Origin of the sequence: Bacillus cereus group sp. MYBKT111-2 (assembly GCF_051915205.1) — a bacterium.
Taxonomy (GTDB): Bacteria; Bacillota; Bacilli; order Bacillales; family Bacillaceae_G; genus Bacillus_A; species Bacillus_A paranthracis.
Window position 1 is genome coordinate 230,686 of the sequence record NZ_JBQAEG010000003.1, and the last position, 57,671, is coordinate 288,356.

Sequence of the window (57,671 nt, forward strand, 5' to 3'; positions counted from 1 at the left end):
CTTTTCACTTGCATCTCTCAAAGCTAAATCTCTGCAGCTAATAAATTGTACTCATTGTCAAAAGAAGCATGGATTCTATGGCCACCAAATACATCTCCATCATTGTATTCACAATATATATCATTTTCTCTCATTACAATGTCCATAAGAGTAATAGATTGCTCAAATGTTTCTTTCGTCATATCATATTCTCCTGCATCTACAGCATCCCAATCTAAATGTTCATCATTCTCATCATATTCAGGCCAAAAATCATTTTTATACTCTATTAATTCTTCCGCTATAGCAAGCTTAGCTTTTTTATCAAATTCCTCTAAACATACATAAAGCTTTTCTGCTCTTTTCAGCATTTCACGTACTTGTACACGCTCATTTCTAACATCCAATTCCCAATGTACTTTTCCTTCGTTTTGTTCATATGTATGTAAAGTTTCATTAAAGATAAACATTCCAATTAATTCACTTTTTATTGATTTTTCCATGATTTTATTTCCTTTCTATCTGTGAAGGAGTAACTTTAATTGGCTTGATGGACATGTGACGATCCCCATACCCCTCAAAGGTATCCCACATTGAATTTTAACCCTGAATTTTTAGAGAAATGAATAGTCAAGATATGTATTTACTTTTGGTTTCCGATAATTTTTTTGTATTATTTTTTATGAAATGAACGAATAAAGCAATTAAAGGAAAAGCTGCTCCAATGAGTAAAGTTACTTCACTATTAAATTTATAGTACGTATAACTTCCAATCCATGAACCAAAGGCTCCTCCCAAAAAGAAAATAGTCATATATAATCCGTTCAACCTATTTCTTATCTCCGGATTCAAACTAAAGATAACTTTTTGGCCTAATAATAAATTTCCTGCTACACCAATATCGATGCAAATCCCTGAGATAAGTATTAAAATTACACTAAATAGTGAATGATCTTGAACAAAAAACAATAGTACAACAGATAAAAATACGAGTGCCATTGATACATTAGTCATTGTAAATATATAGCCTTTATCTGCGATTTTACCAATAGTAGGAGTTAATAAAGCTCCAGCTATTGCAACAAAGCCAAACAATGCAATTTCATTATTTGAGAAATGTAGCGGCTCTGACCTTAATAAGATTGGAATAACTGTCCAATACAGACTAAATGTTGCGAATAAACATGCGTGATAAAAAGCTCGTTGTTGTAACGGCGAAGTATGTATGAGTAGTTTTACCATAGAAGCTATTAAATTTGGATATAACATGTTACTAGTCGATACTACTTCATAATTGGGCAAAAATTTTATAATTACGAGTAATACAGCAACTAGGATTATTAATGAAAAAAGAAATACCATTCTCCAACCGAACCATTCAGCTATTCCGATAGATAATGGACGAGCAATCATAATCCCAATCAATAAACCACTCATTACTTTCCCCACATATTTACCCGTCTCTTCAACAGGCACAATCCTCATTGTTAGCGGAACTAACATTTGAGCAGCACAGGCTCCAATGCCAATTATAGTTGTTAATAGTAAAAAAAGAATTCCATTTGTCGAAATTAGCGTACCCATTAACGAAAGAATAGTAAGCCCGATAAGAATCCCTATTATTTTCTTACTTTTAAATAAATCTGCCATTGGTACGATAAAAAACAATCCCAGCCCATACCCAATTTGCGTCAAAGTAGTGAGCAATCCAGATAAATCAGAGGAGATATGCAAGTCCTTTGCAATGAATTGTACAATTGGTTGTGCATAATAAATATTTGCAACAAGTGATCCACAACTAATTGCCAAAATGAATATTAGAAAATTTGTCTTTTTAGTCAACGTTATCATCCCTTTCTTTTTCGGAACGTTCATTCCAAAATCATTAAAAAAGAAAGACTATAGTTCTTCAATAGTCTTATCCACTAAATTATAGGCTAGATATTTCTCTTTTTTATATTTGGCCATTATATTAAGGCTATGATTTAAACTTAATAAAGAATATGCAACTAATTCAGTATCAGCCTCTTGTGAAATTTCGCCTTTCTTTTTTCCTTCTTCGATAACTTGCTTAAATACTTTTTCAAGTTCATTAAAATCATTTATGAGTATTTCTTCTATGGCAGGATCAATTTTTCCAATAAGCAGTGAAGAATTTGTTATAATACAACCTTTTGGAATTTCATCTGAATAACATTTTTCAATATGTTGATAAAAAAAGGATGTAAGTGATGCTTTCGTGTTTATACCACTAAAAAGCAAATTTCTCTTTTGAGATCCATAGTTTTTATAATGTTCCAAAACTAGTTTAAATAATGCATCCTTATCTCCAAAACTATCGTAGAGAGTAGAGCGACTTATGCCCATCGTTTCAATAAGATCTGATATATATGTAGCATCATAACCTTTCTCCCAGAATAAATGCATCGCTTTATTTAAAGCTTGTTCTTTGTTAAAACTAATCTTTCTCCCCATTTAATAACACCTCCTATCATATAATTTAATATATTATTTCTGGAACGATAAGTCCACAAAAACATTTCGAAATCAAGTCTTTCTAAAGAGTTATATAAATTTATTAATAAAAAATCAAAAACACTTGAAGTTGACGTTGGGTCATTTTATATACTGTTAAGTAGCTACTATTTCGCAATTTCATAAAAGAAATTAGAAAAATGGGAGGTTTTCATATGAAACAGAGCGATATTATTATTTATGGATGTGTCATTATAGGTGCAGGTATTGGACTGCTACTGGATCATGGATTTCCTGGTGCACTAATTGGATTAGGAGCAGGCTACTTACTTAAAAATCTTCTTAGTAAAGAAGGTTAGAAGCGAAATAAGAAAATAATCGTTAAAGATAAAATCTTAATGTACAGAAAGGTAGGTTTATCAGTTGATACACATTAATAAAGTTGCAGAACTGACAGGCGTTACAGTAAGAACACTGCGTTATTACGATAAAATCGGATTATTAAAACCAGCATCCAAAACAGAGGGTGGCCATCGTTTATATACAAATGAAGAAATAAAAAAACTTCAGCAAGTTCAATTTTTAAAAAAGGTTGGATTTCCGTTACAAGAGATTAAACATATGCTCGACTTCAATGAGTGGGATTGGTCGGATAGTTTACAAAGTCAATTATCTTATGTAATAAATGAGCAGGAACATTTAAAGAAAATAGAATTATCCTTACGGGAATTGATAAATGGAATTGCGCTAGAAGGAGAAGAAAGCTGGATTGCGATTCAAAAGATTATGCAATTATCCAGCAAAGATAAAGATATACAACAGTATTATCGCGAATCTGTATTTAAAGAAAAAGAACTAAAACTATTGGAAAAGGTTCCTAAAATGGCAAGTGACTGTTCTAATTCACTTGAATGGATTGCTCTCATCGGCCAGTTAAAGCGTTATATGAAGGATGGCCCAAAAGCAACGAAAGTTCAAAATATCATAAGACGAATGGAGGAAAAACGCTTAGAAGAATTTGAAGGTGAGGATGAATTTTTAGATAAGCTTTGGGAGATACGGATGTCTCCAAAACAATCAGAGAAGCTAAATTTATATCCAATTGATCAAGATGTGCTTCAGTTTATGAACGAGGCATATGCCATTTTTATGACTGAAAAGAATCATCCCGAGTCGAAATAAGGGGGCACGAGCGATGGGTCAGAACAACTTCTCCTAATAGGCGGATTAGCTATATTAGATACGCTAAGCCCTACTACAATAGGAGTAACAATATATCTACTTTTAACAGATAAAGAGCGTCTCACGAAACGTTTATTCGTTTATTTATTGACGGTAGCAGGATTTTATTTTGCTGTTGGCGTTTCACTCATGTTAGGATTAGATTTTTTGTTTAAGTTTATTTCTGGCTTATTTCAAAACCGAATCGTAAGCTGGTCGTTCTTCATTATTGGTGTCATATTATTCATTGCAAGCTTCTATATTCCACCAAAGAAAAATTCAGAGATCCCCTCACCAAAATCAAAAAGCATTTTTTCAATGATCGCGCTAGGATTCACTACTACATTAATTGAAGTGGGTACTGCATTTCCTTATTTTGCGGCAATTGGTATACTTACATCCTTGATACAATGGTCTTCTATTTTAGCGGGATACAACTTGATCATGGTACTGCCCTCTCTCCTGCTGTTTCTCTTCTATCTCCTATTTGGTCGGTGGATGCAAAAACCTCTCGAGAGGCTTCGAATGAAAATTGCTAATAGTACAGAATCAGCCCTATCATGGATTATGTGTATAGTTGGCTTCCTCCTAATATTAAATAGCCTGGATTATTTATAGGGTATTTATAGAACCTACACTCAGGGGAATATGTTTGAAACTACAGAAGTACTTACACCTACCATTCCCCCACACCAGTTTGTCTTTTACAGGCAGTTACTCTCCCTTCCATCTTCCTCATATTCACCTAATTTTGATGTAAGAGTCCTACTACCGGGGATAAAATATGATTCCAGCCAATTTATAATTATTTCTTCCAGCTCTGGATGAAGTGGCTTTCTTGCCCCTTCTTCATAATTCTTTTTAAAATCTAATGCTTTAAACTCACCTTCAAAAACTTTCAAACTATGATCCATATTTTTTATTACATATACTTCAGAATCACCTTTCACATAATCACTGATCCGCTTAGCTCTTTCAGGGTCAGCCTGAATATCTTTATCACCAGCGATAGCTAGCACTGGACATGTTACTTGTTGTAAGTCTTTATAAATGTCATGCTGAAAATGCTCTCTAAACCATTTTGCGTTCATCGGTTTAAACCCAACTTTAATCGTATCTTTTTCTGTGTTCATCATTTTCTCTTTTATTTTTTCCATCTGCTTTTCTCCACGTTTTTCCACCTTGAGAAGACGCATTAACTTTCCTTTTATTCCTTTCTGCTCTTTTAGTTCTTTATATGCAATTTCTCTTTGTCTTTTCGTAGCTTCTTCTAACGATTCCGCAGCTCCTGTAAGAAGGATAAGCCCATTAACTGGTGTTCTTGCGTTTACTACAGTTGCCAACATACATCCTTCACTATGACCAGCCAAAATGATATTTTCTGGATCAACAAATGGTTGTTCTTTTAAATACGTAATCGTAGACTCTATATCACTAACTAAATCCCACATTCCAGTCTTCAGAAATTCTCCGTCACTCTTTCCTACTCCGCGTTTATCAAAGCGGAGCGTCACTACTCCAAGTCTCGCCATTACATGCGCTAAATCTTTATATACGTTCGACGCAAGCTTTAGCGGTACGATCGTTCCATCACGATCAACCTCCCCAGATCCAGCAATAATGACAACAGTCGCATACTTCCCGTCAGCTTTCGGTTTAGTGAGTGTACCTTGCAACGTAAATTCACTATTTATCGCTACTTCATATTCATCGAAGGTCATTATATTAGTCCTCCTTCTATTCAGTTATATCTAATTTGAATTTCAAACTCGCTATTATATTTTTGTACTCTCTTTCATCTTTCATCGGAGTGAAAACTGGATTCTCTGCAATACTTTGTAACATGCTTCGCTTTATAATCTCTTCATTTCTAACCGTTTTAGCGCCGAGCGGAAACTCTGCAAACCATCCGTCAATCGCATCAAAATAGGAATCACCGTGTAAATGTAGACTATTTACTGTAAAGCTCGCCGCACAAACCGCTGCATATTTCCGTAACATTTCTAATGCTCTTTCAAAATTGCCTTGCATACAATATACTTGTGCAGCAGCATAGTATACTTTTAAAGTCATATTAGGATGTAATGTTTCTATTTCATATATATCTATTAACATAAAAGCTCTATTCAAAATCACCTCTACTTTTTCAACGCTTGAGGCATTTACTACTACATAATTCGGTATTGTCGCAACGAGTTGTATTAAATGTTGATACATGCTAATTTGCATTATTTCATTCGCCTTTTTAGTATTTCCAAGCATTTGATACGCCTGTGCGATTAAATCTTCCTCTGGAACGTTAGGACGTATCGTTTCACCAAGCAATTGCAATACTTCATTCGGTTTATTGAGTATAAGATAGCAAGTTGCTTGAAACGATACCGCCTCTTTCACAAGAGAAACATCATCACTTTCTTCCTGCACTCTGCTAAAGAGATTCATTGCTTCTTCTAAAATTTCAATTCTTTTATCCGTATCCTCTGTTAACATATGGTGATTAATAAAAAGTAGTCCCATTTGAAGTAATAACGGAAAACAAGAATAATATTTTTTGATTATTTCTCTGCACTCCATCATTACTTCATCAAACGGTTCTTCACTAAAAGCTTCCGCTAGTCTATGATATAAATTTTTAATATCTTCCTGTTTCATTTGCGGTGTATAACTAATTAGTTCATCTATACTAATGTTAAAGTATGATGCTAACAGTGGTAAAAATGTAATATCCGGATAACTCTGCCCTGTCTCCCACTTAGAAACAGATGCCTTCGTAATACCGATATACGCCGCTAACTCTTCCTGTGTAATTCCCTTTTCTTTTCTCTTATCCGCAATTACTTTATGAATGTTTATCTCCTTCACATCATCACCTCATACTTTTATTATATGCTTTTACTTCACACAAAATATGGATTTAAAGTCGACTTTCGTTAACAAAATCAACTGTTAGGAAACATGTCTCTAAAATCAAAGGCAGGGACATATTTGATATGTCCCTGCCTTTTTATTGTGGGGTACCGATACATGGCCATCTAGCTAAGATTTTGAAGTGCTTCAAAATCAAACATTTCATCTCACCATAGTTTTCTATGAGATTCCAGTGAACAGCTTATTTATATAGTTTTCGAAAGCGAAAGTTATTTTAAAATTCTATGTTTCGATTTTTTCTTTACCCTTACGGATAAACCACCATATCAAAGCCACAAATAGCACGAAAAACGGTATTATTTGAATAAAGAAAAATCCTTTCCAAAAATAAAGTGGATTATTATATATAAATTCTGTTGACGCCTCATGTTTATAAGAAACAAACGAACCTACCAAACAAGAAATTGGAATTGTAAGTACATTTATCGCTAAACAGATTATTATCAATGATAAATTTTTAGCCTCAATTTTGGGTGAAACAGATAAGAAAAATAAAAATATTGAAATACCGGATATAAGAAACAATGGTATTACATAAAAAATCAACATAATATCCCTCCATGATTTTGATTGTACCATCAGCAAAAACAATTTTGATAACCTCACATGAATGGAGTATTCATGTGAGGTTATCAAAACGTCTCATTATCGGCATCAATGAAAAGAGGAAAACATATTCTCACAAGAGAACCTTCTTTTTTTACATGGATCCATGTATTTTTTATACATTCCTATCCTAGCTCAGTTTTAAAATTCTCGTTTGTTACTGAATTAGCTGAAAATCCACATAAAAATTTGCATACTCTTAACCTGGGAATTTTCTAAAAACCTGACGATATCCCTCTCATAAAATCTCCTTTTGTACAGAAATAATAGAGTGCTATAAAAATACTGGTCATATTTTTCAGCAATTGGGCCAGATTATAGAGTGATTTTATTAATTGCGAATCAATCGTTTTGCATTTCATATAATCTTGCCCCTACTGTGCTGTGCGCTCTAATCCAATTTTACTAATATTTGTTTATGACATCTGACATCGTAGATTTCATTGTTCGTAACAGTTCTTCTTTTGTTATCTTTTCTTGCACATTTTTAAAAGGACCACCTAAAGATTTACCATTTTGATCCTTAATCTCTAGTTCTGTTATCTTTTTATTATTCTCCTGAATGAGTTGAAATAGAGCATATAAACGATCTAATTCTACGGAATTCAATTGGCTAAAGTCAATCTCGTTACTCATTTGCAAAGTTAATAATAATTCATTAGTAGGTTTTCCTTCATCTGGATCTTTATTATCTAATATATATTGAAGAGGATTTTCCGTTTCAGATTCCACGTATCCTAATTTTTTTATTTCTTCTAGAGTTGGTTTGAATTTCTTATATTCCTCAAATGTTTTTTTCCCATATTGGTATTCATCACCTACTAGATACGAATAGAGGAGACCTTGTACCTTTACTCGGAATTTTAGATATTTGTTATTTTTTTCTTGTACAGTATGGTAGGTATTACCACCATTATTTTCATTTATCGGGCTCCAATCTGTTACAACAACATCAATACCGTGTTTTTCTTTTATATATTCTTGTACCTCAGCTCCATTTTCTTGATTACAACCATTTAGACATAAGAAACATAATACTAATATTACATGCTTCAAAATTTTCATATAAGCACTCCTATGTAAGAATTAATTATTGAATGTGTGGCACACTACAAAACCTTCTTTTCCTTAGTCATATACTTTAACTTTTACATAGTTTGAATCTTAAATCATTTAAGTTACTCAATTCCCTAAATATACCACTTAAAGTATTACCGTCTTAAAATATATAACTTATTTGTTTTTAGGTCTTTCTCAATTCTATAAGCCTATGTTTCATTGGGCTCATATCTAAAACATACATTTATACCATGATACCTATTTTACTATAAAATCCGGTTACATTGTTAAAATATCCCTTTTTTCATTTCCTAGTATAGGCGTTCCTTCTACTCAATGAGGGAATATTTATGGAAAGACATTATACAATTTCAAGTTATGCACCATCTATAAGCAGAGAAAACATAGATATAAACATAACAAAACCAAAGTAATATATACGAATAATCACATTTAGAATCACTAATGATAATGTTATACTACTATCAACCAAGAAGAACCCAATAAACTATGATTAATCACTACATCCTCTTTCAAGGGTAGCACCCCATGCCCATCTAGCTAAGATTGGGTATTTCTTGAACCCCTATTAAACACTCTCCCGTCACTTGTCTATCTTTAAGAGTAACTCTGCTTGTTTATTTAAAGTCCTCGCACCGAGGCTTTGTCGTCCCCAAAAATCCAAACAAACGATTCAGATTATATGTTTATATCAAACTGAACATTCAATTTTTATTTGGTTTATCCAGTTTGTAAATAAAAAAGGATAATCCGCCCTCATAATGGACTAACTATCCTATAAATCTTTATCTAAATTAAATAAAACTAGAACTTCTTTCCCTATGTATCATTATTTCGTTATCTCACCAAACTGCGCTCTCGTCACTTTCGCCAAGTCATCCACTTTAAGCTCAATTTGTATACCAATTTTCCCGCCACTTACAATCATCGTTTCAAGTGATTGGGCACTTTCATCGATACATGTAGAATATAACTTCTTCATTCCGACTGGTGAACAACCGCCGCGAATATATCCTGATACTTTCGTAATATCTTTTACGGGAATCATTTCAATTTTCTTTTCACTTACTGCTTTTGCGGCAGCTTTTAAATTCAGTTCCTCATCTACCGGAATAATAAACACATGATAATTTTTACTATTTCCTTGAGCGATTAGCGTTTTATATACTTCTCTCACTTCTCGTCCAATTTTCTCGGCTACTGATACGCCATCAATTTTCCCATCGTCTGGATCATATGACATCATCGAATATTCAATTTTTTCTTTATCTAATATTCGCATCGCATTAGTCTTATCTTTTTTCATAGTGGTCTCCTTAAACGGTTATTTCATATTATTAAGTTTTATTATACACCCTTTTCCATTTCTCCTACATAACTTCACGTATATTTCAAAACTAAAAATATTGATAATTCAAAAATCATCTGATATAATTTGGAAAAACTTATGTTAAGGAGAGATTTGTAATGCAAAATTTTAATACTTCTTTCCAACTTCATCATCATACGTAACGCCGTGTATCCGAAGAAAAATTTTTCTTCGTGGGTACAGGGCTTTTCCTGTTGACCCACGAAGCGTTCATAAAGCTATGTGGGTATTTTTATACCTGCATAGCTTTTTTTAATTTAAAAAAGGAGTGATTATGATGGAAATGAAAAATGTAAAGGGAACAAAAGACTATTTACCAGAGGAACAAGTGCTGCGAAATAAAATTAAAAGAGCATGTGAAGACACGTTTGAACGTTATGGCTGTAAACCGTTAGAGACACCAACGTTAAATATGTATGAGCTTATGTCATACAAGTACGGCGGTGGCGATGAAATTTTAAAAGAAATATATACACTTCAAGATCAAGGAAAACGCGAACTTGCCTTACGCTACGATTTAACCATTCCATTCGCAAAGGTTGTGGCAATGAATCCGAACATCCGCCTTCCTTTTAAACGGTATGAAATTGGGAAAGTGTTTCGAGATGGGCCAATTAAACAAGGAAGATTTCGTGAGTTTATACAATGTGACGTTGATATAGTCGGTGTTGAGTCTGTTATGGCAGAAGCTGAACTTATGAGTATGGCGTTTGAGTTGTTCCGAACGTTAAACTTAGAAGTAACAATCCAATATAATAACCGCAAATTGTTAAATGGTATTCTTCAGGCCATTAACATCCCTACTGAATTAACAAGTGACGTCATTTTATCATTAGACAAAATCGAAAAGATTGGGATTGATGGCGTACGAAAAGATGTATTAGAGCGCGGAATTTCTGAAGAAATGGCTGATACGATATGTAATACCGTATTATCTTGTCTACAGCTTTCAATTGCTGACTTTAAAGAAGCTTTCAATAATCCACTCGTTGCAGATGGGGTAAACGAATTACAACAATTACAGCAATATTTAATCGCACTTGGAATAAATGAAAATGCTATATTTAATCCGTTTTTAGCGCGAGGACTCACAATGTATACAGGTACCGTATATGAAATCTTTTTAAAAGATGGATCAATTACATCCAGCATCGGTAGCGGTGGTCGTTACGATAATATTATTGGAGCATTCCGTGGTGATGATATGAACTATCCAACAGTCGGTATTTCATTCGGTTTAGACGTTATTTATACAGCACTATCACAGAAAGAAACAGTATCATCTACAGCGGATGTATTTATCATCCCGCTCGGAACAGAATTACAATGCTTACAAATCGCCCAGCAATTACGTTCTACCACTTCCTTAAAAATCGAACTTGAACTAGCGGGACGCAAATTAAAACGCGCCCTTAATTATGCAAATAAAGAGAATATCCCTTATGTGCTTATTATTGGGGAAGAAGAACTTAGTACAGAAACTGTTGTGCTACGGAATATGAAGGAAGGTAGTGAGGTAAAGGTTCCGCTTTCTTCTTTGAAAGATAATACATTTAATAATTATTGTAATATACCCATTAAGTTATAGCTGTGAATCCTTCCTAAAGCATAATCTATGTAAGCTAAAAACTCCATTTAATAATAATGGAGTTTTTACTGTTATTTATTAATGTTTAAATGTAAATGTCTGTTTATATTTTCTTTCCGACTCACAATCTTTTTGTCCATCTTTTAGCAACCTAGAAGGCTTTTCTTGCCAAGTTATAATAACTTCAAGTTCATTAGACTGAACGGATATAGGAAAATTTGCATGATTAAAAGCAATTTCTTTACTTAACACATGATCTTTTTTAGAAGTGAAAAGTTCATACTTCGTTTGAGAATGTGGTTCATTTCGAAATACTTCAACCGTTACATGATAAGCGTCCTTCCCAATATCTTGAACCTCGAAACCATACGTATCAAAAACATCCTTTTTAGATGTAACTAAACCAGTTTTTTTATCAGGTTGCTTAATTTCTATTTTCCATCGATCTGATGTTTGAGAAACCGGCAACTGCTTTGGAGAAAAAGCATGAACAGTGAAAGAACTTCCAATTACGAAACAAAATATACAAAAGAAAGAAAAAAGTACTTTTTGCATTAGTATAACCTCCATTATTTTAAGTTTTGAATTACTGTTCCCTAAAAACAATGGATGTATTATGTATTAAACTAAAAGTGCCTTCCTACCATTATAGAATCACGTATACAAGTTTTTATATAGATGAGAGCAACTCAATAATTAGTTTACATAAAATAATTACACTCTACTCAAAACTACGCGTATTTAATATATTTGTGAAATTTGATAATAACCACCTGAAAACGCCAATAAAAAGAGGAATCAGCAGTGCAATAATATTATTTCTTAACATCACTTCTCATCCGTTCTCTCTACTATACCAAATTCAACTATTTACTATTATTTTGTGCATTCCTACTCTCCAAAACTTTCTCCATATTATGAGTCGCCCACTCCATCATTAATAGAATCATTGGGCGAAGCGATTCACCAAGCTCCGTTAACGAATATTCTACTTTTGGAGGTACTTCACGGTACACTTCACGATGTATGATGCCATCTGCTTCAAGTTCCCTCAGCTGCAATGTTAACATTCTTTGTGTGATATTTGGTTTTAACCTTTTTAACTCATTAAACCGTTTTGTACCATCTAATAAATGATACAAAATAACCCCTTTCCATTTCCCTCCAATGACCTCGACCATCGCTTCTACTGGACAAGAATATTTATTTAAAAATGGGTAATTTATATTATTTTCGTTTGAACAATCCATAATAAATCCCTTCCCTTAACATTAGTATCTTTTTTGATACTATACCACATATATGTGCGTACTTGTTTCTATGTTACTTTAAAAATATAATTTGGTTACAAAATAAATTAATGAAAAGAGGAACTTTTATGACAAATACAAATCAAACTACAAAAGAAAAAATTATGGAAGCTTTTCATTTCAGACATGCATGTAAAGCGTTCGATCCTATGCACAAAATTTCAGAAGAAGATTTTAAATTCATTTTAGAAACAGGCAGATTATCCCCTTCTTCTTTCGGATATGAACCTTGGAAATTTGTTGTCGTACAAAATAAAGAATTAAGAGAAAAACTACAACCATATTCATGGGGCGCTGGTGGGCAACTTGCAACAGCTAGCCACTTTGTCATTGTTCTTTCAAGAAATATTAAAGATATGCATTATGATGCAGATTATATTAAACATATGATGAATGATATTATTGAATTACCTGAAGACGCGCAAAAAATTAGATATGAATTCTTCAAAAAGTTCCAGGAAACAGATTTTAACTTATTACAATCTGATCGTGCTGTATTTGATTGGGCATCTAAGCAAACTTATATTGCTTTAGGGAATATGATGACGAGCGCAGCTCAAATCGGGATTGATTCTTGTCCAATAGAAGGATTTGATAAAGAGAAAGTAGATTCTTTACTTCGTCAAGAAGGCATTATCAATGGAGATAACTTTGAAGTATCTGTTATGGTTGCCTTTGGTTACCGTAAAGAAGAGCCAAAACGTGATAAAACAAGACAGACTATGGATGCAATTGTTGAATGGATTGAATAAGATAACATGCGCTCCTTATAGCTGTATACTCATACGAAAAAAGTAGAATTTCATTTTTCTTATGTATGAAATTGGTTTTTCATGGAAAGATATATTAGTATGTATGCAGTTTAAACACTCTATTTATTAGAGTTGGACAGGAGGAGAATGAATATGTCTGATATTGAAGTTGGCGAAGTGTTTACGCTTAGTGATGAGAATAACGAAGAGCAAGAAGTAGAAGTGCTTGGAGCGATGGATGTCGAAGGCGCTGAATATATTGCAGTTGCCTTTGTTGAAGACATTCAAACAGAAACCGAGGAAGACATTGATATTTTCTTTTTAAAAGTAGAAGAAGATAGTGAATTCTCATATATTGAGAATGACGAGGAATTTGAAAAAGTATCTGCTGCGTTTGAAAAGATTTTGGATGAGCAAGAGCAAGAATAGAATGAAACACACGAGGACGGATGCATATCCGCCCTCTTTTTATTTTTCACTCATCCAAAGATTTATGCAGCAATTCCAGTACATCTTTCATCACAAAAGGACCGTCTTTTTTTACATGCTCAGCAAATTCAGAAACGAGACGTAGTGTACTCACACTTTCAACCGGATGCTCTCCTGAAGCACTTTCAGCAGAAAGCATAACAGCACTCGTCCCGTCCAGTACAGCTTGGAACACATCCGTTACCTCTGCCCTTGTTGGAATAGAATGATCTACCATAGATTGAAGCATTTGTGTTGCTGTAATAACATATGTATTCGTTCGATTACATTCCTGAATCATCATTTTTTGCAAGAGCGGAATAAATTGAAACGGTAACTCAACTCCTAAATCTCCCCTTGCAATCATAATTCCATCTGCTTCTTTACATATATCTTGAAAATTTTCAATCGCTTCCATCGTTTCTATTTTGGCAATTAAATTAGGTGACGTTTCTTTATACTGTTGTATGAAATCTCGTATTTCTTTTATATGACTAGGTTTTCTTACGAAAGAACATGCGATAAAATCAACACCTTCTTCTAAAAGAAACTGAATATCTTTTTTATCTTTCTCTGTAATAGCTGGTAAACGAACGATTGCGCCTGGTAAGTTCACCCCTTTATGAGAGGAGATATTACCACCTGTTTTCACCTTCGTTTCTATTTTATCCGTACTTACTTTCTCAACGATTAACTCAACTTCACCATCATTAACTAAAATTCTACTTCCGACTTTCACATCATTCGCGATTCCTTCATAATCAATACTTGCTTCCCTATTACTCCCTGTACCTGGTTGCGTATGCAACATAAAAGAATCTCCCGCCTGAAGTGTAATTTGTTCTCCTTTTATTTCACCTAACCTTATTTTAGGACCTTGTACATCGCCTAAAATTTTAATAGAATCATCTAACGATTTCACTAAACGAATGATATCTTTATGACTTTCATGCGTCCCATGTGATAAATTTAGCCGAACAATTTTCATACCATTGCTTATTAACTGCGCTAACGTTTCTTTATTATTACTTGCTGGCCCAATTGTACAAATTCGATCGATTGTCATTTTTATCACCATCCTTTTTCATTATGATTCCCATAAACCTTCATTACACTCTCAACATAAAAAAAGCCTACTCCCACAAGTAGGCTTTTGAAACTACGAAAGTTTCGTCAATAACTGATTTAAATCTTTTTTCGTTTTCGTCGTTAATGATTTCATTTTAGTAATATCTATCTTTTCTTTCTCCGCCCCTACAATTAACGGATACATACTTTGTCCAATTGTTTTATATTCAGCTGGGTGTGATGTTTCTAACTCTTTCTCAATTACATCCCACTTTGCATTAATTTGTTTTCCAAGTTTATTTACTGTATCCAATTTTGGATTAGCAGCTAACTGCTTATCTAAGCTATCAACTAATGCAGCAACTTCTTTCACACTCGTTTTCACAGCTACACTTTTCTTCGGATCTTTCGTTGTTTTTCCGTCTGAGTTTGTACTTGTACTTTGATCTGTTGTTTTCCCGCTAGTCGTTTGATCATTCGTCTTTCCTGTCGTCTCTTTTTCTTTTGTTTTTACATTCTCGTTTTGAGTTGACGTTTTACCGTTACTTTCTGTTCCCGATGATTCTTTCGTGTTTTTTGTATCTTTATCTGTTTTTTCATTTGAAGAAGTATTTGTTTCTTTTTCAGTATCTTTCGTTGTTTTTGACGCTTCATCTGCACTTGTCGTTTTTGATTCTCCTTCATTTTGCGCTGTTACTTGCTCTTTCTTTTCTGTTTCTTTATCTGCTGACGGACTACACGCTGCCATAGTAAGCATTGTACCAATTGTTATCGATGCGATAGCGACCTTTTTCATTTTCATATAAATCCCCCTATGTTTACGTAATTTATCCTCCCCTTTACGATTCGATTTCCCCTTAAAAAATCCCTTTTCATACGAATCACCATCTTTCCGACAGTAATCTTCATAATAATACGTACAAAAACTGATAAATCAATTTGAATATTCGAGTTTCTTCTACTTCATTTTTCTTCTCTGTAGTAAAAGAAAAAGAGTATATTGTCACATGAAGAATTACGATCTTCATATGACGATATACTCTTCTATCAAATTTTTATCTTTCTTGACATTTTATTTATACAAAAAAATAAAATTTTCTTTTGTTTTTTGTTTCTCAACAATTGTTAACATAATATATTTATGAGTAACCACCATTCGAATGAATAATTTGCCCTGTAATCCATTTTGCTTCTTCACTAACTAAAAAAGAAATTAAGCGTGCTGCATCCACCGGTTCTCCTACTTTACCTTGTGGAAACTTCCATACTAAATGATGATTCAGCTCCTCTGTAATCCATCCCGTATTCGTCGGTCCTGGATCAACAGCATTCACTGTAATCCCCTTCTCCATCGCAACTGGTGCTACTGATTTTGTAAATGCTTCAATTGCTCCTTTCGTTGCTACGTATGCTAGTTCATCAGGCATTGGCCCGAGTGACTGCCCTGAAGTAAGATTAATAATACTGCCACTCGCCTTGCTTGCATAATGTTTTATAAATAATGAACTTAATAACATAGTAGCTCGAACATTTACTGTATAATGTTTATCTAACTGTTCTACATTTAATTCTTCGATTCTCGTATGAGTAGCATACGCTGCATTATTAATTAAAATAGATGGATCGCCTAACCGTTCTGATACCATATAAAACAAACGATTTGACGAATACGACTGCGATAAGTTGATTTCTGCCATTTCACATCGAACACCGTAACTTTCAATCTCCTCTTTCAACAAAAAGGGCTCTTTGTCATGCATTCCCCACGGCATCGCTTTATCATACTGAGACCAGTACGTGAAAAAAATGTCTATTCCTTTTTGAGCAAGCACCTTGCATACAGCTGCACCAATTCCATTCAGACGAGTTGCCCCTGTTACAATTGCTATTTTCTTCACCTTTTCTCCTCCACCTATGGATAAATCCTCTGCACGAATACAGAGGATCTATCTTTTTATTCAATATTTGACAATATACGTTCTGCACCTAATTTTAAAATTTTAATAAAGATATAATTTACAATCGCAAACATTACAAATAAAACGATAAACATAACCCACAGTCCGACATGAAGGAAGAAGTATAATAAACTTACTCCCGCTACAATAACTAAAGCTATTAAAATATTAGCTAAAAAATTCCACAAAGTTGTATAGCGGCTCTTAAATAATTTCTGCTCTGTATCCCAATGTATATCTGCAGTTTGTGCATCCCAGCGTGTACCAATTAAATTAATTAACAGTAAGCCGTTCGCACTTAGTAAAAACCACAGTAACATGAAAACAGGAGAAATTCCCGCTACAACTGCCATCGTAATACCGAACACTGCTAAAATAATTACATTAATTAACCAAGCCGTGATTGCTTTTGCAAAAAAGATATCCGAAGCTTTTACAGGTAAATATCGATTCACAAACCAAGAGCTTCCATCACGTGAGAATGAAGTTGTTGCGATGACGTTACTTCCCATTAAGAATAGAGAGGCACAAAGGCCAACGCCAATTGCAAGCCCTGCTGATTTTGGATTATTAATATAACTCGTAACCCATTTTAAATTTCCATCTTGTACAAATAAAACGAAGAACAACATAATCGGCATAACGAAAGTTTGTACGATACAATTTAAGAAAAATTGTGGTGTACGGAATAACGTTTTAAATTCTTTTTTCACATACGCTTTCAAATGTGAACTTTGTACCGTTGATTTTTGTAAACCTTCTGCTGAAATGACTTCTTTTTTTGCTGTACTCGTTGAAAGTCCAATAACCCCTTTTAAATATGTACGCTCTGCAATGTAATAAAACAACACAAAAAATACAAATGAAATAACTGCAAAGATTATTACGTATAAAGGACCCTTCCAATTTGCATTTTCTACTAATGCTACTGCTCCAAAATATGTAGTTGGAAAATAGTTTGTCATTTGTACTAAAAGAGAAGACTGGTTGTTTGCAAGGTAATCCGCAATTGCATCTTCAGAAAACGAACTTTTATTTTTCCACTGCAAAAACACATTAATTCCTACAATAAATAGTATACTTACGATTCCAATAAATATATTTCCTCGGTCTTTATTTTTCGCTATATTTGTATACCTCATAATAACTGTCATCAGTAACGAAGCTAGTACTAACGGCACAATTGGGAAGAGTAAGTAAATGAAAATCATATATATGTAATATGTAATAAACGCGCCACTTTTTAAACCGTACGTAATAAAGATTGGTAATAAAATAAATGAACTCATTACGTATTGTGTAATTAATACTGTTAAAAATTTGGCTGAAATAATTTGCGCTGGTTTTAATGGTAATGGTAATAACATTTCAATGTCATTGCTGTAGTAAAATACAGTTAAAATGTTCGTAATACTCATTAAAAATACCCATATACTCGCAATCGCAAGTCCCATTGCGATAATCATTCCTGGATCTTGCCCTAAATGTATCATTCCCTCATACATTGCATGCGTGATAGAACCAAACAGTAAAAAGCCGACAAATAAAATAGCTGCAAATGAAAATACATACGCCCATCGCTTCTTCTTATCTGTTATGAAATCTGCATAATTTAATTTCAATAATACTTTCGTCAACGTCCAAATTTTACTCATTGCCCGTCATCTCCAAGAACATTTTTTCAAGTGATTCATTGGATTTAAAATGATCTCTCATTTCATCTAAATTCCCTTTGAACTGCAAATTCCCCTTATTAATAATCGCGACGCGGTCACATAATTTTTCTGCCACTTCTAATACGTGTGTAGAGAAGAATACAATCTTTCCTTTATCCGCATGTTCTCTCATCATTTCTTTTAAAATATATGCCGATTTCGGATCAAGCCCCGTTAACGGTTCATCTAAAATCCATACATCTGGCTCATGCACGAGCACACCAATAATAACAATCTTTTGTCTCATACCGTGCGAGTAACTTTGAATTTGATCTGATAAAGCATTATAAAGATCAAATTTCTTCGCTAAAGACTCAATTCGTTCTTGGCGTACTTCTTTCGGCACTTCATACATATCTGCCATAAAGTTTAAATATTCAATTCCCTTTAATCGTAAAAACATATCTGGACTATCTGGGACATAACCAAACGTCTTTTTCGCTTCCATCGGATTTTTCATAATATCTATACCGTTAATCGTAATCGTCCCTTTGTCCACCCCATGGATACCAGTAATCATCTTAATTGTCGTTGATTTACCGGCACCATTTGGCCCTAAAAATCCAAAGATTTCTCCGCTAGGCACAGATAAACTTAAATCTTTTACTGCATAGGTAGAACCATTATAACTTTTTGACACATTCATAATTTCAATCATTCCATCCAATCCTTTCCTTAATTACCAAATAACTATATCAACATTATAGCATACTTATATTCTTATATTTTTATATTTTTGTATTTTTCAGTTTTTAACCTTTAAAATAAATATACAGACCTAACCCAACGATTAAAACGACAGCTAGTATAATATAAATCATCGTAAGCCTTCTAATATTCCCCTTTGTCGCTTTACTATAATTTGCATCACCCTTTCGCCCAATTAACACCGTCGCGACTACAGTAATGACTACAAGTAATACAACGATCATGATCCAATTTAGCATACCTTCCTCCCCCTCCTTACAACCATTTTACAATATTATCCTCTTTATTTCGCAGTATATTTCCTCTTTTTACTATTATTATGAAGCAAACTAAAAAACTATTATTACCATTCCTATCCATATGTGATATATTTATAACATAACGTGATTTATTTCTAACATGATAAGGAGGAACTATCATAAAAACAACTTGGATAAAATATTTAGGATTTCTCGGTTTCTTCGGTTTTCTTGGCTTTTTTTATGAAAAAGGATTGTTTACTATGTTTTGTTTCTTCTCCTTTTTCACCTCATATAGAACGGTTCAACACGATGAACTGTTTGAACAAATCGTTAATAAATCGTGCCGCAATGCCTTTATCGTTACGTTACTAACTACCGCTACCATTATGTTCATTGAAATGTTATTTCCAAACCCGGTGCTACAAGAAATTGATATCGCTCTTATTTTCGGCACACTTATTCTTACGTTCGGATTCTCTATGTTCTTTTACGATAAACCAGTTGATGAAATGGAAGATGCACCATGGCGTTCGTAACGAAAATAAAAGAATACCGCGCCAAATTGAACATGACGCAAGAAGATTTAGCGAAACAAGTTGGTGTACGTCGTGAAACAATTAACCATCTCGAAAAAGGAAAATATAATCCTTCCTTGCAGCTTGCTCACGATATTGCGAGGGCACTTCATAGTACGATTGATGAAGTTTTTATTTTTGAGGATAAATAAAAATACCGGCATTCTTTTCACAAAGAATACCGGTATTTTTCATTTATACAACTATCACCCATACAAAACCGCATGAAATACGCCTAACAGTAAATATTGATCCTCTATATAATCTTCATCGTATACATTCATCTCGATATCATACATATCTTCCTCAAGACGAATATTCCAGTCTGCGATTACATAGCCTTTTCGTAATAACTTTCCCATCCCAAATGAAGTTTTATGAACAACATATTCTTCTCTCTTATATGTGAAAGTAAATAAGAAATTTGCATCCAATAACTTTCCGTCACATACAAGTATTTCATGCTCTGCATCATGATTATCTTTATATGTTACTAAAATTCTTCTTTGACGCTGCCTACTTACATCCTTTGCAATGACGCGAATATTGTCCTTACTATCCTTTATTTCATAAATAATATTACTACCGACTTTCGGAATGAAATCTAGCACTCTCATCAACGTATTTTTATAATAGCCTCGTACTGCGCCTACTCTGTCGCTTTCATTGTAAACCTCAATAGGCACCGTATCCGCTTTACTATCACACGGTCGTTTGTAAGAAAGCTGCATCACCCGCTCTCCTCTTAAGTACTGATCAAACGTCACAGGATATTCTATCGCGCGCAGTTCTTTATTTAACTCATATAAATAACGCTGAACACTCTCCACTAATGCTGTAGTAGAAATACATTCCTGAACCTCAAATTGTTGCCAACTGGAAGAAACTCTCCATTGATTGTCCTCTTCATAGAAGAAACTAAGAATTGTCTCATCACGGTCAGGCGTTTCATAATTCATATGTACATTCTGCCCGTGCTGCACTTGCTCCATCCACTGCCCTAAATAAATGCCAAGCTCTGCGACCTTCATGCATGACTTTTGAAAAAGTACGCTGTCACTCACGCGAATCGTTACATCCCCTTCGATAAAGCCCTTTGAATAAGCATCATACCGCGGCTCATCTTTCTGTGGGATATTCTTGTCTAACTCAAATAAAAATGTTAACATCTTTCACTCACCTCTAGTTATTACACCGATCGTACCTATAAAATGAACGCAACTCAAATTATATCGACGATTTTGCCAATATATCTACCGTAACTTAAAATATATCAACGATTTTTTCGATATATCGACGATTCGACAAAGAATATCGACTTATCAACAAATATCGACACGATTAAAATGAAACTACCTTTTCTTCCGCCACTTCTACAAGTTCTAAAATTTGCAGCAGACTCTTCACTTCATAAGTCGGCTTAACACTTGCCTTATTCTCTTTCAAACTCGGATTATACCAACACGTATCAATGCCGTAATCTTCTCCGCCTTTCATATCAGAAGTGAGCGAATCTCCAACCATTAGTACACTTGATTTATCCGTAATCCCAAACTTTTCAAATGCATAATCAAAAATCTCACGTGCTGGTTTTTGATGGCCAACCTCTTCTGAAATAATAATATGATCAAAGAAATTACATAAAGGCGAATTTCCGATTCTAGATTGTTGTACTTTTGTATATCCATTCGTAATAATACCTAACTTGCAATCTTGTAGATTCTCACATAATTGCACTGCACCTTCTATAAGATGTACTTCTTTCCCTAAGTTTTCAAGATATACGTCACTAAATTGCTGTGCATCTACTTCTATATTATGAAGTGCAAATAATTGTCTAAATCGATCTACCGCTAATTCACTTAACGTAATCATTTTATTTTCTAAATCTCTCCATAACCCATTACTAATCTCTTTATAACTTGCAAGATAATCAGTATACCCTGTAGGCATACCAAACTGTACAAACGCATTATGTAATGCGTGTCTTTCCGTTTCAGGGAAATCTAATAATGTATCATCTACGTCGAATAATATAACTTTGTATTTCATGATGTTCTCCTCAATTCCTATATTCTCATAGCCTAATTATAACAACAATAAGAAAAGGAGGCTAATCCAATCAGCCTCCCTCCTCTTTATTTATCTTCTAACAATAAGACTTTCATTTGTTCTAACGACTCTTTCGTAAAGCCTAAAGCTTTTTCAGCATACGCTTCAACTGAACCGTATTGCTTTTTCACTTCATCAATCGCAGCTTGTAAATATTCAGCGCGCGCTTCGAACATTGCACCTAATATCGCTCTACTCTCATCATTTTGTAGTTTTGCACCTAAAAAGGCCATCATTTTCTCATTTAGCTTTTCACGGAATCCGTTACTTAATAAGTAATCTTCCATTACTGTTTTCTCTGGTACACCTAGTAAAAGTAATAATAATGCTGATCCAAATCCAGTACGGTCTTTCCCAGCTGTACAGTGGTTTACTAACGGTAAGTTTTCCGGGTCTTGCGCTAAGTTTAAGAAGCTCACGAATGCTTCGTTACCACTTACGAAGTCTTGATTCATTTTCACAAGATACTCACCTGGTTTTCCTAACATAGAAAGGTCACCAACTTGGAAAAATTCATTTATATTTAAATCTTTCGCCAAGTCCTGCATAACTGGTAAGCACACTTGACGAGCGCCTGTAATCTCAGGGTTTGGCTTATGCTTCACTTCAAAGTCTGTACGGTAATCGCAAATTAACTTTAAACCAGACTTTTGTAAATACGCAATATCCCACTCTGTTAATCCTGCTAATTCTTCAGAACGGTACAACTTGCCCCATTTTACTTTACGGCCTTCAGTCGTTTCATATCCTCCCATATCACGGAAGTTAAACGCGCCTTGTAATGGCAGTCTACGCTCAGCTACTGTTACTGCTTGTCCATTACTACCTACTAATCTAAAATATGGACGCTCATTTTCGCTCGGGTTTTCAATTGTATATGATGATTCTCCATTTACCGTTGCAAGTAATTCTCCATTTTCTTCAATATGATCTGGCGAAGTACTCCAGTAAATGCGAACTTCCTCTATATTATTTTCCCACTTTATTTGTAACGTATTATCTTCATTTCTTTCTACAGTTGCTTGTAACCAATGTCTTTGCTGCCCCATTCTTTCACCAACGCTTTCTCTTATAATCGAATCTTACTCTATTGTATTATACAAATATCCACTTTGTCGTTCTCATTTTTCTTTTTATCTTACAAACAGGCAAAAAGTTCTTTTACTTGTTCAAAATTTGTACATGGATTCTCACTAGATGATTGCCAGAGTATATCCTAAAACTTCCTCACATACCGCTCAGTAGAACCTAATAACTGACATCCGTTCTTTTCAAAAACATCCTTCATCCACTCATTTTTTGCATTTGTCTCACCGATATAATAAGATGCTCCTATTTCTTTTAAGACAAACATTGCTCCTGTAAAGAATGCTGTTTCATACCCTTTATTTCGCATATTTGGAGCGACTGCGAAATACATTAGTTTTCCTTCTTCTAACGTCCCCTTTTCAATATGCGGGATTACAATTCCGATCGGCTCTTCACCTACACTCGCTGTTAAACAATGTTCTTTCCATTGCTCCCCAATTTCCTGTAGCATCATATTTACAAATTGATCATAAGTGACTTGTTCTTCCGTCATCTCACTCCAAAGAGAATAAAAAGCATCTTCTCCTACTTCTTCAATCAACTTAAAATCAATTTCACTTTCTACATCTTCCACTTCATATATATCCTTACATACAATGATGTTTTCAGTAACATATTCAAAAGAATACGCTTCGAAACATTTCTTATACACATCATAATTTGGGCTTTTTGAAGAAATCTCAAAATGTAAGTTTTCAATTCCCTCTTCTTCAGCCTCAGCAACGCAATATTGCATGATTTCCTTTAATTGCTCTTCTGTAAAAACTTCTGCATTATTTTCTTTTATCATGATTGAAGAAGCATTTCTTCTTATTTTAAAATGTTTTTCTAACTGTTCTATCGTCGTCATATTCTTCCCTCATCTATGTCATACTTGAATTTCTACTTGTTCTCCTTGCATGAGCAGGATTGTCCTTGAATATATAGAATACTAGAAAACATCGCATCTTTAAAGTGCGGAGGAGGTTCTCCATTGGATATTACAGCGCTGCAACAACAGTTAGAGCTTATACAACAAAATGACTATACGCAACTGCGACATATAGATATAAATGAATTAACGCTCCATATGCTTCAGTATATCGGAACGACTGATAGTTACGTTCGTTATCAACTTATATATAAATGTTTTGTGCATTTTATTCATCATGAATTCCTTATGGATGATCAACTGAAATTACTGTTGCAAACTTGTTTAAGTGATGAATATTTATATTGTGACATATACTCCCCGCATTCAGATGGGGTTTTCACACGTTCTTACACTGTTTCGTTACTTGCGTTAATACTCCAATTCGCTAATTCGCACTACTTTTGTACGGAGGAGGATATTGAAGAAATAAAAAACAAACTCATTACATACACAAACTTAGAAACAGATTTCCGAGGCTATATTGAAAATAAAGGATGGGCTCATTGTCTTGCTCACGTATCTGATGCCTTTACGGAAATTGTTCATAATACGTATACAACTTTTGAATGGTACGAAGAGTTAATTCATTGTTTATTAAATAAAATCTTCATTCCATCTGACCTTTTTCATAATAACGAAGATGAACGCATCGTTACTCCTTTACTAGCGATGTTGTATCATGACTTTCCGCAAGACGAGTTAATTTCTATTATTCATAAAAAAATAAAAAGGCTTCCTCAAATTAGAAAACGCCTTTCGTTAAATGAATATTGTATTTTATGCGCCAACATTAAAACCTTTTTACGCACTTTATTTTTCAGAACGAAAGATGATCATAACTTAGCCTTTACAGCACGGAAAACAGAAAGAATGTTAAAAGAACTTCCTAATTATTATTAGCTATAAGGAGAATAACTATGGGTTATATTGAAGATATGAGAAATTTAGTAGGAAATCAGCCACTGATTTTAATAGGATCACACGCCATTATAGTAAATGAAAAAGGTGAAGTATTGCTGCAGCTCCGCACCGACTTTAACCGCTGGGGCATTATTGGCGGCGCTTTAGAATATAACGAAACGTTAGAAGACGCTTTAAAGCGAGAAGTATATGAAGAAACTGGACTTATTATTAAACATCCAGAACTATTCCGTACATACTCAGGACCAGATTTCTTTCAAATCTATCCAAACGGTGATCAAGTACACGGTGTACTCGTTGTTTATATTTGCCACGAATTTCACGGTGAGCTTGTATGCGACCATACGGAATCGAAAGAACTACGCTTCTTTTCACTGGATGAGTTACCGAGTAATCTTCCTCCTATTATTGAGAGGATTATTAAGGAGTTTCAACAATCCAATTTATACGTGAAATAAAAAAGAAGCTATTTCGTGATGAAATAGCTTCTTTTTCTTTGAAAACCTCTACTTTCCCAAGAAAGTAATAAGAGGATTCATTATTAGTTCCTATATTTAAGTAGTTGTTACTTTAGCATAAATAATAAAAAATAAGGTTAATTCTCCTATTATTACAATACTAGGAGTGGGTACTATCAAATTAAAAATAAAAAATATTGCTAATATACCTAAAAATAACCATAAATGATAAAATGTTAAACGGTTTTGTTTATACCTGTACTGATGAAAAACAATTGAAGTTGCAAAGAAGTAGAGTAATACAGAACCGAATACCAAATATAAAATAAATGAATAATGGACCTCGTTTAAAAATAGTAGTTTGATAGATACAGCAATCATACTCAAAGACATTAAAATAAATAGATGACCATAGATAATAGATTGACCAGCCGTTTTGATAGATTTATCTACTTTTTTTTCTACGTTATCAAAATATTGCCACCACATGGAAATAATGAGAATAAATGAAACGATTGAAAATAAGATCGAATGCCAATCTCCTTTTTGTGGCTGTAATACAGCAAGAGTACTGACGACAGATTCCCCAAAAAGAATTAATGTCAATAAAGCAAAGCGTTCTAATAAATGAGCTGTATTGATCGGGGCTTTCACTAAATATTTTCGTCCCCAAAATGGCACAATAATATCAAAAAGAATTCCTGCGTATAACACAACATATCGAATCCATGATTCAAAAAAGATAGACGTAAATGAGATGGTAATCCCAATCCAAAAATGTGTTCCTAAATACCAAGCAACTTTTTTTTCATACCCTTTTTCTAACTTCACAACAACAAGATATTGGATTGCAGTTAGTACCCTTAGTCCAATATAGCCAATTAGAAAAGAGTGATAGTATTGATCAAAATTAACTGATAAGCTGGATATCATAATAAGGACAAATACCATTTGAAGAATCATAAAAATACGTTGATGTAAAAAATCTTGTCCAAATCGATTAATAAACATTGTTTGTCCGGTCCAAGCCCACCATATTGGGATAAATATTAGAATAAACTTCAGTATATATTCCGGATGAATATACCCTTTTTCTGTATGATGTAACACCTCAGTGGCAGTTGCCACTGCCGCAACAAATAGTAAGTCATAAAATAATTCTAACCACGTAACCTTCTTTTCTTCCGTTTTTAACACCCCTTTAAAGTATGATAATAGATAATTTCAAACCAGACGCAGTTTGTATAAACTTATGATACTTTGTTAATATTCCGAAAAATAAATCACATTATACTGTTGAGTGTGAATTCTATAATGAATAAGACAAGTGTGATGGAAAGCTCATCATAATAAAAAACTCGGATTCTCATGAACGATGTCGTGTTTTATATTGATTGTCATAACAAAACAACTGTATAAGCTTCAAAAAATGAAATTACTATTGTAATTAAATTATACCATAATGAAAAAATACAGAGTATGTATATTCTCATTTAAGGGGTAGTAATAGGGTTGCTGTCATAGACCGCAGAGTAGCTTTTTGAAATATAAACTTTAAAGCCTGAAAGAAGAGCTATATTTATTCTTCAATTTTTCACGAGGAATCCTCCAATAAAAAGATGCTTCAGTTGGTGTCATGTATTAATCAATTTAAAAAAGAAAAATTTTCGTTTAGAGGCTACTTTAAAATCTTAAGTTAATAGGCATGTGTTATGTCCCCTTTCTGAAGAAATAATAGATTTCTTATAAGCGTTTTGGGGAACAACAAAGTTTTGTAGGTTTATTCGTTTTTAGCAAATAAAATGTTAGATCGTTATCTCAATCTGATTTCCTTCAGGATCACTTACTACACTTTCATAGTAACCATCCCCTGTAGTTCGTGGGCCGTTTAACATAGGGTACCCTGCTTCTCTTAATGTATTCGTTAATTCGTTCACCTTTTCTTTACTACCTACAGAAAAAGCAATATGTGCATATCCTATCGTCTGTGTTTGTGTATTATCATCTATACCTACCTGCTTCATAAGTTCTAGACGCGCACCACCTTCAAAAGTTATAAAATAAGATTTAAATTGCTTTTTCGGATTATGATATAAGCTATTTTCTTCACCATTAAAGTACTGTTTATAAAAATCACGCATTCCTTCTAAATCATTCACCCAAATTGCTACATGTTCAATTTTCATAATCGACACCTTTTCTTTTATGTTATTCAACTGGCAATTGGATGCTTCATTGCCAGCACATTTAATTTTCGTTATTTGTTCTCGTAATCATAAGATCAAGTCCTAGACTTTTTAATCCATATAAATAATCTTCTTTCCAATTGCTCACTGTTATTTTCGGAATATGTTCCGCCGGAATGTACTGCGGACAACTTTTTACAATTTGCTCTATAACAAATTGATTCACTTCATCATCACAGAAGATAAAGGCATGCGGGTTAATAATAGCTATACATGTAGCGATTAAACGAGTAATAGCATCTATATTATATTCCTCTGGATTATTCGAATCTTCACTTCTCAAAGCTTGCAAGAAATTTTTATTATTATACTGCGGGACGAAAGATATCTCTCCTGAGAAAAATGTGCTTCCGCGTACGACATCTCCATTTACCATAATACCTGCACCTGGACCATTTTGACCGGAATACAAATATACAAGAGAGGAATTATCATCGTTTCCATTGTTTTTATAATAACCAAGCACAGCAGCATTCATATCATTTTCTATTACTACTGGTATAGAAAACTGTTCCTCCAAATGACTTTTCAAATTAAAATTTTGGAACTTTTCATATCCAGGAATATAAAAAATACGACCATTATCAACCGAACCAGGCACACCAATTGATATAGAGCTTATTTTCGGGAATGTAGCGATAAGCCTTTCAATATGTTTAGATAATACATTTACGCCCGTATCAATTAACATACTTGAAGTACTCCCCTGTTCTTTTACTTCCCCTAAACAGTTGAAAATTGTATAGTTTGTTTCATTTTTTTCTAAAAATATCGCTAAACCTAACATATATTCTGGATTATATTCATATCGTTTCGCTCTTCTTCCACCACTTGAATCATCTAAACCAGCTAAAGTGACTTCACCGTCTTGTTTCATTTTTTCTATAAATTTACTTATCGTTGGAAAACTAATTTCTAATGTATTACTAAGCTCAACTTTCGTTGCACTACCTCGCTCTAAAAGAACTTTACGAATGCCACGAAGGATTGTCTCTTTAATCGATTTTTGAGTAACAAACTGTTCACTCAAATCGTTCACCACCTTAATCAACATACTTATTAAACACTTTTAATAAGTTGCGTTGACAATATATCATACATCATTTTCTAAAGCAATAAAGATGATATATTTCTACTAGCAGTATTCCGAATGCTTCCCCTAGTATACTTAAAAATTGTGTATAACCTATGAGAGAAAATTACAGCAAACGAGAAAACCAGCAAAACAAATAAGAAAAAGAGCGTTTCAAGAAGTAAGTAATGTCTTCGTACGATTTTCCGCACTATTTTTCTTTATATGAAACACCTTTCACATTTTCTATACGATACAACATCTGTTTATTCATGCACTCATAAAAAACGATTTCTATACGTCTATCGTTTTAATAACTTTAGCTGGGTTACCACCAACTACTACATTATTAGGTACATCTTTTGTCACAACTGCCCCTGAAGCAATTACAGCGTTATCTCCAATTGAAATACCAGGGTTAATAATAGCTCCCCCGCCTACCCAAACATTGTTACCAATCTTTACAGGCTTTCCATATTCTTTACCAGAATTCCGCTCTACCGGGTGTAAAGGATGAGTAGCAGTATAAATGTGAACACCAGGTGCAAACATACAATTATCCCCAATTCGCACTTCACAAACGTCTAAAATCACACAATTGAAATTGGAGAAAAAATTCTTTCCAATATGGATATTGTAACCATAATCACAACGAAAAGTAGGTTTAATATGTGATGCCCCGTCAGCTGAAGAACCTAAAAGCTGATTTAATAATGTAAAACGCCTCTCATCTCCTGTCTCCATCGCCTCGTTATAAAGACGTGTTAAACGTTTTGCCTCCACCCTATCAGCTACTAATTCTTCGTCATCCGCAATATACATTTCTCCCGCTAACATCTTTTCTTTTTCTGTTTTCATAGAATCATCTCCTTTGTAATCAAATGAACCCTACTTATTAAACATCTTTATTAAGTGACTTTCATTATACTTATTAAACATGTTTAATAAGTAACCCTATAGTAGCATACTTTTTAATATATGCAACTAATAAGTTTCAAAAGAATATGCGAACTCCTTGCTTTACTCATCGATATGACGAATAAGTTATAGAGAAAAAAGAGGGAACGCTCAGTGCTCCCTCTCAAATCCAATCCGTTTCTTAATTTCTGTTAAATTTACCTTCGCAATAGTCCGCGCCCGCTCAGCACCTTTTTCCAACGCTTCATATAATAAATTCGGTTCATTCATATACATAGCATATTTCTCACGTGGCCCAGCTAATTCACGGTCTACAACGCGAAACAACTCTTTTTTCACATCGCCCCATCCAATGCCAGTTTCATATTTTTCACGCATTGACTGCATTTCATCTTCCGTTGCAAATTCTTTATAAATTGTAAATAACGTTTCTAGTTCTTTCGGTTCATTTGGAAGTGAAGAATCTGTTTTGATTTTAAATATTAACTTTCGTAGTTTTTCTTGCTCCACGAATAACGGGATCACATTCCCGTAACTTTTACTCATCTTTCTTCCATCAAGCCCTGGTAATATTGCACCCTCTTCTGGTATGACATACTCCGGAAGTGTAAATGTCGTGCCAAAAGTATGATTAAAATACGTCGCAATATCACGCGCAATTTCAATATGCTGAATTTGGTCTTTTCCGACTGGCACATGCGTAGCCTGAAATAGCAATATGTCAGCTGCCATTAAGATCGGATACGTATATAATCCCATATTCACTCCTGCATCGACCTCTAAACCCGCTTCTTTATTTTGCTCTACTTTCGCTTTATACGCATGAGCACGGTTCATAAGCCCTTTCGGAGTTAGGCAAGCTAATATCCAAGCTAATTCTAGAATCTCCGGCACTTCTGTTTGCCTATAAAAAATAACATCTTCTCCAAGTCCAAGCGATAACCAAGTAGCTGCTACCTCTTTCGTATAACTACTAAACTGGCTCGGATCATGCACAGCATTTAACGCGTGATAATCAGCTATAAAATACAATGCTTTCCCTTCATTCTTCTTTGACATTTGCAACGCAGGTTTAATTGCACCAATATAATTTCCTAAATGCGGATAACCTGTCGGCTTAATTCCTGTTAACATTATTTTCTCACTCATCCTAACTCCTCCTTTCTCAAAACAAAAAGAGCCCCTCATCCTTAAAAAAGGACGAGAGACTCCCGCGGTACCACCTTAATTAGCTATTGTTAGCTCACTTCAACTTCTTAACGTGAAGCAACCGTCTTTACCTACTCATTTCAGTTAGAAGCTCCAGAGCCCATTCTATATTCATCCCTTACTGATTTCCACCACACATCAGCTCTCTGAAAAGTTTCGAATATGTACTCTTCTCTTTCATCGCTTTTCGTTATTTTTTACAGTTTATCACATTTCACTTCTAAACAAACCAAAATTTTCTATTTTATTTAGCAGGAATTTCCACTTCAATTGTCTAATATTATATAGGTTTGCAGAAATACTCGAAACAACTTTGGAGGTTTTTTCATGGTAAAATATATATCCATTTTAGGTTCAACAGGATCTATCGGCACGTCTGCATTAGATGTCGTTTCAGCTCATCCCGAACATTTTAAAATCGTCGGTTTAACCGCAAATTATAATATCGAGCTTCTTGAGCAACAAATCAAAACGTTTCAACCTCGCATTGTAAGCGTCGCGACAAAAGAATTAGCAGACACGCTTCGTACGCGTATTTCAACCAACGTAAAAATTACATACGGAACAGATGGCTTAATTGCGGTAGCTACTCACCCTGATTCAAATCTTGTATTAAGTTCCGTCGTTGGTGTTTCAGGATTACTCCCAACAATTGAAGCATTAAAAGCGAAGAAAGATATTGCTATCGCTAATAAAGAAACGTTAGTTGCAGCTGGTCATATTGTAACTGAACTGGCCAAACAAAACGGATGTCGTTTAATTCCAGTCGATAGCGAACATTCAGCTATTTTCCAATGTTTAAACGGAGAAAATAATAAAGAAATTGACAAATTAATCGTTACAGCTTCTGGCGGTGCATTCCGTGATAAAACACGTGAAGAAATGAACACTCTACAAGCAAAAGATGCTTTAAAGCACCCAAACTGGTTAATGGGGGCAAAATTAACGATTGATTCTGCCACATTAATGAATAAAGGATTCGAAGTAATGGAAGCAAGATGGCTATTTGATATTCCTTATGAAAAAATTGATGTAATGATTCATAAAGAAAGTATTATTCATTCTTTAGTAGAGTTTATTGATGGATCAGTTATAGCGCAGCTCGGTGCTCCTGATATGAGGATGCCGATTCAATATGCGTTTCACTACCCTACTCGGCTACCTTCTTCCTATGAAAAATTAAATTTATTAGAAATCGGTAGTTTACATTTTGAAAAACCAGATTTAGAGAAGTTTCCTTGTCTACAATACGCATATGAATGTGGCAAAATTGGTGGTACTACTCCTGCTGTATTAAACGCAGCAAATGAAATTGCGAATGCACTATTCTTAAAAAATGAAATTGCCTTTTTCGATATTGAAAAAACAATTTACAAAACAGTTGAAGCCCATCATAACGTAAAAGATCCTTCACTAGATGCTATATTAGAAGCGGATCAATGGGCACGCCAATATGCACATCAATTGTTAATAAAAAAGAGCTAAAACAGATAATACTGTTTTAGCTCTTTTTCCTACGTATTCAACTTAACAAATCGATAACCATGCGTTACTAACACCTTTAATATCGCATACCCTGGAATTGCTAAAATAATCCCCATAATTCCAAATAAATTTCCGGCAGTTAAAATAATAAAAATGATAGTAATCGGGTGAATATCTAGCTTTTTCCCCATGACTTGCGGAGAAATAAATTTACCTTCTGCTAATTGTACAACCATCATTACAATAATTACCTTTAAAACCATCCCCGGCGAATCAATAAACGCAATAATTAACGCTGGTGTAATTGCGATAATTGGTCCTACGTACGGAACGATATTTACAATCATCGCTAAAATAGCGAGTAGTACTGCATATTTAATACCGATAATAAGGTAACCAATTAATAGCATAATACCGATAAATAAGCTAACGATAATTTGTCCTCTAATATACGAGCTAATTGCATAATGCATATCGTCTAGTATTCTCATCGCTGCTGGTCGTCTTTGTTCTGAAATAAACTTTAAAAAGTGATTTGGTAATTGCTCACCATCTTTTAAAAGATAGAACAATATAAACGGAACCATTACAAACGTTAAAACGACCTCTGTAATAGTACTTAAAAATCCAGTTACATTTCCTGTTACTGATGATAAAGATTTCGTAAAATCAACTGTATAGTCTTTTACCATACTCGCTACATCAATATTTAAATTCTCCTGAATTTTTCCTAGTAAATTACTTTCCCCAAATCTACGTGCTGCTCGTTCAATTTCATGACCGAAATACGGTAAGTTATCTATTAATGCATCAATTTGATCTTTAATAATTGGAATAACCGTTAAAACTAAAAACACAAATAATCCAATTACGATTAAGTATATCGAGGCTATTGATACGATTCTTGAAACACCTTTCTTTTCTAAAAGCGAAACGAATGGATGCAAAATGTAAAATAGTACGCCCGCTAATAATACCGGGAAGAAAATTGTTTTTAAAAAGACGATAAACGGTGTAAAAACAAATGATATTTTTGTTAGTAGTAAAATATTAATGAACAATAGTGCAAACCCAAGTAACACTGCTAAATAATTGTGTTCTCTAAAAAACTTTTTCAGCTTATCTCTTTTTCTTATACTTATTTTCTCCAACGAAACCACCTCTTCGAATGATGAAAAGCCCTTATTCAGGGCTTTTCATCATAATCTATATATCTATTTCTTTGCAGCTTTCACTACAAATGATACAATAAAAATTAACACGATTGCTCCTAATAATGCTGGCACAACATGAATCCCACCAAAAGATGGCCCAAAAGATCCAAATAATCTACCGCCTAACGAAGCACCTAATAAACCTGCGATTATATTGCCGAACATACCGCCTGGGAAATTTTTACCCGTTATAGAACTAGCAATTGCACCTATAATAGCACCAACTATTAATGTGATAATCCACCCCATTTTTAGTCCTCCATTTCTATTATGGTGTATTTCTTTCTAATACTAAATGATTATGTAACTATTATAATTATTATATCCAAAAAAGAAAAATGTTGTCAAATCTACGAAAATAAAGTCTACAAGGAGGTTTTTACGCTATGATTCAAAAATTAATACCAACTTCTCACAACACGGCTACTTCTATTTTAAATATTCAAATACCTGCTTATGAAATCGAAGCAAAATATATAAATAGTACAGCTATCCCTCGCCTTTATGATACTGTAGCCGATATTCAATCATGTGATGAAATTTTCTACGGCTATTTTTATGAAGATACACTTGCTGGTTTTATTTCTTTTAAAATAGATGAAGAAGAAGTGGATATTCATCGTTTAGTAGTATCCCCTGATCATTTCCATAAAGGAATTGCGACGAAGCTATTACTATATATATTTGACATGTTCTCCTCTTCGAAAACATATATTGTACAAACAGGGAAAGAAAATACACCTGCTTTGTCTTTATATAAAAAACATGGCTTTATCGAAATACAAAATATCGTATTGCCTGATGGTGTGATTTTAACCTCATTAAAAAAGACAGAAAACAATAAATAGTTTGACTAACCTGATTATTTATGTTATCTTTTACTCTATAAAACCTTTTGCTGAGTCCAAATTTTGGAGCGGGGGAACCACTTTTGTAGCTATGCTACTTGGGGCGAATCTTATTTAAGTAGGGAAACTCTCACTTCCCGAGTCCGACAGCTAACCTCGTAAGCGTAATGGGAGAGGAAGGTGCTTTTTGCCTATGTTACACATTTTGCCTCCTTAATTATAAATATGGGATCGATACCAAATAGACACCTATATTTATAGAAAAGGAGACATGCGCTATGTTACGTTTATCTGATCACGCAATCAAAATGATGGAGCAAAGACTTCGACTCGAACAACATCGCACATACCAAGCAAATAAAATTGTAGATAACTTACATCACAAATACTTCTTTCAACATATTTTTCAACCAAAAAGATAAAGAACTGGTTCATTTAACATCAAAAACACAAGGTGTGTCTAAAAGACATTCCTTGTGTTTTTGATGTTTTTTATAAAATTCTCACTACATTTAAACTTGCTGTAATTGCACCTGCTATGGTCGTTACATGCCCTACCCCTAACGGACCATTTTGTAATATTAATGTTGAATTGGCACTCGTTACATTCACAAGAAGCGTATTTGAAATGGCTGGTTCAATTACTACAGTTGAGGTCGTTACGTTTTGTATAAAACTCCCTGCTACTTGTGTTCCGTTTAATAGTAATCTCACAGACACCGTTTCATTCCCACCAGTTGCATCCCCTTGAAAATAATAACTTACTAAATATATTCCTGGCGTGGATACAGTAACCGTTGTAGGGCTAGTTAAAGATACTCCTGTTCCATACACTGTAGATCCACTATTAATTGAAATATTGGCATTTGCGGCAATTGCACTCGTTGAGGTAGAAAAGAAATAGCCTCCACCTGTTGATATAGCAGATGATCCTGTTGCTCCAGTTAAGCCGGTTGGACCCGTTGCCCCGGTTGGGCCTGTTACTCCCGTTCTCCCTGTTGCTCCGGTGATTCCTTGTATCCCTTGGATTCCTGTCGGTCCTGTTGCTCCTGTCACTCCAGTCGCTCCGGTTGCTCCCGCCTGCCCCGTCACACCTTGTGGGCCTTGGATTCCTTGGATTCCTTGTGGACCTGTTACTCCCGTAGGGCCGGTTGCTCCCGCCTGCCCCGTCACACCTTGTGGGCCTTGGATTCCTTGGATTCCTTGTGGACCTGTTACTCCCGTAGGGCCGGTCGCTCCCGCCTGCCCCGTTACCCCTTGTGGACCTTGAACTCCTTGGATTCCTTGTGGACCTGTTACTCCCGTAGGGCCGGTTGGACCTGTTAGACCGGTTGCCCCTGTTGATCCGGTTATTCCTTGGATTCCTTGAGGTCCAGTTGGGCCGGTTGGACCAATCGGACCTTGAATTCCTTGCAGACCTTGAATTCCCTGCGGACCTGTTGGACCTTGTATCCCTTGTATTCCCTGAATTCCTTGCGGGCCGGTTGCTCCAGTCGGACCGGTCGGGCCTTGTGGTCCTTGCACACCTTGGATTCCTTGTGGGCCGGTTGGACCGATATTTCCTTGAGGGCCCTGCATTCCTTGAATTCCTTGTGGACCGGTTGGGCCTGTTATGCCGCTTAGCCCTTGTACTCCTTGGATTCCTTGGGGTCCAGTTGGTCCCTGTATGCCTTGAATCCCTTGTAACCCCTGTAAACCAGTTGGACCCGTTGCTCCCCTTACGCCTTGCTCACCTTGTATGCCTTGAATTCCTTGTGGGCCTGCCTGCCCGATTGGCCCCTGTGCCCCTTGCACACCTTGCGGGCCGGTTGGGCCGGTTGCTCCTACCGGTCCCTGTATCCCTTGTAAACCTTGTAGACCGGTTGGACCTGTTACTCCCATTACACCTTGAGGTCCTTGAATACCTTGATCACCCGTTGGACCAGTTGCCCCCATTGGTCCCTGCACTCCTTGCAACCCAGTTAAACCTGTTGCTCCAGTTGGTCCCTGTACTCCTTGCACTCCTTGAATTCCAGTCGCTCCCGTTGCTCCGGTCGCCCCGGTTGCACCAGTTGCTCCCGTCAGGCCTGTTGGACCTCCTGGTGATCCTGCTGGACCTGTTGGACCGGTCGGACCTCCTGGCGGGCCGGTTGGGCCGGTTGCTCCCGTTGGACCTGTTGCAGATCCTGTTGGACCAGTTACTCCTGTTAGACCGGTCGAGCCTGTTGGACCTGGATCTCCTTGCAAGCCTGTTGGGCCAGTTGGTCCTATTACACCTTGTACTCCTTGAATTCCTTGAGATCCTGTTGGACCGGTTAGCCCCATCTCACCTTGTGGACCTTGTAAACCTTGGACGCCAGTTGCCCCTGTTGGTCCCATTGGCCCTTGTTCTCCTTGAATCCCTTGAGATCCTGTTGGACCAGTCGGGCCAATTGGTCCCTGAATACCTTGTATTCCTGTTACACCTTGTAAACCACTACTTCCTAAATTACCTTGCACCCCTTGTATACCAGTATTTCCAGTTGGACCCGTTGGACCATTTTCTCCTTGCACTCCTTGTATACCTTGTATTCCTGTTGGGCCGGTTGGACCGATTTCTCCTTGCACTCCTTGTACGCCCTGTATTCCTGTTGGACCGGTTGGACCGATTGAGCCAGGAATTCCTTGTATTCCTTGAATACCTGTTGGACCCGTTGGACCGATTTCTCCTTGTATTCCTTGAACACCTTGTATTCCCTGTGGGCCTCGTTCTCCCATAGGTCCTTGATTACCTTGAGAACCTTGTGGTCCAGTTAAACCAGTTGGGCCGGTTGGACCATTTTCTCCCTGCACCCCTTGCACTCCTTGTATTCCTGTCGGACCCGTTGGACCAATTGGCCCTTGTACGCCTTGTATTCCTTGTGGTCCAGTTGGTCCACCTAAAGAACCTGTCGGACCCGTTGGACCTGTTGGTCCCGTAATACCTGACGCTGGAAAAGGAATAGGTGCTTGAAACTTACTACACTTATCTTGATCCTTCACAAGCATCTCCCCCGTTATAACTAACGTATCAAACTATTTTTAATACATTTAAACTAGCTGTTATCACACCAGATAATGTCGTTACATGCCCAATAGATAATGGGCCATTTTGTAAAGATAAAGTAGCATTTGAAGAAGTAACATTAATGACCATCGTATTAGAAATCGCTGGTTCTAATATAAAAGTACCTCCTGTAACATAAAGAATAAAACTCCCTGCGACTTGTGTTCCATTTAAAGTAAGCCTCACGGAAATCGTTTCATTCCCCCCATTTGGATCACCTTGAAAATAATAGCTTACTAAATAGATTCCCGGCGTACTTAACATTACAGTTGTTGCATTTGTTAAACTTACACCAAAACCAAAAACTGTAGATCCGGAATTAATTGGTATTAACGCATTCGCTGCAATTGTACTCGTTGAAGTAGAAAAGAAATAACCGCCCCCGCTAGGTAAGCCAGTCGCCCCTGTTGCACCTGCTGTTCCTAAGAAACCTATAGGCCCTATACTACCAGTGGCTCCGGTAAGTCCCACAGCTCCAATAGGTCCTTGACTCCCTTGCGCTCCGGCCGGTCCTACACTACCGCTAACCCCTGTCGTTCCCGTTGCTCCAGTTGGTCCTTGTGGGCCTTGTATACCTTGAGAACCTTGTATCCCGGTTACTCCCGTTGCTCCAGTTGGTCCGGTCATTCCTGTACTTCCTTGTATCCCCATAATCCCTTGAACGCCTTGTATTCCTTGTGCTCCTGTCGTCCCTACTTCTCCTGTCGCTCCTGTTTCTCCAGTTACGCCTGTAGCCCCAATATTTCCTTGTGGTCCCTCGGGTCCCTCAATACCTTGTGCACCTTGCACCCCTTGAGGACCGGTTATCCCGTTTTCTCCTAGATTCCCTTGGGGACCTCTAATTCCTTGCGCACCTGTCGGACCTGTTATTCCTTGTATGCCTTGCATTCCTTGAGAGCCTTGCGCTCCTGTTGTGCCTACTATACCTTGTATTCCTTGAGGTCCTTGCAAACCAATAGCTCCAGTCGGCCCTATTATTCCTTGCACTCCTTGAGGACCTTGTGCACCTTGAGGACCGGTCAATCCCGTTATTCCTTGTATCCCTTGAACTCCTTGAATTCCTTGTACTCCAGCTGCCCCTGTTTCTCCTCGGATTCCTTGTGCACCTTGTATGCCTTGTGCTCCAGCTGGCCCAGTTGCGCCTTGTATGCCTTGTGCACCTTGAGCTCCTGCAGCTCCTGCCACTCCTGTTGGACCTTGTATACCTTGTAACCCTTGCATTCCTTGTGCTCCTGTTGGACCAGTTACTCCTTGTATACCTTGCACTCCTTTAGGGCCTTCTGCACCCGTTGGACCGCTTTCTCCCCGCGGACCTTGTATTCCTTGTGGACCTTCTACACCAGTTGCCCCTGTTATTCCTTGGTTACCTTGAGAACCTTGTGCGCCTTGTACTCCAACTGCTCCCACTACACCTTGAGCTCCTTGTGCCCCTCTTACACCTTGAGGACCAGTTGGACCAGTTATTCCTTGTAATCCTTGTGCTCCTATCGCACCAGTTCCCCCTGTTACACCCCGCGCACCAGTTTCACCCGTTGGACCTGTTGGTCCCCCAGGTGGACCGGGTGGACCAGATGGACCAGTCACTCCACTAGACGGACCAATTGGACCGGTTGTTCCTGTTGGTCCACCAGGCGGACCTACTGGACCTTGTGTACCAGTAGGTCCGGTTGCTCCTGTTATCCCTCGTATTCCTTTTACTCCTTGAAAACCTGTGGATCCGTTTATCCCCTGTATTCCTTGAATACCTGATGGACCTTGAGCCCCTATTACACCTGTTATTCCCTTTATTCCGCTTATACCTTGAGGGCCTTGTGGACCAGTAGAACCAGTTGGGCCTACTACACCTTGTATACCTTGATCACCTTGGTGTCCTTGCTCTCCAGTAATTCCTTGTATTCCTTGTAGACCTTCTTCTCCTTGTATACCTGTAGTTCCATCCTCCCCTTGTATTCCTTGCGCTCCTTGGGAACCTTGAGGACCTGTTACACCTGTAATACCAGCTTCACCTATCACACCTTGCATTCCTTGTGCTCCCGTTTGTCCTCGCTCACCTATCTCTCCTTGTATTCCTTGGGGACCTTGTATTCCTTGACTACCAGTTGGGCCTGCAATTCCTTGTATTCCTTCTAATCCTTGTACTCCACTATCACCCGTTGGACCTTGGTTTCCAATTAATCCTTGAGGACCTTGGAGGCCAGTTGGACCTGTTACACCTTGCTCTCCTGTATTACCAATAGCTCCTTGTATTCCTTGTGCTCCTGTTGTCCCCCGTGGACCTTGTATTCCCCTGATACCTTGAGGACCTTGGGACCCAGTTGCTCCCGTCGGTCCAGTCACCCCTGTAGGACCAACAGGACCTTCATGCCCTCCAGTTGGACCGATTGGACCACTATTACCTGTTGGACCAGTTGCTCCTATAAGTGGAAGAGGCAGTGCCACTCCAAATTTTTTGCACTTTCTATGATGACGCACAACAATCCCCCTTCCACCAAAATAATTACACCTTTTATATGAAATGCATTTTTATAAGAAAAGTACACATCTGACCTCATTTAAAAAAAAATAAAGAAGCCTATCATTTCATTCATTTGAAATAATAGGCTTCTTTTTATAAAACACATTACTTTCTCGCTTTCACAATAAAAGTAGTCGGCACCATCCTAGCTTTATGTAAAGAATAATATTTCGTAGACGGCTCAGCTAGTTCTTCATCAAACAAGCTCGATGGTTCAGGCTCTTCAATCCTCTCAATTGTAAAACCAACTCTATTTAACTCATTTATGTATGTACTCATTTTTCGTTTATATAATGTCGCTTGTACATCTTCCCCTTTAAATGTTTCAAACGTAATAGGAGTTTCTTCATGATAAGACGAGCTGAAAGCAATCTCCTCTGTTCCATACATTAAGTTTGAATATACGGGATGCTCCCAGCTAAAAACAAAGCTTCCTCCTGGCTTTACATATGAATATATTAGTTCCAACGTTTTTCTTAAATCTGAAGTCCAACCTAATGCATAAATGGAATATACAATATCAAAATACCCTTTCGGAATATCCACTTCCTCTTCCATTGCTCCACATATTAACTTCGGATTCCACGACTGTAACGTTTTATGTGCCGTTTCAATTTGTGTGCTCGAAAGATCAAGTCCCCACAATTCTTCTGCGCCATGTTCCGCCATATATTTCAGCGAATGCCCACTTCCACATCCAATATCAAGAACCTTTTTACCTTTAATTGAATCAAACAAATGAATTTCATCTTCAGACGCTGTATATGGGCCATATTTCGGTAAACAATCCACTTGAAAAAAATAAGGTGCAACTGTATCCCAACACTTTTTATTTAATGCTATCATTTGTGTACCTTTCATATGCTACATTCCCCCATCCATTTTTCTTCCCCTAATAGTAATTACACATTATAACCCGTTCTTCCTTTTCTCTTCGCGCGGTAATTTTTCACTTTTGCAATTGTACCGCATGCTCTGCCTCCTTCTTCACCAGCATACATACCGCACCATCTTTTGCTTCCATTTCGCGAATGATCGTAAAATACCCAACGGCAATCTGGACATGCTTTTAACCTTCCCCACAAATTTTCTTGAATCGAGATAAACACAATGCTTAATATTTTTGTATACACATTCTCTTCGTATACTGGTTCATATGTAATACCTTTCATATCTTCCTTTATATGTACATGAAATGGGTATTTCTCTAACCATTTTTGCAATGATCCCTCACCTTCAATTGCCGCCCGAATATCTTCTCGAAAACTTTTTAATTCTTCTATCGTATGAAATAGAAGCTCTTCATGAAAATATTCTTTCATAAATTTCTTTATATCCTCTTCTGTTTGCAGCAAATCAATTGGCTCTCTCGTATCGTTTGGTATTCTCCATGTATTTAAAAATTCCCGAATATATTCTAGTTCATTTGGAGCGTTTTGATTCAATTTGATCCACCTTCTTCTTAAAATTTACTTTTTTCTGACTTTATGTATAATTATAATATAAAATAGTTAACCATCAAATAATTTTACTGGTTACATAATTAGGAGGATTTCTATGAAAAGTTTCTCAACACCGATACGTTTCATGCTTATTTCTTCATTTTTTATGTCTTTTGGGTATTTTGCAGTATACGCATTTTTAGCTATTTATCTATTAACCTTTCTTCATTTTTCTGCTGTCCAAGTAGGAACAGTGTTGACGGTTATAATAATTACATCACGAGTTATCCCTTTATTCTCAGGATTAATTGCTGACAAAATAGGATATATCATTATGATGATAGCTGGATTATTTTTGAGAGGAATCGGATTTATCACTTTAGGAATATGTTCTGAATTCTATACGATTTCTATTTCTTCTGCACTTATTGGCTTCGGAACTGCATTTTATGAACCTGCTGCTCGCGCTATATTTGGATCACAACCAGCTCATACAAGAAAAAATTTATTTACATATTTAAACCTTAGCTTTAATTGTGGTGCAATAATCGGACCAATTGCAGGAGGGTTCTTGCTCTTACTCGATCCAATCTATGCTTTCTCTCTAACAGGATCTCTTATGCTGATATTTGCTTTAATCTTTTACTTACTTAAAAACCACTTCCAAGTCACTACTGAAAATACGTCTATTACATTAGGAATACAGGCCATCTTACAAAACAAGTCTTTCCTTCTGTTTTCATTTATCATGATTTTCTTCTATATTATGTTTACTCAGCTTACTGTCGCACTTCCACTTCATATGAAAAACATTAGTAATAGCAATCAACTTGCTACATTAGTCATTACGATAAATGCAATAACAGGCGTCATATTTATGGTGCTATTTCGAAAACCCTTTCTTAAATACAACACCCTTTCCTTTATTAAATACGGTGTTTTATTAATGAGTATTTCCTTTTTACTCATTCCTTTATTTCAACACCCATATTGGCTATTTATTTGTGTAATTTTCTTTACAATCGGTGAAACACTCGTATTACCTAACGTTGATATCGCCACTGCAAATTACAGTAATGAATCATATACAGCTACTTACTTCGGATTTTATCAACTATCACTCGCATTTGGTTTTATCATCGGTAACTATATCGGTACATGGTTTACATCAAATTTAAACGAAATGTATACACCATGGCTTATTTTTGGCGGAATAGGGCTTACTGGTTTTATTTCACTACATATTTTGAATATAAAAAAAGTGGCCTCTAAAGAAGATAGATATATACCTATGTAATACAAGCAACCTATAACGAAAAAGATTCGACCATCATATTTGACAGTCGAATCTTTTTATTGTTCATATTCAAGATGATTATGTCCTTTACAACCAAATAAATAGCACCCCCCTATATAATCCGTTTCAAATTCTAAGTCTGGAACATATCCAGATTTAATACGTCCTATCATTGTTTTATAGTAATTATTCTCTTTTGTATATTCCTCAATTAACTCTTTCTTATCGTTCTCTGTCCAATTTTCTTCTACTTCTTCATTCTCTACATCTTCTATTTCTGCTGTTTTTGCTTCGATAGATTCCCGTATAACTTCATGTATACGCGAGGAATTATTCACTTTATATAGAGCATAAACAAATCTACCAATCCAATTGGGGCTTTTCCAACATTCTTTGTATCCCTTTTCGAACCATTCAATTGCTTCTTTATAACAATTCAACTCAACATATAAATCTGCTACCATCATTTCTCCTAAAAAATTATCAGATTTCCTGTTAAAAACATCCAACTTCTCTTTCGCTTCTGTCGTCCGCCCTAAATCAATTAAACATTTTACATAGCTATACATGATATAATCCGAATCCCCTGCAACTCGTAAGAAAAATTCCGAAGCTTCTTCCAGCTCTCCAAGATTATAATGAGCTACAGCTACATTATGATATGCTTCATCGGATGGTTGAATCAAAATAGATTTTTGGAATGCTTCTTTCGCTTCTTCCCACTTTTTTTGTTTCATGTAAATGTCCCCTAAGATGTTATAAGGAAAGTATGAAGAAGGATTCAACTTAACAACTTCTCCTATTAATTCAAGAGCTTTCTCATCATTCTCTTCCTCGTAAAAGTACATCCAAGCAAGATTATTGAGAGATTGTACGTCTCTAGATTCATGGACTGCTCGGTGAAACAGTTCCATCGCTTCCTCATATTTATTTTGTTCAAACATTTCAATTGCTTTCTCATTAATGTTCAAATAACTACCTCCGAAGTGAATGAATTCATCTATTTCCTATCATTATTGTAAAATGTAAAAATTATAATTTCTATAAAAAATTTCTTTCTCTTGTCTATATTTCGATTAAAAATACACGAATTTACAACAATCAGTAAATTTTTCAGTCTCCGGTAAATTGGATATACAGCCTGTTTTAATTTACATATTATGGTACAATAAAACCAGTACTAACTAAATATTTTCGTTCCACACTAGTAATCTAGCAATACCAACATCAAAAATCATATGGAATTGAGGGATGTTATGAAACAGAAATTAGCTGTTCTTCTATTCACCGGAATTATATTATCAGGATGTTCAACTATAGCAGAACATTCTTTAGAAACTGGAAACGGCAGTATGGAATTATTAACACCAACAATTACAACAAAAGATAATGAGTTAGAAATTAAGACCGAAGGCATTGATGAAAATAAAGTGACTTTTATTTATGTTGCCAATAAAAAAGTATTGGAACAAAAGCTAAAGAATGGTGAATCCTACAAGCTTAACATTAAAGATATCGAACACGCTCATCGGACAGACTACAAACCAAAAGTTCAACTTTTGCAAACGAAAGATGATAATGATGATGGAGAAACAGTAACCTTCAAACAAGTTAGATATACAGTTAAAAACTAATTTTAAAGTTGTTTCATTATAAATGTAACGAACGAAAATATACTTTTAACAGTAGATACATGTAAGGGGTGCTAACATGAAAAAACGATGGATTTCTTGGTGGATTGGTAACCTATTTTGGATTATCGTTTTTGGAATATGGGCAGCTATTATTTGGCTACGAGATGTTGATGGTGCTGGTGTCATTCAAACACCCGAAATTAAATCCATATCACTTATCGTTATATTAATCGCGTTTATCATACCTGTATTTTTTCAAGTTATATGGCTAATCATTAATTTGAGGATGAGTAAAAAAAATAATTATACGATTTAGTTTTTCAATTAACAATAAAAAAGAGAGGAATCTATTTTAATGTAGATTCCTCTCTTTTACATATGGGAACTTTTAAAACGGCACTACTCCCTTTTCTTTACGATACATGATGATCTTTCTTCTTCATTAACGCTCTTTTCTTCATCGCCTTCGTTAAATATCCGCCTTTAAATGAACGAATTTCATAAGAAGACATAAACGCTTTCGGTGCAATTTCATTAATGATTTCTAATAGTTCTTTTTCTCTAGAACGTTTTGCAACGATATCTAAGCGATAACGTATCGAATTAATACCTTCACCTTCAAATACTGTAACGCCAAATCCAGAGTGACGTAACTCATCTACTAATTCATTACAACGGTCTAGTAAACTAACTTGATACGTAATATAACCAATTGCTAATTTATTCTCTATATAACCGCCTAATAACAGTCCCGCACTAAAGCCAATGACATAGGCAACGATGTTCATCCAATTTGATAAATCTTGAAACACAATACCTAAACTGACAATGTAAATAGCTCCTTCTAACAATCCAACAGCAGCAGCGGATCTTGTTTGATTCTTTACAAGCAAAATCGTACGGATTGTTAAAATGGGAACGTAAATAATTTGAAGCACAAAAATAAGTAGCGCTTGTAACATTGGTATCCACCTCTTTCAAAAAGTCTTTTGTCATGATAACATACATAACCTTTAGAAATCGATGGGTTTTTAAATTTTTTTTTATTATTTTTCATACTATTGAAAAACACAAAAAAGAAGCGTATTATATTTGTCGTTAATTTAATTACTTGTATCATATCGCTAAACTAAAAAAGGAACCCCATTAGGTCCCTCTCATCATAGCTCTATGTTTTTCGAAGCATGTTCCCTTTTCTTCTCTTCTTCTTTCACTACCTGCATATTTGCATAAGCTAAATTCGCAATCATTAAAAAGTGACCACCTAAAATGCCTGTACCAAATGCCCACATTTCCATTTCATGCTCAATTTCATACATGATAATAGCTCCTAAAATGGCCGCTGCAAATCGGTTTAAAACTCCTAACCCTGGAGCCTTTTCCTTCATTACAATACTTTCCCCAAGTTTCTCCACTCTACGAGCTAATAACCAAAGGCAATATGCACTTACAGCTAATCCGATCCCAAACCCTGTTACTTGTTTTCCAAACGGAGTAATCGTCCACATAAGTAGTAAACCACTAAAGATCACATACAATTGTAATCGATATACACGTAAGGCTACTTGAATCAAAATATCCGCTCCTAATCTCTCATTTTTTATACTTTAGAAGAAAAGCAGCAACTTACACAGTTGCTGCTTTTTCTTCTTCTTGTTCCTCTTCCATCTTACGAATTTCAACACGTTTAATTTGGTAAGCGTCTTTTTCTAACACTTTAAATTCATAACCTTCCGCCTCAACGTGTTGCCCTTCTTCGATTTCATGATTTTGCATCATAATCCATCCACCGATTGTATCCACATCATCTTCTTCAATGTGTAATCCAAATAAATCTTTCACTTCTGAGATAAGCACTTTTCCATCAACAATGATATGTTGCTCGTTCACATGTTGAATTGGTGGTGCTTCATCTTCATCATATTCATCACGAATTTCGCCGACGATTTCCTCCAAGATATCTTCAAGCGTTACAATTCCAGCTGTTCCTCCGTACTCATCATATAAAACAGCCATCGGAATTCGCTTCTTCTGCATTTGAAGTAATAAATCGTGAATTGGAGTCGTTTCCATCACTTCAATAATCGGACGCATATACGAGCGAATGGATGATAAATCTTTTTGATCCTCGGTCATATATCGAATAAAGAAATCTTTTACGTTGACCATACCGATAATATCATCTTTATCTTCTCCAAAAATCGGATAACGTGTGTATCGCTCATTTTGGATTACTTTCATGTGTTCTTCTACTGAATCTTCCAGGTAGAAACCAACGATTTCTGTTCGCGGTACCATAATCTCTTTTGCAATACGATTATCAAATTCAAAAATGTTATTTACATACTTGTATTCAGCCTGATTAATTTCGCCACTTTCATAGCTATCTGAAAGGATAAGGCGTAATTCTTCCTCTGTATGAGCTACTTCATGTTCTGAAGCTGGTTTTAAACCGAATAAGCCAGTTACAACACGCGCTGAACCGTTCAATACCCAAATAAATGGATACATTACTTTATAGAACATCATTAATGGACCCGCCAATAATAACGTTACCCTTTCAGCCTTTTGAATTGCCATCGTTTTCGGAGCTAATTCTCCTACTACAACGTGTAAATACGTCATAATCATAAAAGCAAGACCAAATGTTAATACTGATGAAATAGAAGGGTTTAAGTTCCATTTCTCAAATAACGGGTGTAATAACTTTTCAATTGTCGGTTCACCTAACCAACCTAATCCCATAGCTGTAACTGTAATACCTAATTGACAAGCAGATAAATATTCATCTAAATTTGTTGTTACCTTTTTCGCTGCTAAAGCACCGCGTTTTCCTTCTGCAACAAGCTGATCAATACGACTTGAACGTACTTTTACAATCGCAAACTCAGCTGCTACGAAAAATCCAGTAAATGCGATTAAAATCGCAACCATGACTAAATTAAATATTTCCAATGAATCCCCTTAGTTAAAAAACTAAGGTGTCCACCTCCTGTATACTATAATGTTTTCTTATTTCTTTCTTAGAAAACATAGCCCGATACAAAAATTAAAGAGGTCGGATTTCACTTGTTCTATAATAATAGAGCAAGTGTCTGTATTAAAGCTGTCGTTTGACCAGATAAAGATTTCGATATTTTTTCACGTTGTGAATCAGTCAATCCATCTAAAAGCGGCTTTAACTCTGTTAACTCTGCTTCTAATCGATGAATATGGTCTGTCACTTCATTCACTTGTTTCGAAACGTGTTCATTGATACCGAGCAGCTTCTTCTTCTCCTCGATTTTCTCTTTAATCTCACAAAGCGGCATATGCATTTCTTTGCACTTCTCAATAAATTGTAATGTTTCAAATGCTGTTTCGTCGTAATAGCGATAATTAGATTGAGATCGCTCCGCTTTTAAGATACCTAGATTCGTATAATAATCAATCGTTCGTTTCGACACGTGAGCCATGAGAGCCAACTGTCCGATTCGATACACCTTCCCAACGATCTTCCCCCCTTGTTTATATTACTACCATCATACAATACATAAACTGTACAGTCAAACGTGATGGTTTATTATTCATAATTTATATACAATTCCACTTACCATTTTATTATTTTGTAAATTAACAATATATTACTTAATTCTTATAATCGAATTATATTTCCCATACTACATTACTATGAAAATATCATCATAGAATCGCATATTCCTTTCAACCTTTTTTAATACAAAACATATGATAATAATATTTAATTAAAATTATTATTCATGCTATTGGAGGAGATTGAAATTACTAAAACTATTATCTCTCACTTTTATAACGAGGAGTATTTATTACCATGGTGGCTTATGCATCATACAAAAATATTTGATCACGGTATATTAATTAATAGAGGTTCTACAGATCGTTCCGTTGAAATTTGTAAATTATTTGCTCCCCACTGGGAAGTACGAGATTCAAGATTCCTTGAATTCGATCCCACTAATACTGATATTGAGGTAATGGAAATTGAAAGAGAAGTTTCAGGTTGGAAGATGGTATTAAATACTACAGAATTTCTTTGCTGTAACAATGTAGAAGAATTTTTCTCATCACTTCATACGTTAGGTCAAAATATGTATGCGATTAGAATGATTGTCATGATTGATAAGCATGATTACAATTATTCAAAACTAAGATATTCCATTCCTTTAGTAGAACAACGATATCATGGGCTTTTTCCTTATAACCCAGAAATCGGCTGTGCCTGGAGATTTATACACAACCATCTTGATGGCGCATATTTACCTGGTAGACATTTTACTCGGCATCAACATGTCGTTTATAACTCCCCTTCATTCATTGTTAAATTTTACTTTAGTCCTTGGAACGAACATACAAAGGCAAGAAAATTACAAATTACACCCACCCTTTCAAAAAAGGGCGTTCGAATGGGACTTCAAACACATTACGGTCAGTCCCCTGAGCAACTCGAAACTCGATTTTTAGAGCTTAGTAGCATAACCCAAGATCTTCGTAACCACCCTGAATATCAACAATTATTCCCTAAATTTAAACCTTAATATTTCTCACACTATCATTTTCCACACATTTTTACGCACTTAGTCAAAAACAAAACCATTTGCATACAATATGAATACTGTATATATTATAAATTTTTATTTTAGGAGGAAAAAATGAAAGCTGTTATTCTTGCTGGTGGATACGGGACAAGGATTGGGGAAGAAACACATTTAAAACCGAAACCTATGATTGAAATTGGAACAAAACCTATTCTATGGCACATTATGAGTTTGTATAGCCATTACGGCATTACAGAGTTTATTATTTGCTTAGGGTATAAAGGATATGCAATTAAAGAGTTCTTTCTAAATTACAACTTACACATGTCAGATTTCACGATACATTTAAGCGATAATACAATTACTAGCCATTCTCAACGTGTAGAACCGTGGAAAGTTACACTAATCGATACTGGTGTAAATACCGAAACGGGAGGACGAGTGAAAAAGATTCAAAATTTTGTTGGCGACGAACCTTTCTGCCTCACTTATGGCGATGGATTAAGCAACGTAAATATAAAAGAACTTATTGCATTTCATAAAAAACATGGAAAAATGGCAACTGTTACCGCCGTACAACCTCCTGGTAGATTCGGTTCTCTCATATTAAATAAACAGTCTGTAACATCTTTTCAAGAGAAGCCACTCGGGGATGGCGGATGGGTTAACGGTGGATTTTTCGTTTTAAACCCTGAAGTTTTCAATTACATTAGTGGAGATAAGTCTGTTTTTGAAACAGACACTTTAGTTCAGTTAGTAAACAAAAACGAACTATCAGCATATCAACATACTGGTTTTTGGCATCCGATGGATACATTGCGCGATAAAAATAAATTAGTTGAGCTATGGGAAAGTAATAACGCTCCGTGGAAGGTTTGGTAATATGGCTTCTTCATCTTTTTGGAATAAGAAAAAAGTATTTATCACGGGACATACTGGATTTAAAGGCTCTTGGCTCACCCTTTTCTTAACTTCTTTAGGTGCAGAAGTAGTTGGCTTTTCTTCTCATCCCCCATCGATTCCTAATCTTTTTGAACAATGTAACGTAGCAAAAGAGTGCATAACAATTAAAGGTGACATTACAGATTACGATTCTTTATTACACGCCCTAAAACATCATAACCCTGACATACTATTTCATTTAGCTGCCCAGCCAATCGTCACCACTTCATACAAAGATCCTATCGAAACATTTAAAACGAATGTTTTAGGCACTGTTCACGTATTGGAAGCTGCAAAACATATAGAAAGTATACGTGGCATCATTAATGTTACAAGTGATAAATGTTATGAAAATGACGGGAGCGGTAACCGAGCATTCGTGGAAATTGACCGGCTAGGCGGTTTCGATCCTTATAGTGCTAGTAAAGCTTGCGCTGAACTAGTAGCAACATCCTATCAAAAATCATTCTTCCGCACGAATACACAGAAACTCGCCTCAGTAAGAGCAGGTAACGTCATCGGCGGTGGGGATTGGGCAGAAGACCGATTATTCCCAGATGTCATTCGTGCATATTTACAAGATGGTACATTAACGATTAGAAACAAAAAGGCTATTCGCCCGTGGCAACACGTATTAGATCCTTTACACGGCTATATCCTTTTAGCTGAAAAACTTTGGACAGACGCTGCATATGCAGAAGCATGGAATTTCGGCCCGTTGAACGAACCTAACAGAACCGTTCATGATGTCATTCAATCTGTAATAAAATTATGGAATAAACAACTAACAATCACTTCCCCCTCTACAAACACTCCTTATGAAGCGCCTGTTTTAACACTCGATAGTACAAAAGCAGTAACTAAACTCGGCTGGACTCCTAAGTTATCAACAGATAAGGCTATCACTTGGACTGTTGATTGGTACAAAAAATATGCATCTGGTGAAAATATAGAATCTTTCACGCGGCAACAAATTGATGCATTCAAAAATTTATAAGGGGGCTATAAAATGGAACAGAAAAAATGCCGTTTTTGCCACTCATTACTCAGCAATACTTTTTTAGATTTAGGTGTTTCTCCTCTCGCTAACTCATTTGTAGCTCCAGAAAACTCATATAAAATGGAACCTTTTTATCCGCTGCACACATTTGTTTGTCACTCTTGTTTACTTGTACAATTAGATGAATTTGAATCTCCGCACAATATTTTTCATGACTATTTATACTTTAGCTCTTACTCATCAAGCTGGCTACTGCATGCTAAACAATATGTAGAAATGGCGATTAAGCGCTTCCGCTTAAAGAAACATTCAAAGGTGGTTGAAATCGCGAGTAACGACGGGTACTTATTACAATACTTTCAAAAAGAACATATCGAAACGTTAGGAATTGAACCAGCACAAAATGTAGCAGAAATCGCTATCCAAAAAGGAATTCCTACTGAAGTGAATTTTTTCAGCAACGACTTAGCAAAAAAATTACCGCAAGCAGATTTAATCATTGCTAATAACGTATTAGCACACGTTCCGAACTTACATGATTTTGTGGCAGGTTTAAAAACGTTATTAAAACAAGACGGAACAATAACAATTGAATTCCCGCACTTATTAAATCTCATATCCTTTAAACAGTTTGATACGATATACCATGAGCACTTCTCCTATTTCTCACTTATAAGCCTGCAAAAAGTTTTATCTCACCATCATTTACAAATTGTCGATGTAGAAGAACTTGCAACGCACGGTGGTTCCTTACGTATTTTTGTAAAACATCATAGTGACGAATCAACTATCCATTCTAGTGTTACAAAATTAATCCAAAAAGAAGTGGATCACGGGCTAAATACATTAGATTGTTATCTCCTTTTTTCTAAACGCATCGAACAATTGAAAATAAATATTTTACAGTTTTTTATCGAAGCGAAAGCTTTAAACAAACAAATTATCGGTTACGGTGCGCCAGCTAAAGGAAACACCCTTTTAAATTATTGCGGGATAGGAAAAGAATTTCTAGCTTATACAGTAGATAAAAACCCTCATAAACAAAATCTCCTTCTACCAGGAACCCGCATTCCAATAAAATCTCCAGAAGAAATAAAACGTACAAAACCTGATTACATTCTTATACTTCCTTGGAATTTAAAAGACGAGATTATGAAAGAATGCTCTTTCATTCGTGAGTGGGGCGGCAAATTTTTAGTAACAATACCAGAAGTTGAGGTAATTGAGCCATGAAAAAAATCCTTGTAACAGGCGGTAGCGGATGGATTGGTAAATATGTTGTACATTCTCTTATTCAAAAGGGCTATGAAGTGCACGCCACTTACAATACAAATAAACCATCTCACCTTTCTTGCTGTTGGCATAAAGTAAACTTACTTTGCGATGAAGAAGTAAAAAAACTCATTTACGACATGAAGCCTAGTCATCTCATTCATTTAGCTTGGGAAGCAGTGCCGCCAGCGTGTTATGTATCTATCAATAATTACTATTGGCTTACGTCTAGTATCTCATTGATTCAACACTTCACAACATGCGGCGGAAAGCGAGTCGTCGTTGCCGGGACTGGCGCAGAGTATGAATGGTTTAACGGTGTATTATTTGAAGATTCACCGCTTCTTTCTTATAAAACCCCGTATTCATTATGTAAAAATGCACTACACTCCTGGCTCCAAACGTACGCCAAGCAAACCGGTCTCAGCATGTGTTGGGGCCGCATTTTTCATATGTATGGCCCTCACGAACAAGGGAATCGGCTCGTTTCTAACATTATCACTTCTTTATTAAAAAATGAGGAAGCACTATGTACACATGGAAAACAATCAAGAGATTTCCTCCATGTGAGCGACGTCGCTGATGCTCTCGTAACAGTATTAGAACATGACGTTACAGACACAATCAATATCGCTTCTGGTCAATCTGTACAAATTAAAGAATTAGCATCTATCATTGCGAAAAAGATAGGAAAAGAGCATTTAATTAAACTGGGTGCAATCCCTTTCTCTAAAGATGAACCTTTATTTGTCGGCGTTCATGTAGAGCGTTTAAAAACTGAAGTAAACTGGAAACCGACATACGATCTAAATACAGGAATCGAAGAAACAATTTTATGGTGGGAATCATTTATACAAAAACATAACGGTACGCATCACTAAAACGTAAATCCTTCGTTCCTCTCGCTAATTCCTTATACCATTCTTCTAATCTTTCCGGCGTAATAATATGGTGTGTACCCATCCCCCGATCCTTACTAGCTTCAGAAAGGGTCGGACCAATTTGTAATTTCCTCTTTCTCATTGCATCGTTCCACGGACTAAACCCAAACCATAATATACAAGCAAGAGGCGGATAAATCATAGATTCATGCGCAGATAAATGTCTTCCAACTGTATAACTTCCGTGTTCATGATTATGAATAAATCTACCTCTTCTCCACAACGGCCAATCTTCTGGTAAATAACCGTGAAATCGCTGTTTCATTAAAGGTATACCAAAGTTAAGGTCCGGATAATTGTAGTTAGGATCATCAACCATAATAAGCCCTTCCAGCCAATACATCCTTCCTCCCAATTCATTTAGTGATTTCCAAAACTGATTCTTATCTTGCACACAAAGAAACTCAGTCGTATTTAAAATCATTTTCCATCCCTTTACTTCTTGTTCCACCCTCATTACTTCATGATCTGTCGCTAATGCATCAAATTCTGGATTTGCAGAATCTCGTACTTCCCAGTGCGGCGCGAACTTTTTACAAATTTCAACGGAACGATCTGTTGAACCTTTATTAATTAAAATGCCATGATCAAACAGTTTCGTATGATGAGCAAGCCACCACGGTAATAAATACTCTTCATTATAAAAATGAGAAATAACGGTTGTAGTTATAATAATCTCCTCCACTTTCTCTATTAATCTACTTTTTTACCCTACTCTTAATATACTTATCAATTATGTAATTGGTTTCTTTTATTTAAAAAATATGTTTTTCTACTATATACTATGCTTTCTTACACAACCACCATTTCCATTTTCTAAAGAAACACACTAATAAACTGAAAATTAAGTTATAATATCATTATAAAATTATGAAGGAGGAATGCACGCATGTACTACAACACTTCATTTGAAAATGATCAACCTGTAGGCCGTCTATAAACTAAGGCGGGCATTCATATAACACGTGCACTATGCCTCGTCTTAGGGAACTCATCATACCCTAAAAATAGACGGAGGTACTTTACATGAAACAAACCATTTTAGGAGCTATATGTTTATCACTAGCAGCTAGTATATGGGGCGGTATGTATGTTGTTAGCAAATATGTACTCGACTTTATCCCACCACTGACACTCGTTTGGCTACGCTTTATCATTGCTTTTGTTGTTTTGTCTATGATTTTAAAAATTACTGAGAAAAAGCAAAAGAAAACAGTAACCATTCGTAAAAAAGATTGGCTATTATTCGCTTGGATTGGATTTATCGGATATTTCATTTCGATCACTTGTCAATTTATCGGAACAAAATTATCCGACGCTCATACAGGATCTTTAGTAACATCAGCTACACCTGCATTTATGATTATATTTGCAGCGATCATTTTAAAAGAAAAACTAACCGCTCGTAGATTACTATCTACCATCATAGCGACAATCGGTGTCATTATCGTAATCGGATGGGATATTGAAATTGGCTCCTATTTTATCGGTACAATCATATTAGTCGGGGCAGCTATTACGTGGGCTTTACTATCTATTTATGTAAAAATTGCTTCAGCTCGATTTTCATCTTTAGTGATTACAACGTACGCTATATTCTTTTCACTCTTTTTTATTACACCTTTTATGGTATGGGAATTTCAATCAAACCCAATTGAACATATGACCCTATATGTAATATTAGGCGTACTTTATTTAGGAATCGTCTCAACTGCAGGTGCCTTTTTCCTTTGGAATAAAGGATTAGAATTAATGGATGCAAGCATCGGTTCGTTATTTTTCTTCTTCCAACCTATTGTTGGGTCATTGCTTGGTTGGCTCTTATTAAATGAGACATTAAATAGTAACTTTTTTATTGGTGGTATTCTTATTATATGTAGTGTTTTTATTACTACTTTTGAAAAGAAATGAAAAATAGGCAGAGATACTTAGTCTCTGCCTGTTCGTATACACTCTTTACACACTCCAATGCGATGGACGAGACAATAATTTCGGTAATTTCGTATGTTTGTCCCCTCTTGCCGCATTAACTTGAACTTGCGTCAAAAAAATACTATTTGTAAAATCAGCCCCACGAATATCTGCATCTCGCAAATCTGCTCCGATGAGATCTGCCCCTCGTAAGTCTGCACCATTTAAGTTTGCCGCAATTAAATATGCTCCTCTTAAATTCGCCCCTTGTAAATTTTTCTTTTTCAGGTTTGCTCCCATAAGGTCTGCACCGCGGTGTATGATTCTTTTCCTACGCGCAGTATTCATTTCTTTCCATACTAGTTCGCTCGTTTCTAAAAGTAAAATATTCACTTCTGCACGATGTAATGGGATATTTACTTTCATTAACTCGTCCGCATTTAAATTCGAAAGTCGCTCCGTCTCTTCAATTGCTTTACTTAATTCTTTATGGATCGATTGTGTCGCCTTTAATAAAATAGCCTCATTTAAATACCAAAGCATTTCATGGAGCTGATGCATAACTGGAAAAGCATCATACATTTTTCTCGCATGCTTAGCATCTTTCCGCCAATCCATCCCGTTAAATGTAACTTGAGAAATTTTCTGTCCAGCGCCAAAACATTCAAATACTGTACAGCCTTTATAACCTTTTCCTCTAAGATTTTTATGTATACTGCATTTAAAATCTGATTGTAAATTGGAACATGGTTTACCACCATCTTTATTCACTGCAAAATCTACCGATGCTGCAAACGGTAACGCCACACAACATAAACCGAAGCATTTTTCGCAGTTTGCTTTTAAATGATCGTTATGATTAGTCAAAATGTATACCCCCTGTTGTCTTTTGACTATTTCATAATATTCTAACTGCATGAAATAATCAATTTAAAAATAAACGAGCGCCTTTCATTTCAAATCATAACTTTATCATTCTATTTCCTTTCAATTGAAAAGGACTAACTCTGCTCATTGAATTATAATTAAATTATAAATATTCAAACTAAAAGGAGAGTTACTATGGCACTACAAATGAAAACAAACTGTCAAATTTGCGATCAATCGCTAGAACAAGATTCTGAAGCATACATTTGCGTATATGAATGTACATTTTGTGCACCATGTACAGAAGAAAGACACAACGTTTGTCCAAACTGCGGCGGCGAGTTAGTACGTAGACCGAAAAAGAAACAGTAAAAAGCAAAGCGATATCGCTTTGCTTTTTTTAGGCATATGAAATTATATCAACGATTTTCCAAATATATCGAACACAAATTCAATTATATCAACGATTTTTTCAATATATCGACGTTTCGACAAAGGATATCGACTTACCGACAAATAACGACACCTCTGCATGCATTCAGCTTCAACACAACTTAAACATTTAAAAACTTAACACAAACAGGCTCCGGCACAACAACGTCAGATTGTAAAAGAGTTAGCTCACCTGTAGATTCACTTCTTGAAAATAGTACAAGATTATGTGACTTTTCATTTGTAGCAACAAGAAACTTTTCAGTAGGATCTAATACAAAGTCTCTTGGCCAATTTCCTTCTGTAGATGTATGTGCAACAAATGTAAGCTTGCCTGAATTTTCATCTACGCTGAAAACAGCAATACTATTATGACCACGATTACCTGCATATACAAAGCGGCCGTCAGAAGAAATATGAATCGCACTTCCTTGATTATTTTCATCAAATGCGGCAGGAATGGTAGAAATATACTGTAATTCTGTAAATGATCCTTCTGCCGGATTATATGTTAACACAATAACTTCTGAACTAAGCTCCGTCATCACATACGCATACTTTCCATTTGGATGAAAAGTAATATGTCTTGGACCACTCCCTGGATTTACAGATAAACGATTCACTTCTGTTAATGTACTATCTTTTATTTCATACGTAATTATTTTATCTATCCCTAAATCAACACCCACTACATATTTTTCATCAGGAGTATATCCCGCATAATGTGCATGTGGTTTTTCTTGTCTTTCTTTATTCGGACCTGAACCTTCATGTGCCATAATCGATGTAGCAGGATTTATAGTTCCATCTTCATTTACTTCAAAAGATTCAATCGTTCCTTTATGGTAATTTGCTGTAACTACCGTATGATTTCCACTATCAACACTCACATGACAAGGAGAAGCCCCTTCTGCTACTTGTCTGTTTTCTTCTGTTAGCTCTCCCGTTTTACTATCAATCGAATAAGCAGCTACACCGCCAGATTCGCCTTCCTTAACAACGGAATAGAGATATCTATTATTTCGATTAATCGTTACATATGTAGGGTTATCCAACTTTGCCGCAAGTGCTACATTACTAATTTTCTTTGCTTCCGTATCTAAAGTAAACTTATATATTCCTTCACTATTTTCTTTCGTGTATGTTCCAACATATCCAATAAACTCTTTGTTATCCTTCATTTTCATAACCCTCTCTCCCTATATTTTTCATTCATCTTACTTCTTATAATGTTTTATGTTGAAAGAGTATCCTAAAAAATTAGAGTACCTCTT

Annotated in this window: 62 protein-coding genes, 1 riboswitch and 1 other annotated feature; of the genes, 23 read left to right on the forward strand and 39 right to left on the reverse strand. The window is 35.7% G+C overall.

Annotated elements, in window-relative coordinates:
• Positions 1 to 23: 23 nt before the first annotated feature.
• From ACTFNE_RS09935 to ACTFNE_RS09945, 3 genes are all read right to left on the reverse strand, one after another.
• Positions 24 to 482 carry a DUF2262 domain-containing protein gene (locus ACTFNE_RS09935; RefSeq protein ID WP_046198428.1) on the reverse strand — a complete coding sequence of 153 codons (459 nt, stop codon included), beginning with the start codon at positions 480 to 482 and terminating at the stop codon, positions 24 to 26.
• A gap of 127 nt (positions 483 to 609) precedes the next feature.
• Complete coding sequence (locus tag ACTFNE_RS09940) at positions 610 to 1,830, reverse strand: MFS transporter (RefSeq protein WP_082112674.1); 1,221 nt, start codon at positions 1,828 to 1,830, stop codon at positions 610 to 612.
• 48 nt (positions 1,831 to 1,878) lie between these two features.
• Positions 1,879 to 2,454, reverse strand: coding sequence for a TetR/AcrR family transcriptional regulator (locus ACTFNE_RS09945; RefSeq protein ID WP_046198426.1), 576 nt, complete (start codon positions 2,452 to 2,454; stop codon positions 1,879 to 1,881).
• Between the two features lie 215 nt (positions 2,455 to 2,669).
• Here ACTFNE_RS09945 and ACTFNE_RS09950 point away from each other — a divergent pair, with 215 nt between their 5' ends.
• The 3 genes from ACTFNE_RS09950 to ACTFNE_RS09960 all read left to right on the forward strand — a co-directional run bounded on the left by ACTFNE_RS09950 (position 2,670) and on the right by ACTFNE_RS09960 (position 4,293).
• Positions 2,670 to 2,813 carry a hypothetical protein gene (locus ACTFNE_RS09950; protein ID WP_046198425.1) on the forward strand — a complete coding sequence of 48 codons (144 nt, stop codon included), beginning with the start codon at positions 2,670 to 2,672 and terminating at the stop codon, positions 2,811 to 2,813.
• A 64-nt stretch (positions 2,814 to 2,877) separates the two neighbouring features.
• A complete protein-coding gene (locus ACTFNE_RS09955; protein WP_046198424.1) occupies positions 2,878 to 3,636 on the forward strand; it encodes a MerR family transcriptional regulator in 759 nt (252 codons plus the stop codon).
• A gap of 36 nt (positions 3,637 to 3,672) precedes the next feature.
• Positions 3,673 to 4,293, forward strand: coding sequence for a GAP family protein (locus ACTFNE_RS09960; protein ID WP_046198423.1), 621 nt, complete (start codon positions 3,673 to 3,675; stop codon positions 4,291 to 4,293).
• A gap of 86 nt (positions 4,294 to 4,379) precedes the next feature.
• Here ACTFNE_RS09960 and ACTFNE_RS09965 read toward each other — a convergent pair whose 3' ends face one another.
• The 5 genes from ACTFNE_RS09965 to ybaK form a co-directional block, all read right to left on the reverse strand.
• Positions 4,380 to 5,396 carry an alpha/beta hydrolase family protein gene (locus ACTFNE_RS09965; protein ID WP_046198422.1) on the reverse strand — a complete coding sequence of 339 codons (1,017 nt, stop codon included), beginning with the start codon at positions 5,394 to 5,396 and terminating at the stop codon, positions 4,380 to 4,382.
• 16 nt (positions 5,397 to 5,412) lie between these two features.
• Positions 5,413 to 6,537, reverse strand: a complete 1,125-nt coding sequence (locus ACTFNE_RS09970; protein WP_270705944.1) for a helix-turn-helix transcriptional regulator — start codon at positions 6,535 to 6,537, stop codon at positions 5,413 to 5,415.
• Positions 6,538 to 6,825: 288 nt separating this feature from the next.
• Complete coding sequence (locus ACTFNE_RS09975) at positions 6,826 to 7,152, reverse strand: hypothetical protein (RefSeq protein ID WP_046198420.1); 327 nt, start codon at positions 7,150 to 7,152, stop codon at positions 6,826 to 6,828.
• A gap of 462 nt (positions 7,153 to 7,614) precedes the next feature.
• Complete coding sequence (locus ACTFNE_RS09980) at positions 7,615 to 8,274, reverse strand: hypothetical protein (protein WP_082112666.1); 660 nt, start codon at positions 8,272 to 8,274, stop codon at positions 7,615 to 7,617.
• An 844-nt stretch (positions 8,275 to 9,118) separates the two neighbouring features.
• A complete protein-coding gene (gene ybaK, locus ACTFNE_RS09985; RefSeq protein ID WP_046198419.1) occupies positions 9,119 to 9,595 on the reverse strand; it encodes a Cys-tRNA(Pro) deacylase in 477 nt (158 codons plus the stop codon).
• 337 nt (positions 9,596 to 9,932) lie between these two features.
• On the opposite strand from ybaK, the gene ACTFNE_RS09990 reads away from it, so the two are divergent.
• Entirely contained in the window at positions 9,933 to 11,246 is a 1,314-nt protein-coding gene (locus ACTFNE_RS09990) for a histidine--tRNA ligase (protein ID WP_331386721.1), read from the forward strand.
• Between the two features lie 78 nt (positions 11,247 to 11,324).
• Here the strand turns inward: ACTFNE_RS09990 and ACTFNE_RS09995 are convergent, their stop codons facing one another.
• Both ACTFNE_RS09995 and ACTFNE_RS10000 read right to left on the reverse strand, forming a co-directional pair.
• Positions 11,325 to 11,801 carry a hypothetical protein gene (locus ACTFNE_RS09995; protein WP_046198417.1) on the reverse strand — a complete coding sequence of 159 codons (477 nt, stop codon included), beginning with the start codon at positions 11,799 to 11,801 and terminating at the stop codon, positions 11,325 to 11,327.
• Positions 11,802 to 12,112: 311 nt separating this feature from the next.
• On the reverse strand, positions 12,113 to 12,496 hold the full coding sequence (locus ACTFNE_RS10000; protein WP_000340652.1) for a winged helix-turn-helix transcriptional regulator: 384 nt from the start codon (positions 12,494 to 12,496) through the stop codon (positions 12,113 to 12,115).
• Between the two features lie 128 nt (positions 12,497 to 12,624).
• Here ACTFNE_RS10000 and ACTFNE_RS10005 point away from each other — a divergent pair, with 128 nt between their 5' ends.
• Both ACTFNE_RS10005 and ACTFNE_RS10010 read left to right on the forward strand, forming a co-directional pair.
• Positions 12,625 to 13,308, forward strand: a complete 684-nt coding sequence (locus ACTFNE_RS10005; protein WP_046198416.1) for an NAD(P)H-dependent oxidoreductase — start codon at positions 12,625 to 12,627, stop codon at positions 13,306 to 13,308.
• A gap of 147 nt (positions 13,309 to 13,455) precedes the next feature.
• A complete protein-coding gene (locus tag ACTFNE_RS10010) occupies positions 13,456 to 13,737 on the forward strand; it encodes a DUF1292 domain-containing protein (RefSeq protein WP_001997837.1) in 282 nt (93 codons plus the stop codon).
• Positions 13,738 to 13,783: 46 nt separating this feature from the next.
• Here ACTFNE_RS10010 and ACTFNE_RS10015 read toward each other — a convergent pair whose 3' ends face one another.
• The 6 genes from ACTFNE_RS10015 to ACTFNE_RS10040 form a co-directional block, all read right to left on the reverse strand.
• The gene (locus ACTFNE_RS10015) at positions 13,784 to 14,842 is read right to left on the reverse strand and encodes a pyruvate kinase (protein WP_270705942.1); all 1,059 of its coding nucleotides are present in this window, start codon (positions 14,840 to 14,842) and stop codon (positions 13,784 to 13,786) included.
• A gap of 93 nt (positions 14,843 to 14,935) precedes the next feature.
• Complete coding sequence (locus tag ACTFNE_RS10020) at positions 14,936 to 15,646, reverse strand: hypothetical protein (RefSeq protein ID WP_046198414.1); 711 nt, start codon at positions 15,644 to 15,646, stop codon at positions 14,936 to 14,938.
• A gap of 337 nt (positions 15,647 to 15,983) precedes the next feature.
• A complete protein-coding gene (locus ACTFNE_RS10025; protein WP_103102520.1) occupies positions 15,984 to 16,742 on the reverse strand; it encodes an SDR family oxidoreductase in 759 nt (252 codons plus the stop codon).
• Positions 16,743 to 16,798: 56 nt separating this feature from the next.
• Positions 16,799 to 18,457: a putative ABC transporter permease subunit gene (locus ACTFNE_RS10030; protein ID WP_000036878.1), complete on the reverse strand. Its 1,659-nt coding sequence runs from the start codon at positions 18,455 to 18,457 to the stop codon at positions 16,799 to 16,801.
• Positions 18,450 to 19,175, reverse strand: coding sequence for an ABC transporter ATP-binding protein (locus tag ACTFNE_RS10035; RefSeq protein WP_000570055.1), 726 nt, complete (start codon positions 19,173 to 19,175; stop codon positions 18,450 to 18,452). The genes ACTFNE_RS10030 and ACTFNE_RS10035 overlap by 8 nt, the downstream gene beginning before the upstream one ends.
• 94 nt (positions 19,176 to 19,269) lie before the next feature.
• Complete coding sequence (locus ACTFNE_RS10040) at positions 19,270 to 19,464, reverse strand: hypothetical protein (RefSeq protein WP_000935861.1); 195 nt, start codon at positions 19,462 to 19,464, stop codon at positions 19,270 to 19,272.
• A gap of 179 nt (positions 19,465 to 19,643) precedes the next feature.
• Here ACTFNE_RS10040 and ACTFNE_RS10045 point away from each other — a divergent pair, with 179 nt between their 5' ends.
• Positions 19,644 to 20,003: a DUF3796 domain-containing protein gene (locus ACTFNE_RS10045; RefSeq protein ID WP_270705975.1), complete on the forward strand. Its 360-nt coding sequence runs from the start codon at positions 19,644 to 19,646 to the stop codon at positions 20,001 to 20,003.
• Positions 19,991 to 20,194: a helix-turn-helix transcriptional regulator gene (locus tag ACTFNE_RS10050; protein WP_000896292.1), complete on the forward strand. Its 204-nt coding sequence runs from the start codon at positions 19,991 to 19,993 to the stop codon at positions 20,192 to 20,194. Before ACTFNE_RS10045 ends, ACTFNE_RS10050 begins: the two co-directional genes overlap by 13 nt.
• Positions 20,195 to 20,248: 54 nt before the next feature.
• Here ACTFNE_RS10050 and ACTFNE_RS10055 read toward each other — a convergent pair whose 3' ends face one another.
• The 4 genes from ACTFNE_RS10055 to ACTFNE_RS10070 form a co-directional block, all read right to left on the reverse strand.
• Complete coding sequence (locus ACTFNE_RS10055) at positions 20,249 to 21,211, reverse strand: tubby C-terminal domain-like protein (protein ID WP_046198410.1); 963 nt, start codon at positions 21,209 to 21,211, stop codon at positions 20,249 to 20,251.
• A gap of 172 nt (positions 21,212 to 21,383) precedes the next feature.
• A complete protein-coding gene (locus ACTFNE_RS10060) occupies positions 21,384 to 22,094 on the reverse strand; it encodes a YjjG family noncanonical pyrimidine nucleotidase (RefSeq protein ID WP_000875919.1) in 711 nt (236 codons plus the stop codon).
• 86 nt (positions 22,095 to 22,180) lie between these two features.
• On the reverse strand, positions 22,181 to 23,203 hold the full coding sequence (locus ACTFNE_RS10065) for a tyrosine-protein phosphatase (protein WP_046198409.1): 1,023 nt from the start codon (positions 23,201 to 23,203) through the stop codon (positions 22,181 to 22,183).
• Positions 23,204 to 23,370: 167 nt separating this feature from the next.
• Positions 23,371 to 24,093 (reverse strand): GNAT family N-acetyltransferase, encoded by a 723-nt coding sequence (locus ACTFNE_RS10070; protein WP_046198408.1) that lies wholly within the window; start codon positions 24,091 to 24,093, stop codon positions 23,371 to 23,373.
• A 123-nt stretch (positions 24,094 to 24,216) separates the two neighbouring features.
• Here ACTFNE_RS10070 and ACTFNE_RS10075 point away from each other — a divergent pair, with 123 nt between their 5' ends.
• Together ACTFNE_RS10075 and ACTFNE_RS10080 are read left to right on the forward strand one after the other, a co-directional pair.
• Positions 24,217 to 25,056 carry a DUF2785 domain-containing protein gene (locus ACTFNE_RS10075; RefSeq protein ID WP_046198407.1) on the forward strand — a complete coding sequence of 280 codons (840 nt, stop codon included), beginning with the start codon at positions 24,217 to 24,219 and terminating at the stop codon, positions 25,054 to 25,056.
• Positions 25,057 to 25,073: 17 nt separating this feature from the next.
• A complete protein-coding gene (locus ACTFNE_RS10080; RefSeq protein ID WP_046198406.1) occupies positions 25,074 to 25,535 on the forward strand; it encodes an NUDIX hydrolase in 462 nt (153 codons plus the stop codon).
• 96 nt (positions 25,536 to 25,631) lie between these two features.
• Here ACTFNE_RS10080 and ACTFNE_RS10085 read toward each other — a convergent pair whose 3' ends face one another.
• The 5 genes from ACTFNE_RS10085 to ACTFNE_RS10105 all read right to left on the reverse strand — a co-directional run bounded on the left by ACTFNE_RS10085 (position 25,632) and on the right by ACTFNE_RS10105 (position 30,920).
• Positions 25,632 to 26,732, reverse strand: coding sequence for a low temperature requirement protein A (locus tag ACTFNE_RS10085; RefSeq protein WP_046198405.1), 1,101 nt, complete (start codon positions 26,730 to 26,732; stop codon positions 25,632 to 25,634).
• A gap of 608 nt (positions 26,733 to 27,340) precedes the next feature.
• Positions 27,341 to 27,721: a VOC family protein gene (locus ACTFNE_RS10090; protein WP_046198404.1), complete on the reverse strand. Its 381-nt coding sequence runs from the start codon at positions 27,719 to 27,721 to the stop codon at positions 27,341 to 27,343.
• Between the two features lie 61 nt (positions 27,722 to 27,782).
• Positions 27,783 to 28,811, reverse strand: a complete 1,029-nt coding sequence (locus tag ACTFNE_RS10095) for an ROK family transcriptional regulator (protein WP_270705941.1) — start codon at positions 28,809 to 28,811, stop codon at positions 27,783 to 27,785.
• A gap of 336 nt (positions 28,812 to 29,147) precedes the next feature.
• On the reverse strand, positions 29,148 to 29,711 hold the full coding sequence (locus ACTFNE_RS10100; RefSeq protein WP_046198402.1) for a maltose acetyltransferase domain-containing protein: 564 nt from the start codon (positions 29,709 to 29,711) through the stop codon (positions 29,148 to 29,150).
• Between the two features lie 210 nt (positions 29,712 to 29,921).
• Positions 29,922 to 30,920: a tryptophan--tRNA ligase gene (locus tag ACTFNE_RS10105; RefSeq protein ID WP_270705940.1), complete on the reverse strand. Its 999-nt coding sequence runs from the start codon at positions 30,918 to 30,920 to the stop codon at positions 29,922 to 29,924.
• 44 nt (positions 30,921 to 30,964) lie between these two features.
• Positions 30,965 to 31,170 (reverse strand) — a binding site (T-box leader).
• 137 nt (positions 31,171 to 31,307) lie between these two features.
• Here ACTFNE_RS10105 and ACTFNE_RS10110 point away from each other — a divergent pair.
• Positions 31,308 to 32,465 (forward strand): 1-deoxy-D-xylulose-5-phosphate reductoisomerase, encoded by a 1,158-nt coding sequence (locus ACTFNE_RS10110; protein ID WP_048556792.1) that lies wholly within the window; start codon positions 31,308 to 31,310, stop codon positions 32,463 to 32,465.
• 29 nt (positions 32,466 to 32,494) lie between these two features.
• On the opposite strand, the gene ACTFNE_RS10115 is transcribed toward ACTFNE_RS10110, so the two are convergent.
• Complete coding sequence (locus tag ACTFNE_RS10115; RefSeq protein ID WP_046198400.1) at positions 32,495 to 33,616, reverse strand: AI-2E family transporter; 1,122 nt, start codon at positions 33,614 to 33,616, stop codon at positions 32,495 to 32,497.
• A 63-nt stretch (positions 33,617 to 33,679) separates the two neighbouring features.
• Positions 33,680 to 33,928 (reverse strand): GlsB/YeaQ/YmgE family stress response membrane protein, encoded by a 249-nt coding sequence (locus ACTFNE_RS10120; protein ID WP_000539730.1) that lies wholly within the window; start codon positions 33,926 to 33,928, stop codon positions 33,680 to 33,682.
• 137 nt (positions 33,929 to 34,065) lie between these two features.
• Here ACTFNE_RS10120 and ACTFNE_RS10125 point away from each other — a divergent pair, with 137 nt between their 5' ends.
• Positions 34,066 to 34,527 carry a GNAT family N-acetyltransferase gene (locus ACTFNE_RS10125; RefSeq protein ID WP_046198399.1) on the forward strand — a complete coding sequence of 154 codons (462 nt, stop codon included), beginning with the start codon at positions 34,066 to 34,068 and terminating at the stop codon, positions 34,525 to 34,527.
• 38 nt (positions 34,528 to 34,565) lie between these two features.
• Positions 34,566 to 34,708, forward strand: a riboswitch (cyclic di-AMP (ydaO/yuaA leader).
• 97 nt (positions 34,709 to 34,805) lie between these two features.
• Entirely contained in the window at positions 34,806 to 34,949 is a 144-nt protein-coding gene (locus ACTFNE_RS10130) for a hypothetical protein (protein ID WP_000945244.1), read from the forward strand.
• A gap of 70 nt (positions 34,950 to 35,019) precedes the next feature.
• On the opposite strand, the gene ACTFNE_RS10135 is transcribed toward ACTFNE_RS10130, so the two are convergent.
• From ACTFNE_RS10135 to ACTFNE_RS10150, 4 genes are all read right to left on the reverse strand, one after another.
• Positions 35,020 to 37,533, reverse strand: a complete 2,514-nt coding sequence (locus tag ACTFNE_RS10135) for a BC_3345 family exosporium-associated protein (protein ID WP_046198398.1) — start codon at positions 37,531 to 37,533, stop codon at positions 35,020 to 35,022.
• 22 nt (positions 37,534 to 37,555) lie between these two features.
• Positions 37,556 to 40,063 (reverse strand): collagen-like protein, encoded by a 2,508-nt coding sequence (locus ACTFNE_RS10140; protein ID WP_046198397.1) that lies wholly within the window; start codon positions 40,061 to 40,063, stop codon positions 37,556 to 37,558.
• 148 nt (positions 40,064 to 40,211) lie between these two features.
• A complete protein-coding gene (locus ACTFNE_RS10145; RefSeq protein ID WP_270705072.1) occupies positions 40,212 to 40,967 on the reverse strand; it encodes a class I SAM-dependent methyltransferase in 756 nt (251 codons plus the stop codon).
• 41 nt (positions 40,968 to 41,008) lie between these two features.
• Complete coding sequence (locus ACTFNE_RS10150) at positions 41,009 to 41,551, reverse strand: CGNR zinc finger domain-containing protein (RefSeq protein WP_046198396.1); 543 nt, start codon at positions 41,549 to 41,551, stop codon at positions 41,009 to 41,011.
• Positions 41,552 to 41,663: 112 nt separating this feature from the next.
• On the opposite strand from ACTFNE_RS10150, the gene ACTFNE_RS10155 reads away from it, so the two are divergent.
• Positions 41,664 to 42,845: an MDR family MFS transporter gene (locus ACTFNE_RS10155; RefSeq protein WP_270705071.1), complete on the forward strand. Its 1,182-nt coding sequence runs from the start codon at positions 41,664 to 41,666 to the stop codon at positions 42,843 to 42,845.
• A 56-nt stretch (positions 42,846 to 42,901) separates the two neighbouring features.
• Here ACTFNE_RS10155 and ACTFNE_RS10160 read toward each other — a convergent pair whose 3' ends face one another.
• Positions 42,902 to 43,816, reverse strand: a complete 915-nt coding sequence (locus ACTFNE_RS10160) for a tetratricopeptide repeat protein (RefSeq protein WP_270705070.1) — start codon at positions 43,814 to 43,816, stop codon at positions 42,902 to 42,904.
• Positions 43,817 to 44,083: 267 nt separating this feature from the next.
• Between ACTFNE_RS10160 and ACTFNE_RS10165 the strand changes: the two genes are divergently transcribed.
• Positions 44,084 to 44,479 (forward strand): hypothetical protein, encoded by a 396-nt coding sequence (locus tag ACTFNE_RS10165; RefSeq protein WP_270705069.1) that lies wholly within the window; start codon positions 44,084 to 44,086, stop codon positions 44,477 to 44,479.
• A 76-nt stretch (positions 44,480 to 44,555) separates the two neighbouring features.
• On the forward strand, positions 44,556 to 44,795 hold the full coding sequence (locus tag ACTFNE_RS10170; protein WP_000747691.1) for a DUF3923 family protein: 240 nt from the start codon (positions 44,556 to 44,558) through the stop codon (positions 44,793 to 44,795).
• A 97-nt stretch (positions 44,796 to 44,892) separates the two neighbouring features.
• On the opposite strand, the gene ACTFNE_RS10175 is transcribed toward ACTFNE_RS10170, so the two are convergent.
• The 4 genes from ACTFNE_RS10175 to ACTFNE_RS10190 all read right to left on the reverse strand — a co-directional run bounded on the left by ACTFNE_RS10175 (position 44,893) and on the right by ACTFNE_RS10190 (position 47,961).
• On the reverse strand, positions 44,893 to 45,441 hold the full coding sequence (locus ACTFNE_RS10175; RefSeq protein ID WP_000938435.1) for a DUF2179 domain-containing protein: 549 nt from the start codon (positions 45,439 to 45,441) through the stop codon (positions 44,893 to 44,895).
• Between the two features lie 198 nt (positions 45,442 to 45,639).
• Positions 45,640 to 46,053 (reverse strand): ATP synthase subunit I, encoded by a 414-nt coding sequence (locus ACTFNE_RS10180; RefSeq protein ID WP_076856336.1) that lies wholly within the window; start codon positions 46,051 to 46,053, stop codon positions 45,640 to 45,642.
• A 52-nt stretch (positions 46,054 to 46,105) separates the two neighbouring features.
• Entirely contained in the window at positions 46,106 to 47,434 is a 1,329-nt protein-coding gene (locus ACTFNE_RS10185) for a hemolysin family protein (protein WP_046198393.1), read from the reverse strand.
• 119 nt (positions 47,435 to 47,553) lie between these two features.
• Positions 47,554 to 47,961: a MerR family transcriptional regulator gene (locus ACTFNE_RS10190; protein ID WP_000285637.1), complete on the reverse strand. Its 408-nt coding sequence runs from the start codon at positions 47,959 to 47,961 to the stop codon at positions 47,554 to 47,556.
• A gap of 276 nt (positions 47,962 to 48,237) precedes the next feature.
• Between ACTFNE_RS10190 and ACTFNE_RS10195 the strand changes: the two genes are divergently transcribed.
• From ACTFNE_RS10195 to ACTFNE_RS10215, 5 genes are all read left to right on the forward strand, one after another.
• Positions 48,238 to 49,032 carry a glycosyltransferase family 2 protein gene (locus ACTFNE_RS10195; protein ID WP_001997813.1) on the forward strand — a complete coding sequence of 265 codons (795 nt, stop codon included), beginning with the start codon at positions 48,238 to 48,240 and terminating at the stop codon, positions 49,030 to 49,032.
• 114 nt (positions 49,033 to 49,146) lie between these two features.
• Complete coding sequence (gene rfbF, locus ACTFNE_RS10200; RefSeq protein WP_000648797.1) at positions 49,147 to 49,914, forward strand: glucose-1-phosphate cytidylyltransferase; 768 nt, start codon at positions 49,147 to 49,149, stop codon at positions 49,912 to 49,914.
• A gap of 1 nt (position 49,915) precedes the next feature.
• Positions 49,916 to 50,971 carry a CDP-glucose 4,6-dehydratase gene (gene rfbG / locus ACTFNE_RS10205; protein WP_046198392.1) on the forward strand — a complete coding sequence of 352 codons (1,056 nt, stop codon included), beginning with the start codon at positions 49,916 to 49,918 and terminating at the stop codon, positions 50,969 to 50,971.
• 12 nt (positions 50,972 to 50,983) lie between these two features.
• A complete protein-coding gene (locus tag ACTFNE_RS10210; RefSeq protein ID WP_046198391.1) occupies positions 50,984 to 52,207 on the forward strand; it encodes a class I SAM-dependent methyltransferase in 1,224 nt (407 codons plus the stop codon).
• Entirely contained in the window at positions 52,204 to 53,127 is a 924-nt protein-coding gene (locus ACTFNE_RS10215) for an NAD-dependent epimerase/dehydratase family protein (protein WP_046198390.1), read from the forward strand. Before ACTFNE_RS10210 ends, ACTFNE_RS10215 begins: the two co-directional genes overlap by 4 nt.
• Here ACTFNE_RS10215 and ACTFNE_RS10220 read toward each other — a convergent pair.
• Entirely contained in the window at positions 53,096 to 53,872 is a 777-nt protein-coding gene (locus ACTFNE_RS10220) for a glycosyltransferase family 2 protein (RefSeq protein WP_046198389.1), read from the reverse strand. The two genes, ACTFNE_RS10215 and ACTFNE_RS10220, sit on opposite strands and share 32 nt — an antisense overlap.
• Positions 53,873 to 54,213: 341 nt before the next feature.
• On the opposite strand from ACTFNE_RS10220, the gene ACTFNE_RS10225 reads away from it, so the two are divergent.
• Positions 54,214 to 55,098, forward strand: a complete 885-nt coding sequence (locus tag ACTFNE_RS10225) for a DMT family transporter (RefSeq protein ID WP_046198388.1) — start codon at positions 54,214 to 54,216, stop codon at positions 55,096 to 55,098.
• A 45-nt stretch (positions 55,099 to 55,143) separates the two neighbouring features.
• Here the strand turns inward: ACTFNE_RS10225 and ACTFNE_RS10230 are convergent, their stop codons facing one another.
• Complete coding sequence (locus ACTFNE_RS10230; protein WP_046198387.1) at positions 55,144 to 55,965, reverse strand: pentapeptide repeat-containing protein; 822 nt, start codon at positions 55,963 to 55,965, stop codon at positions 55,144 to 55,146.
• 195 nt (positions 55,966 to 56,160) lie between these two features.
• On the opposite strand from ACTFNE_RS10230, the gene ACTFNE_RS10235 reads away from it, so the two are divergent.
• Positions 56,161 to 56,337 carry a DUF1272 domain-containing protein gene (locus ACTFNE_RS10235; RefSeq protein WP_001207874.1) on the forward strand — a complete coding sequence of 59 codons (177 nt, stop codon included), beginning with the start codon at positions 56,161 to 56,163 and terminating at the stop codon, positions 56,335 to 56,337.
• A 182-nt stretch (positions 56,338 to 56,519) separates the two neighbouring features.
• On the opposite strand, the gene ACTFNE_RS10240 is transcribed toward ACTFNE_RS10235, so the two are convergent.
• Positions 56,520 to 57,578, reverse strand: a complete 1,059-nt coding sequence (locus ACTFNE_RS10240; protein WP_046198473.1) for a lactonase family protein — start codon at positions 57,576 to 57,578, stop codon at positions 56,520 to 56,522.
• Positions 57,579 to 57,671: the final 93 nt, after the last annotated feature.

What these genes read in the sequence shown, in the direction of transcription:
- ybaK (WP_046198419.1), bottom strand. Translation starts at nt 9,595, where the DNA reads ATGAAAAAAGATAAGACTAATGCGATGCGAATATTAGATAAAGAAAAA.
- ACTFNE_RS09940 (WP_082112674.1), bottom strand. Translation starts at nt 1,830, where the DNA reads ATGATAACGTTGACTAAAAAGACAAATTTTCTAATATTCATTTTGGCA.
- ACTFNE_RS09945 (WP_046198426.1), bottom strand. Translation starts at nt 2,454, where the DNA reads ATGGGGAGAAAGATTAGTTTTAACAAAGAACAAGCTTTAAATAAAGCG.
- ACTFNE_RS10145 (WP_270705072.1), bottom strand. Translation starts at nt 40,967, where the DNA reads ATGAAAGGTACACAAATGATAGCATTAAATAAAAAGTGTTGGGATACA.
- ACTFNE_RS10055 (WP_046198410.1), bottom strand. Translation starts at nt 21,211, where the DNA reads ATGTTAACATTTTTATTTGAGTTAGACAAGAATATCCCACAGAAAGAT.
- ACTFNE_RS10090 (WP_046198404.1), bottom strand. Translation starts at nt 27,721, where the DNA reads ATGAAAATTGAACATGTAGCAATTTGGGTGAATGATTTAGAAGGAATG.
- ACTFNE_RS10170 (WP_000747691.1), top strand. Translation starts at nt 44,556, where the DNA reads ATGAAAAAACGATGGATTTCTTGGTGGATTGGTAACCTATTTTGGATT.
- ACTFNE_RS10040 (WP_000935861.1), bottom strand. Translation starts at nt 19,464, where the DNA reads ATGCTAAATTGGATCATGATCGTTGTATTACTTGTAGTCATTACTGTA.
- ACTFNE_RS09935 (WP_046198428.1), bottom strand. Translation starts at nt 482, where the DNA reads ATGGAAAAATCAATAAAAAGTGAATTAATTGGAATGTTTATCTTTAAT.
- ACTFNE_RS10225 (WP_046198388.1), top strand. Translation starts at nt 54,214, where the DNA reads ATGAAACAAACCATTTTAGGAGCTATATGTTTATCACTAGCAGCTAGT.
- ACTFNE_RS10135 (WP_046198398.1), bottom strand. Translation starts at nt 37,533, where the DNA reads ATGCTTGTGAAGGATCAAGATAAGTGTAGTAAGTTTCAAGCACCTATT.
- ACTFNE_RS10235 (WP_001207874.1), top strand. Translation starts at nt 56,161, where the DNA reads ATGGCACTACAAATGAAAACAAACTGTCAAATTTGCGATCAATCGCTA.
- ACTFNE_RS10060 (WP_000875919.1), bottom strand. Translation starts at nt 22,094, where the DNA reads ATGAAATACAAAGTTATATTATTCGACGTAGATGATACATTATTAGAT.
- ACTFNE_RS10020 (WP_046198414.1), bottom strand. Translation starts at nt 15,646, where the DNA reads ATGAAAATGAAAAAGGTCGCTATCGCATCGATAACAATTGGTACAATG.
- rfbF (WP_000648797.1), top strand. Translation starts at nt 49,147, where the DNA reads ATGAAAGCTGTTATTCTTGCTGGTGGATACGGGACAAGGATTGGGGAA.
- ACTFNE_RS10005 (WP_046198416.1), top strand. Translation starts at nt 12,625, where the DNA reads ATGACAAATACAAATCAAACTACAAAAGAAAAAATTATGGAAGCTTTT.
- ACTFNE_RS10065 (WP_046198409.1), bottom strand. Translation starts at nt 23,203, where the DNA reads ATGGGGCAGCAAAGACATTGGTTACAAGCAACTGTAGAAAGAAATGAA.
- ACTFNE_RS09995 (WP_046198417.1), bottom strand. Translation starts at nt 11,801, where the DNA reads ATGCAAAAAGTACTTTTTTCTTTCTTTTGTATATTTTGTTTCGTAATT.
- ACTFNE_RS10195 (WP_001997813.1), top strand. Translation starts at nt 48,238, where the DNA reads ATGCTATTGGAGGAGATTGAAATTACTAAAACTATTATCTCTCACTTT.
- ACTFNE_RS09950 (WP_046198425.1), top strand. Translation starts at nt 2,670, where the DNA reads ATGAAACAGAGCGATATTATTATTTATGGATGTGTCATTATAGGTGCA.
- ACTFNE_RS09975 (WP_046198420.1), bottom strand. Translation starts at nt 7,152, where the DNA reads ATGTTGATTTTTTATGTAATACCATTGTTTCTTATATCCGGTATTTCA.
- ACTFNE_RS10080 (WP_046198406.1), top strand. Translation starts at nt 25,074, where the DNA reads ATGGGTTATATTGAAGATATGAGAAATTTAGTAGGAAATCAGCCACTG.
- ACTFNE_RS10155 (WP_270705071.1), top strand. Translation starts at nt 41,664, where the DNA reads ATGAAAAGTTTCTCAACACCGATACGTTTCATGCTTATTTCTTCATTT.
- ACTFNE_RS10175 (WP_000938435.1), bottom strand. Translation starts at nt 45,441, where the DNA reads ATGTTACAAGCGCTACTTATTTTTGTGCTTCAAATTATTTACGTTCCC.
- ACTFNE_RS10125 (WP_046198399.1), top strand. Translation starts at nt 34,066, where the DNA reads ATGATTCAAAAATTAATACCAACTTCTCACAACACGGCTACTTCTATT.
- ACTFNE_RS10000 (WP_000340652.1), bottom strand. Translation starts at nt 12,496, where the DNA reads ATGGATTGTTCAAACGAAAATAATATAAATTACCCATTTTTAAATAAA.
- ACTFNE_RS10105 (WP_270705940.1), bottom strand. Translation starts at nt 30,920, where the DNA reads ATGAGTGAGAAAATAATGTTAACAGGAATTAAGCCGACAGGTTATCCG.
- ACTFNE_RS10030 (WP_000036878.1), bottom strand. Translation starts at nt 18,457, where the DNA reads ATGAGTAAAATTTGGACGTTGACGAAAGTATTATTGAAATTAAATTAT.
- ACTFNE_RS09980 (WP_082112666.1), bottom strand. Translation starts at nt 8,274, where the DNA reads ATGAAAATTTTGAAGCATGTAATATTAGTATTATGTTTCTTATGTCTA.
- ACTFNE_RS10240 (WP_046198473.1), bottom strand. Translation starts at nt 57,578, where the DNA reads ATGAAGGATAACAAAGAGTTTATTGGATATGTTGGAACATACACGAAA.
- ACTFNE_RS10050 (WP_000896292.1), top strand. Translation starts at nt 19,991, where the DNA reads ATGGCGTTCGTAACGAAAATAAAAGAATACCGCGCCAAATTGAACATG.
- ACTFNE_RS10070 (WP_046198408.1), bottom strand. Translation starts at nt 24,093, where the DNA reads ATGACGACGATAGAACAGTTAGAAAAACATTTTAAAATAAGAAGAAAT.
- ACTFNE_RS10165 (WP_270705069.1), top strand. Translation starts at nt 44,084, where the DNA reads ATGGAATTGAGGGATGTTATGAAACAGAAATTAGCTGTTCTTCTATTC.
- ACTFNE_RS10100 (WP_046198402.1), bottom strand. Translation starts at nt 29,711, where the DNA reads ATGAAAACAGAAAAAGAAAAGATGTTAGCGGGAGAAATGTATATTGCG.
- ACTFNE_RS09965 (WP_046198422.1), bottom strand. Translation starts at nt 5,396, where the DNA reads ATGACCTTCGATGAATATGAAGTAGCGATAAATAGTGAATTTACGTTG.
- ACTFNE_RS10015 (WP_270705942.1), bottom strand. Translation starts at nt 14,842, where the DNA reads ATGACAATCGATCGAATTTGTACAATTGGGCCAGCAAGTAATAATAAA.
- rfbG (WP_046198392.1), top strand. Translation starts at nt 49,916, where the DNA reads ATGGCTTCTTCATCTTTTTGGAATAAGAAAAAAGTATTTATCACGGGA.
- ACTFNE_RS10110 (WP_048556792.1), top strand. Translation starts at nt 31,308, where the DNA reads ATGGTAAAATATATATCCATTTTAGGTTCAACAGGATCTATCGGCACG.
- ACTFNE_RS10130 (WP_000945244.1), top strand. Translation starts at nt 34,806, where the DNA reads ATGTTACGTTTATCTGATCACGCAATCAAAATGATGGAGCAAAGACTT.
- ACTFNE_RS10215 (WP_046198390.1), top strand. Translation starts at nt 52,204, where the DNA reads ATGAAAAAAATCCTTGTAACAGGCGGTAGCGGATGGATTGGTAAATAT.
- ACTFNE_RS10210 (WP_046198391.1), top strand. Translation starts at nt 50,984, where the DNA reads ATGGAACAGAAAAAATGCCGTTTTTGCCACTCATTACTCAGCAATACT.
- ACTFNE_RS10120 (WP_000539730.1), bottom strand. Translation starts at nt 33,928, where the DNA reads ATGGGGTGGATTATCACATTAATAGTTGGTGCTATTATAGGTGCAATT.
- ACTFNE_RS10010 (WP_001997837.1), top strand. Translation starts at nt 13,456, where the DNA reads ATGAATATGTCTGATATTGAAGTTGGCGAAGTGTTTACGCTTAGTGAT.
- ACTFNE_RS10035 (WP_000570055.1), bottom strand. Translation starts at nt 19,175, where the DNA reads ATGATTGAAATTATGAATGTGTCAAAAAGTTATAATGGTTCTACCTAT.
- ACTFNE_RS09990 (WP_331386721.1), top strand. Translation starts at nt 9,933, where the DNA reads ATGATGGAAATGAAAAATGTAAAGGGAACAAAAGACTATTTACCAGAG.